The sequence below is a fragment of the Bradyrhizobium sp. SZCCHNS30572 genome (assembly GCF_032484415.1).
Lineage (GTDB): Bacteria > Pseudomonadota > Alphaproteobacteria > Rhizobiales > Xanthobacteraceae > Bradyrhizobium.
On the sequence record NZ_JAUESY010000001.1, the window covers coordinates 740930 to 798600 of the forward strand.

The 57671-nt window shown below is 65.8% G+C and carries 46 protein-coding genes and 1 pseudogene (2 of these 47 running past the window's edge); 32 read left to right on the plus strand and 15 right to left on the minus strand.

Annotation, left to right across the window (positions count from 1 at the left end; all coding sequences use genetic code 11):
* On the minus strand, positions 1-83 hold the 5' end (the start) of the coding sequence (locus tag QX048_RS03365; RefSeq protein ID WP_315717265.1) for a DUF721 domain-containing protein. Its footprint begins 397 nt before the window's first position; the window shows 83 of its 480 coding nt (coding positions 1-83); it begins with the start codon at positions 81-83; the stop codon falls past the left edge of the window.
* 125 nt (positions 84-208) lie between these two features.
* Between QX048_RS03365 and mutY the strand changes: the two genes are divergently transcribed.
* Complete coding sequence (gene mutY / locus QX048_RS03370) at positions 209-1312, plus strand: A/G-specific adenine glycosylase (RefSeq protein WP_316200697.1); 1104 nt, start codon at positions 209-211, stop codon at positions 1310-1312.
* Positions 1313-1616: 304 nt separating this feature from the next.
* Here the strand turns inward: mutY and QX048_RS03375 are convergent, their stop codons facing one another.
* Positions 1617-2438, minus strand: a complete 822-nt coding sequence (locus tag QX048_RS03375; protein WP_316171358.1) for a hypothetical protein — start codon at positions 2436-2438, stop codon at positions 1617-1619.
* Between the two features lie 283 nt (positions 2439-2721).
* Here QX048_RS03375 and QX048_RS03380 point away from each other — a divergent pair, with 283 nt between their 5' ends.
* From QX048_RS03380 to QX048_RS03405, 6 genes are all read left to right on the plus strand, one after another.
* Entirely contained in the window at positions 2722-3267 is a 546-nt protein-coding gene (locus QX048_RS03380; protein ID WP_316171359.1) for a hypothetical protein, read from the plus strand.
* A gap of 108 nt (positions 3268-3375) precedes the next feature.
* Positions 3376-3699 carry a hypothetical protein gene (locus tag QX048_RS03385; protein ID WP_316171360.1) on the plus strand — a complete coding sequence of 108 codons (324 nt, stop codon included), beginning with the start codon at positions 3376-3378 and terminating at the stop codon, positions 3697-3699.
* 870 nt (positions 3700-4569) lie between these two features.
* The gene (locus QX048_RS03390) at positions 4570-5190 is read left to right on the plus strand and encodes a glutathione S-transferase family protein (protein ID WP_316200723.1); all 621 of its coding nucleotides are present in this window, start codon (positions 4570-4572) and stop codon (positions 5188-5190) included.
* 161 nt (positions 5191-5351) lie between these two features.
* Positions 5352-5945, plus strand: coding sequence for a biliverdin-producing heme oxygenase (locus QX048_RS03395; protein WP_316200696.1), 594 nt, complete (start codon positions 5352-5354; stop codon positions 5943-5945).
* The gene (locus QX048_RS03400; protein WP_316200695.1) at positions 5942-8473 is read left to right on the plus strand and encodes an HWE histidine kinase domain-containing protein; all 2532 of its coding nucleotides are present in this window, start codon (positions 5942-5944) and stop codon (positions 8471-8473) included. The genes QX048_RS03395 and QX048_RS03400 overlap by 4 nt, the downstream gene beginning before the upstream one ends.
* A 295-nt stretch (positions 8474-8768) precedes the next feature.
* Positions 8769-9794 (plus strand): hypothetical protein, encoded by a 1026-nt coding sequence (locus QX048_RS03405; RefSeq protein ID WP_316200694.1) that lies wholly within the window; start codon positions 8769-8771, stop codon positions 9792-9794.
* 3 nt (positions 9795-9797) lie between these two features.
* Here QX048_RS03405 and QX048_RS03410 read toward each other — a convergent pair whose 3' ends face one another.
* Entirely contained in the window at positions 9798-10931 is a 1134-nt protein-coding gene (locus QX048_RS03410; RefSeq protein WP_315717257.1) for a site-specific DNA-methyltransferase, read from the minus strand.
* 384 nt (positions 10932-11315) lie between these two features.
* On the opposite strand from QX048_RS03410, the gene QX048_RS03415 reads away from it, so the two are divergent.
* Positions 11316-12236 (plus strand): neutral zinc metallopeptidase, encoded by a 921-nt coding sequence (locus tag QX048_RS03415; RefSeq protein WP_315717256.1) that lies wholly within the window; start codon positions 11316-11318, stop codon positions 12234-12236.
* Positions 12237-12245: 9 nt separating this feature from the next.
* Positions 12246-12809, plus strand: coding sequence for a molybdenum cofactor biosynthesis protein B (gene moaB, locus QX048_RS03420; RefSeq protein ID WP_315739947.1), 564 nt, complete (start codon positions 12246-12248; stop codon positions 12807-12809).
* Between the two features lie 40 nt (positions 12810-12849).
* Here the strand turns inward: moaB and QX048_RS03425 are convergent, their stop codons facing one another.
* The 4 genes from QX048_RS03425 to QX048_RS03440 all read right to left on the minus strand — a co-directional run bounded on the left by QX048_RS03425 (position 12850) and on the right by QX048_RS03440 (position 17551).
* Complete coding sequence (locus QX048_RS03425) at positions 12850-13272, minus strand: hypothetical protein (protein WP_316171363.1); 423 nt, start codon at positions 13270-13272, stop codon at positions 12850-12852.
* Positions 13273-13391: 119 nt separating this feature from the next.
* Complete coding sequence (locus tag QX048_RS03430; RefSeq protein ID WP_316167466.1) at positions 13392-14321, minus strand: helix-turn-helix domain-containing GNAT family N-acetyltransferase; 930 nt, start codon at positions 14319-14321, stop codon at positions 13392-13394.
* 64 nt (positions 14322-14385) lie between these two features.
* Positions 14386-14958: a glycosyl transferase gene (locus QX048_RS03435; protein WP_316167468.1), complete on the minus strand. Its 573-nt coding sequence runs from the start codon at positions 14956-14958 to the stop codon at positions 14386-14388.
* A 175-nt stretch (positions 14959-15133) separates the two neighbouring features.
* Positions 15134-17551: a phosphoketolase family protein gene (locus QX048_RS03440; protein WP_316167469.1), complete on the minus strand. Its 2418-nt coding sequence runs from the start codon at positions 17549-17551 to the stop codon at positions 15134-15136.
* A 190-nt stretch (positions 17552-17741) separates the two neighbouring features.
* On the opposite strand from QX048_RS03440, the gene QX048_RS03445 reads away from it, so the two are divergent.
* The 4 genes from QX048_RS03445 (at position 17742) to QX048_RS03460 (ending at position 22037) form a co-directional block, all read left to right on the plus strand.
* Positions 17742-18920: a PA0069 family radical SAM protein gene (locus tag QX048_RS03445; RefSeq protein ID WP_316167471.1), complete on the plus strand. Its 1179-nt coding sequence runs from the start codon at positions 17742-17744 to the stop codon at positions 18918-18920.
* Between the two features lie 19 nt (positions 18921-18939).
* The gene (locus QX048_RS03450; protein ID WP_316167472.1) at positions 18940-19389 is read left to right on the plus strand and encodes a VOC family protein; all 450 of its coding nucleotides are present in this window, start codon (positions 18940-18942) and stop codon (positions 19387-19389) included.
* 75 nt (positions 19390-19464) lie between these two features.
* Entirely contained in the window at positions 19465-20319 is an 855-nt protein-coding gene (locus QX048_RS03455; RefSeq protein ID WP_316167473.1) for a ribonuclease HII, read from the plus strand.
* 209 nt (positions 20320-20528) lie between these two features.
* A complete protein-coding gene (locus QX048_RS03460; protein WP_316175807.1) occupies positions 20529-22037 on the plus strand; it encodes a glycosyltransferase family 39 protein in 1509 nt (502 codons plus the stop codon).
* Positions 22038-22148: 111 nt separating this feature from the next.
* On the opposite strand, the gene QX048_RS03465 is transcribed toward QX048_RS03460, so the two are convergent.
* Positions 22149-22967 (minus strand): uracil-DNA glycosylase, encoded by an 819-nt coding sequence (locus QX048_RS03465; RefSeq protein WP_316167476.1) that lies wholly within the window; start codon positions 22965-22967, stop codon positions 22149-22151.
* Positions 22968-23273: 306 nt separating this feature from the next.
* On the opposite strand from QX048_RS03465, the gene QX048_RS03470 reads away from it, so the two are divergent.
* The 3 genes from QX048_RS03470 to QX048_RS03480 all read left to right on the plus strand — a co-directional run bounded on the left by QX048_RS03470 (position 23274) and on the right by QX048_RS03480 (position 28035).
* The gene (locus QX048_RS03470; protein ID WP_316200693.1) at positions 23274-24932 is read left to right on the plus strand and encodes an electron transfer flavoprotein-ubiquinone oxidoreductase; all 1659 of its coding nucleotides are present in this window, start codon (positions 23274-23276) and stop codon (positions 24930-24932) included.
* A 241-nt stretch (positions 24933-25173) separates the two neighbouring features.
* The gene (locus tag QX048_RS03475; protein ID WP_315717245.1) at positions 25174-26970 is read left to right on the plus strand and encodes a tetratricopeptide repeat protein; all 1797 of its coding nucleotides are present in this window, start codon (positions 25174-25176) and stop codon (positions 26968-26970) included.
* A gap of 162 nt (positions 26971-27132) precedes the next feature.
* A complete protein-coding gene (locus tag QX048_RS03480; protein WP_315826965.1) occupies positions 27133-28035 on the plus strand; it encodes a 4-(cytidine 5'-diphospho)-2-C-methyl-D-erythritol kinase in 903 nt (300 codons plus the stop codon).
* Between the two features lie 263 nt (positions 28036-28298).
* On the opposite strand, the gene QX048_RS03485 is transcribed toward QX048_RS03480, so the two are convergent.
* Positions 28299-29309 (minus strand): polyprenyl synthetase family protein, encoded by a 1011-nt coding sequence (locus QX048_RS03485; RefSeq protein WP_315717243.1) that lies wholly within the window; start codon positions 29307-29309, stop codon positions 28299-28301.
* A gap of 151 nt (positions 29310-29460) precedes the next feature.
* On the opposite strand from QX048_RS03485, the gene QX048_RS03490 reads away from it, so the two are divergent.
* From QX048_RS03490 to QX048_RS03525, 8 genes and pseudogenes are all read left to right on the plus strand, one after another.
* Entirely contained in the window at positions 29461-29688 is a 228-nt protein-coding gene (locus tag QX048_RS03490; RefSeq protein ID WP_006613556.1) for a DUF2007 domain-containing protein, read from the plus strand.
* Positions 29681-30445 carry a tRNA1(Val) (adenine(37)-N6)-methyltransferase gene (locus QX048_RS03495; protein ID WP_316193411.1) on the plus strand — a complete coding sequence of 255 codons (765 nt, stop codon included), beginning with the start codon at positions 29681-29683 and terminating at the stop codon, positions 30443-30445. The genes QX048_RS03490 and QX048_RS03495 overlap by 8 nt, the downstream gene beginning before the upstream one ends.
* 242 nt (positions 30446-30687) lie before the next feature.
* On the plus strand, positions 30688-31590 hold the full coding sequence (locus tag QX048_RS03500; protein ID WP_315717239.1) for a S49 family peptidase: 903 nt from the start codon (positions 30688-30690) through the stop codon (positions 31588-31590).
* A gap of 105 nt (positions 31591-31695) precedes the next feature.
* Positions 31696-31887, plus strand: coding sequence for a hypothetical protein (locus tag QX048_RS03505; protein ID WP_315717238.1), 192 nt, complete (start codon positions 31696-31698; stop codon positions 31885-31887).
* 128 nt (positions 31888-32015) lie between these two features.
* Positions 32016-32963 carry a glycine--tRNA ligase subunit alpha gene (locus QX048_RS03510; RefSeq protein WP_316167478.1) on the plus strand — a complete coding sequence of 316 codons (948 nt, stop codon included), beginning with the start codon at positions 32016-32018 and terminating at the stop codon, positions 32961-32963.
* A gap of 286 nt (positions 32964-33249) precedes the next feature.
* Positions 33250-33682: pseudogene (locus QX048_RS03515) on the plus strand (endonuclease domain-containing protein).
* 51 nt (positions 33683-33733) lie between these two features.
* A complete protein-coding gene (gene glyS, locus QX048_RS03520) occupies positions 33734-35797 on the plus strand; it encodes a glycine--tRNA ligase subunit beta (RefSeq protein ID WP_410052940.1) in 2064 nt (687 codons plus the stop codon).
* 2 nt (positions 35798-35799) lie between these two features.
* Positions 35800-36393: a class I SAM-dependent methyltransferase gene (locus QX048_RS03525; protein WP_316200690.1), complete on the plus strand. Its 594-nt coding sequence runs from the start codon at positions 35800-35802 to the stop codon at positions 36391-36393.
* Positions 36394-36564: 171 nt separating this feature from the next.
* On the opposite strand, the gene QX048_RS03530 is transcribed toward QX048_RS03525, so the two are convergent.
* Positions 36565-36918 (minus strand): DUF1236 domain-containing protein, encoded by a 354-nt coding sequence (locus tag QX048_RS03530; RefSeq protein ID WP_316167483.1) that lies wholly within the window; start codon positions 36916-36918, stop codon positions 36565-36567.
* A gap of 248 nt (positions 36919-37166) precedes the next feature.
* On the opposite strand from QX048_RS03530, the gene QX048_RS03535 reads away from it, so the two are divergent.
* The 3 genes from QX048_RS03535 (at position 37167) to QX048_RS03545 (ending at position 42312) form a co-directional block, all read left to right on the plus strand.
* Positions 37167-37322, plus strand: coding sequence for a DUF3096 domain-containing protein (locus QX048_RS03535; protein ID WP_012042558.1), 156 nt, complete (start codon positions 37167-37169; stop codon positions 37320-37322).
* 106 nt (positions 37323-37428) lie between these two features.
* Entirely contained in the window at positions 37429-40392 is a 2964-nt protein-coding gene (gene ppdK / locus QX048_RS03540; protein ID WP_316200689.1) for a pyruvate, phosphate dikinase, read from the plus strand.
* A 438-nt stretch (positions 40393-40830) separates the two neighbouring features.
* A complete protein-coding gene (locus tag QX048_RS03545) occupies positions 40831-42312 on the plus strand; it encodes a cell wall hydrolase (RefSeq protein WP_316200688.1) in 1482 nt (493 codons plus the stop codon).
* Between the two features lie 4 nt (positions 42313-42316).
* On the opposite strand, the gene QX048_RS03550 is transcribed toward QX048_RS03545, so the two are convergent.
* The 3 genes from QX048_RS03550 to QX048_RS03565 all read right to left on the minus strand — a co-directional run bounded on the left by QX048_RS03550 (position 42317) and on the right by QX048_RS03565 (position 48140).
* Positions 42317-44662, minus strand: a complete 2346-nt coding sequence (locus QX048_RS03550) for an ABC transporter substrate-binding protein (protein WP_316200722.1) — start codon at positions 44660-44662, stop codon at positions 42317-42319.
* 152 nt (positions 44663-44814) lie between these two features.
* On the minus strand, positions 44815-45708 hold the full coding sequence (locus QX048_RS03555) for a hypothetical protein (RefSeq protein ID WP_315750434.1): 894 nt from the start codon (positions 45706-45708) through the stop codon (positions 44815-44817).
* An 833-nt stretch (positions 45709-46541) separates the two neighbouring features.
* On the minus strand, positions 46542-48140 hold the full coding sequence (locus tag QX048_RS03565; protein ID WP_315826957.1) for an L-aspartate oxidase: 1599 nt from the start codon (positions 48138-48140) through the stop codon (positions 46542-46544).
* Between the two features lie 357 nt (positions 48141-48497).
* On the opposite strand from QX048_RS03565, the gene QX048_RS03570 reads away from it, so the two are divergent.
* From QX048_RS03570 to QX048_RS03590, 5 genes are all read left to right on the plus strand, one after another.
* Entirely contained in the window at positions 48498-49745 is a 1248-nt protein-coding gene (locus QX048_RS03570; RefSeq protein WP_316200687.1) for an MFS transporter, read from the plus strand.
* Between the two features lie 64 nt (positions 49746-49809).
* Positions 49810-50796, plus strand: coding sequence for an MDR family oxidoreductase (locus QX048_RS03575; protein WP_316200686.1), 987 nt, complete (start codon positions 49810-49812; stop codon positions 50794-50796).
* Between the two features lie 114 nt (positions 50797-50910).
* Positions 50911-51579, plus strand: a complete 669-nt coding sequence (locus QX048_RS03580; protein WP_315750438.1) for a hypothetical protein — start codon at positions 50911-50913, stop codon at positions 51577-51579.
* 176 nt (positions 51580-51755) lie between these two features.
* On the plus strand, positions 51756-51989 hold the full coding sequence (locus QX048_RS03585; protein ID WP_315717224.1) for a DUF6894 family protein: 234 nt from the start codon (positions 51756-51758) through the stop codon (positions 51987-51989).
* Positions 51990-52647: 658 nt separating this feature from the next.
* Positions 52648-54336, plus strand: a complete 1689-nt coding sequence (locus QX048_RS03590) for a methyl-accepting chemotaxis protein (RefSeq protein WP_316167488.1) — start codon at positions 52648-52650, stop codon at positions 54334-54336.
* 12 nt (positions 54337-54348) lie between these two features.
* On the opposite strand, the gene QX048_RS03595 is transcribed toward QX048_RS03590, so the two are convergent.
* A complete protein-coding gene (locus tag QX048_RS03595; protein ID WP_316200685.1) occupies positions 54349-57030 on the minus strand; it encodes a DUF2339 domain-containing protein in 2682 nt (893 codons plus the stop codon).
* 188 nt (positions 57031-57218) lie between these two features.
* A protein-coding gene (locus QX048_RS03600; RefSeq protein ID WP_315754022.1) for a protein tyrosine phosphatase crosses the window boundary here: on the minus strand, positions 57219-57671 show its 3' portion. It continues 54 nt past the right edge of the window; 453 of the gene's 507 nt are visible here — the last part of the coding sequence; its start codon lies off the right edge, out of view — the gene reads right to left on this strand; it ends in the stop codon at positions 57219-57221.

Sequence of the window (57671 nt, forward strand, 5' to 3'; positions counted from 1 at the left end):
CCCTGCTTGGCATAGGCGGCCGTCAGCACGTCGCCCATCATGAGCGACAGCGGTTTTGCGGTGAGGCGGCCGGGCTTTGCCATCGATGCAGGCTTCTCGTGGTCTGCCGCCCGTCCGAGCCGCCGGGGCTCGAAGAAAGCCGTGGATGCCGCAGACGAGACGGCGGTCCAGCGGGCGACGATGGCTCCTGACGTACTAGATTAAGCCAATGGTGTCATCAGCCCTTCCTTCCAAGCGCAAGAGCCGACCAGAGAATCGCGGCTCCGCCGAGCGCCCCGCACAACTGCTCGCCTGGTACGACCGCCACCGCCGGCGGCTGCCGTGGCGCGCGCCGGCCGGGCAGCGCTCCGATCCCTATCGCGTCTGGCTGTCGGAGATCATGCTGCAGCAGACCACGGTGAAGGCGGTCGGGCCGTATTTCGAGAAGTTTTTGGCGCGCTGGCCGGACGTCTCGGCGCTCGGCAGCGCCGAGCTCGACGACGTGCTCCGGATGTGGGCCGGCCTCGGCTATTATTCGCGGGCGCGCAACCTGCATGCCTGTGCCGTCACCGTGCTGCGCGAGCATGGCGGCGTGTTCCCGGACACCGAGCAGGGGCTGCGCGCGCTGCCCGGCATCGGTCCGTACACCGCGGCGGCCATTGCCTCGATCGCGTTCGATCGGCTGACCATGCCGGTCGACGGCAACATCGAGCGCGTGGTGTCGCGGCTGTTCGCGGTGGAAGAGGCGATGCCGCAGGCCAAGCCGCAGATCCAGGCGCTGGCAGCGACCCTGCTCGGGCCGTCGCGCGCCGGCGACAGCGCGCAGGCGCTGATGGATCTCGGCGCCACCATCTGCACGCCGAAGAAGCCGGCCTGCGCGCTGTGTCCCTTGAGCGAGGACTGCACCGCACGCGAGCGCGGCGACCAGGAGACGTTCCCGCGCAAGGCCGCCAAGAAGACCGGCACGCTCCGTCGCGGCGCTGCCTTCGTCGTCGTCCGAGGCGACGAGCTGCTGGTGCGCTCGCGCCCCGCAAAGGGCCTGCTCGGCGGCATGACCGAGGTTCCCGGCTCGGAATGGCTCGCCGGCCAGGACGATGCCGACGCGCTCGCGCAAGCGCCGGAGCTGGCCGGCGTGAAACGTTGGCACCGCAGGCTCGGAATCGTCACCCACGTCTTCACGCATTTCCCGCTGGAGCTCGTGGTCTACACCGCGCGGGTCCCGGCGCGGACGCGCGCCCCGGAGGGCATGCGCTGGGTCCCGATCGCGACGCTGGACGGCGAGGCGCTGCCCAACGTGATGCGCAAGGTCGTCGCGCACGGGCTTGGGGATTGAAGCTACGCGTGTGATGGAGGCTGAAGGCCCTCCGTGAGCTGTGTGGCGTAGGGCGGGCAAAGGCGCGCCCTACGCCACACAGCTCATGCAGAGCTGTCGTGCGGGCCCCCTAGCCTCCAATTTCCTCACGATCGTAAAGCTCGAAATGCGATCTTTCCTGATAGCCCACTTTCAAAAGCGCGAAGAGGCCCGAAGAGCCTATCGGCTCGATCGAAAAAAGCGCCTACCGCGTCCGCCGACCGCGTTGTTGTGGTGATGCGTGTGCGACTTCGAAGATGGATTTCGGACCACCTTTGGAAAGCGTCTATCGCGGCGCCAACGACCGATTGCCGTTCGAGACCGCGATACCGATTTCCTGGGCTTGGTGCGAGAGCAACGCGACGTTGGCGCCTCCGGGCTTGAACGCGGGCCCGAATGTGATCAGAAGATCATGGGTCCGCGTACGGTTCAGAGATCCGAGCGTGGACCCGTCGCCGGCGGAAAACCGGACGAGTTTCCAGACCGGGTTGATCGTGCCGGAAGAGATCACCACGAACTTGACGTGATAGGACAGCACGTCTTGCTTGAACGTGTCGCCGGCGTCCTTGGGCAATGCCGAGGACGGGAGCGCTAGTTCGGATTGCAGCCGGTCGCGCAGCCATTCCGAGATGCCCAATTGGCTCTCGAGGAGGAAGGACGAACCGTGAAATGATGGACGGTCTTGAGCGCACGTGCCGCCGGGAAAATTCCGAAGCTTGTCGAGATTCCAGTAGTTTCCAAATTTGTCTTCGCGCGTACCTTGGGAAGAGAGCGTACCGCCGAGGCCGAGCGAACGTGATTGACTGTCCGCGAGAGGTTCGATGAAGGAAATTCCGGGGTTCAGGGCGCCGGTCTCGTCCACCTGAAGATCCACCGTTGTCTGCACACCCCATCGACTAGGCAGCAGTGAATCGTTGTCGTGCACTGCTTGAACGATATCGCAGTAGATTTTCTCGCGAATTTTAAATTCAAGATCGCCGCCTGCGGTAAGCACGGGCGTACGCGAAGTTTCCCAAGCCTCCTGCATTTGCGGTATGTAAGTTCCGCAGCCGGCCAAGCTCATGGACAATGCTGCCGCCACCACAGCGGTCATGCTCGTTCGCTTCATGATGTCTGCTCCGCGTCACTGCTGTTGCTGCGACTTCTTCAGTGCATCAAGGAGCGATTGAAGAGGGACACCGTTGATACTGAAATTATCGAAGCGCGCAGCGCAAGTCCAAAGACACGACGTACGGCCGTTGTCGGAGTTTTTGGCGACATTGCAGAATGACCGTTCGCAGTTCATCTCTTGAGCGGGAAGAATGTCTTGGCAGGTCGGCTCCTTTTGCCGGGGACAGAGGATCGTGTCGCTACGAGCCGAATTTGAAAGGCTACACATCAGAACGGCAGTAATGACTAAGGAACGAAACATTTTAGACCCCCATCTAAAAATACAATTGAAAATTGCCGCACATCGGCGTAACAATCAAGCTGCCAATAGTCGCGATCAGCGCCGAAATTTTTCTCTGCGCTCGTCGGCGGCCAATCGATTCCTGTCGGACGCCGCGATGGCGTCTTCGTTCGACGAAAACTCCCAAACATTCCTTAGCGGAGGGAAGCCGGTCCAAACGTCCGTCTATCGGATGTTTCCCGGGTCGAAATCGGTCGTAACGGGTACGGATGAGGACGGAGATGTTGCGGATTTGAACAAGTCCATGACGTCGCTGTTCGTGCAAAATGCTCCCAACGACCCGCGACGCAATTATCGGCTCGTGGGCGCGATCTGGATGGATAAGCCCAAGCTCCTGACTGCGAACATGCCGATTGCAAATCCGGCTGGTATGGATACGGACGATCCCGCCGCAATCGTCGCGGGCGAAGACGGGCTCTCCAGCATGGCCATGGAGTCGTTCACGCAGAATAGCTTCGTCAACTGCTTTAGCTGTCACGATACGTAGGCGGTGACGGATGCCGCCGACAATGTCGTTCTGCGACCAAAGAAGCTGAACCTCAGCCACATATTTTCGAAGTTTGTCATCGATTCGAAATGACGAAAGGAGGCAAAAATGGGCTTTGAACAAGTCAAAGACATTCTTGAGCAAGGCATGGCGACCTGGGTGCAGGCCAAAGGCAGACCGGCCCATCTGAAGGGCCACGGCGCGACCTTCAAATGGGACACCAAGGCGAACCTTCTCGCGGCATCGGGTCACGGAAAGCATCTCATTCAACCGGAAGTCATCGGTCAAAACGGAGCCGCCGCGAATCTGGTGGTCGACCTCCGGACAGGCATCGACAGTCCTGCGTTACGCATGCCGAAAGGAGGCCCTTTCATACCGGATGATCAGATCCAGATCATCGAGGATTGGATCACTCAAGGGGGCCCCGACTGACTTTCCCAACTCCAGGATTACGCAGTATTACGGTGACCGTGCATAAAATCTTCGGTAGCGAGCAGCACCGACGAGAGGCTGCGTCGTGCAGGTCGGTGCTGATCGCATCAACGCGCAGAATGTGCTGACCTTGCCCGCCATTCCCGATGCCGTTTCGTCCCGTCCCAAGGCTCGACTTCCGTTTTTCAGAATATTTCTTGACTCCACCCCCAAATCAGGTGTCTTATCCATGCCGTTCCGTCCCGGCAGGAGGGGCGTACGCGTCGTCACGACACGCGGGGCGGGATGCGGTGGCTGCGACGGCGTCGTCAGGACGAGCGACGTCGACCGGCCTCGTGCAGAGCTGCGGCGGCTTGCCGTCGTGGTTCGGGTGCGGGGCCTTTCGCGGACGTTGAAATCGTGTGGTCCTGGCATCCCGATGCTGATGCCAAGCGGGCGGTGATGATGATCCGCCGGTGACGGGGGCAAGACAGCCGGTCCCCGGGGAGATCACGTATAAAACGGAAGCCCATCGCGCAGGGAATGCCGGATGACCGGCTGGACCTGTGGTGACTGCCGCCTGCTTATCTTTCTGCAGGCGGGCCATGGGTTGCGGCCAGCGCCCGGCATTCCCTGCGCCCTCCTCATTTGCGAGGGTCCTTCTCGGCAACACCTCGGGCGCGGCGCGCCGCGAGAGGGTGAGCTCATGTCCTTCATCGGGATGCCTGTCGTCGCATCGCCATCGATCGGCATGGGTCGTGTCCGGATCCGTGCGGGTCGAGCACGCGGCCCGCAGAATGCAGATCGCCCATGACGGCGCACGCGGGCGGCCAGGGGTGGACGGTCCGAACCGGTGCGGATAGGGTCGGATATCATCTGTCAGGGATCACCATGCTCAAGCTCTATGTCGCGCCGGGCACCTGCGCGCTCGCTTCACACATCGCGCTGGCCGAGACCGGCGCCGACTACGTCGCCGAGAAGCTCAGCTTCAAGACCAACCAGCAGAACAGCCCGGACTATCTCGCGATCAATCCCAAGGGGCGCGTTCCGGCGCTGGTGACGGAGCAGGGCGTTCTGACCGAGACGCCGGCGATGCTCGCCTATGTCGCGCAGCGCTTTCCGGAAGCGCGGCTTGCGCCGCTCGACGACGTCTTCGCCTTTGCCGAGGTGCAGTCCTTCAACAGCTATCTCTGCTCGACGGTCCACATCGCCCACGCGCACAAGATGCGGGGCTATCGCTGGGCCACCGAAGAGTCCTCCTTCGCCGACATGAAGAAGAAGGTGCCGGAGACGATGGGCGCCTGCTTCGCGCTGATCGAGCAGAAGATGCTGCGCGGCCCGTGGGTGATGGGCGAGCAGTACACGATCTGCGATCCCTATCTGTTCACGATCGCGCAATGGCTCGAAGGCGACGGCGTCGACATCAACGCCTTCCCGAAGGTCGCCGACCATTTTGGCCGCATGTCCGGGCGGTCGGCCGTCAAGAAGGCGCTGGCCGAGCTGGCGGGCTGACGGCCATCCTCGAGGCCATGGCGTCGGAACAGCGCCCGCCAGCATGGCGCATCGGGAGAGCGGAAAAAATAGCCGCGCGAAGCCGGAACCCAGCTCCGGCCATCGACGTTGCAGGAGGCCGTGGCGCGCCTGCGACCGATCTCCTTTTCTGGGACCCCTTGATGTTGCCGGCTGCCGTTTCAGATGACCGTTTGCGCGCGACCGGCACCGAGAGCATCCGCGAGAGACTGAAGGCGGCGACGGCCTCGGCGCACCGCGCGCTGGATGAGGGGCTCGTTCATTTCGATCTCACCACGACGGCTCATTATCGCCGGTTCCTGCAGGCCAGCGCAGCCGCGCTGCTACCGCTGGAGGCGGCGCTCGACCAGGCCGGGGTGGATGATCTGATCCAGGACTGGCCGCAGCGTCGGCGGGCACAGGCGATCGCCGGCGACCTCGCGGATTTCGGTGCCGCGCCGGTTCCGATGGACCTTCCCGCGCCCTCGCTCGACCGTGCGGGCGTATTCGGCACGCTCTACGTACTCGAGGGATCTCGGCTCGGCGCAGCCTATCTGCTGCGCATGGTCGCGGCCTCCGCCGATCCGCGGGTGAGACGCGCGACGCGCTATCTCGGCCATGGCGCGCGGCAGGGCTTGTGGAGCAGCTTCCTGTCGCAACTCGCGCAAGCGCGGACGACGGCCGACGAGGAAGTCAGGATGATCGTGAGTGCACGCGAAGCGTTCGCGATGTTTGCGAAGGCGATGGCAGCAGCATGAACGAGCCGGTCAACCTCACCAATTGCGATCGCGAGCCTATCCATGTTCCCGGGACGGTTCAGCCGTTTGGCTTCCTGCTGGCGCTGGTGTCGGACTTCACCATATGCATGGCCTCGGAGAACGCGCCGGATTTTCTCGGCGGCGATATCGGCTGGCTGCTGCAGCGGCCGCTCGACGCCGTGCTCTCGGAGGCGGCCGCGGCCGCGATCCGCGCCAGGGTCGACTATCTCAGCGGCCCCGATGCGGTCGAGCGCGTGTTCGGCGTCGATCTGCAGGGCCGTGGCAAGCTTTTCGATCTCGCCATCCACTTTTCCGGTGCGTATCTCGTCGTCGAGGCCGAGCCCAGTCTGATCGAGCCCGGCGTCAATTCCGGCGAGCTGGTGCGGTTGATGCTCGGCCGCATCCGCAAGACGGCGGGGATGATGGACCTGGCGCAGGAGGCGGCGCGCCAGCTCAAGCTGCTGACCGGCTTCGACCGGGTGATGGTGTATCGGTTTCATCCCGACGGCTCGGGTGAGGTGATCGCCGAGGTCGCGGGCTCCGGCCTGGAGCCGTTCCTCGGGCTGCATTATCCGGCCTCGGACATTCCCAAGCAGGCGCGGCAGCTCTATCAGCGCAACTGGCTGCGGATCATCGCCGACATCGACGCCGCGCCGGCGCCGCTGCTGTCGACGCCGACGCACAATGCCGGACTGCTCGACCTGTCGATGAGCGTGCTGCGCGCGGTCTCCCCCATTCACATCGAGTATCTCCGCAACATGGGCGTCGCCGCGTCGATGTCGGTCTCGATTCTGCGCGAAGGCAAGCTGTGGGGCCTGTTCGCCTGCCATCATTATGCGCCGCATCACCTGTCGTTCGAGAAGCGCACTGCGGCCGAGCTGTTCGGTCAGATGTACTCCTGGCTGCTCGAGGCGCGCGAGCGCGAGACCGACATCGCCTACGAGACGCGCGCGCATCAGATCCAGGAGCGGCTGATCGAGCGCGCGGCCGCGCAGGCGCACAGCAAGCGCGCGATCCTGGAGTTTGTCGCCGACTACCGCCAGATGATCGAGTGCGACGGCATCGCCGTGTGGTCCGACGACGAGATCACGCTCGACGGCGAGACGCCGACCGAACAGGAGGTGCAGGACCTCATCGGCTTCATCAACCGGACCTCCCCCGGCCGCATCTGCGCCAGCGCCGAGATTGCCAAGGTGTACGCGGCGGGCGAGGCATTTCGCGATCGCGCCGCCGGCTTCCTCGCCATTCCGATCTCGCGCACGCCGCGCGACTGCCTGATCTTCTTCCGCCGCGAGGTGCTGCGCGCGGTCAACTGGGCGGGCGATCCGAACAAGAGCTATGCCGAGGGCCCGAACGGTTCCCGCCTGACGCCGCGCAAGAGCTTCGAGCTGTGGCAGCAGACGGTGGCCGGCCAGTCGAAGCCGTGGACGGCGGCGGATTTGCGCATCGCCGAGAGCCTGCGCGTCACGCTGCTCGAAGTGATCCTGCAACTCTCCGAGCTCGCCGCGCGCGAGCGCCGCGGCGCGCAGGAGCGGCAGGAGCTGATGATCGCCGAGCTCAATCATCGCGTCCGCAACATCCTCAGTCTCGTGCGCGGCCTCGTCGCGCAGAGCAAGGACACGGCGACCTCGGTGGAGGAGTTCGCGTCCGTGCTCGGCGGCCGCATCCAGGCGTTGGCGCGGGCGCACGACCAGATCACCAACCTGAATTGGGCCCCCGTCGCGCTCCGCCATCTGCTCGAATCGGAGGCTGGCGCCTATCTCGGCTCAAGGGCCGGACGGGTGCGCATGGAAGGTCCTGAGGTCGCGCTCGACCCCAAGGCGTTCGCAACGCTCGCGCTCGTCGTGCACGAGATGATGACCAACTCAGCGAAATACGGCGCGCTCGCCGACTCCACCGGACAGGTGCAAGTGATCTGGCGGCTCGATCCCGGGGCGAGCCTGGTCATCGACTGGAAGGAGAGCGGCGGGCCGCCGGTGCAGCCGCCGTCGCGGCGCGGCTTCGGCACCACCATCATCGAGCGTTCGGTGCCGTTCGACCTCAAGGGCGACGCCGAGATCCGCTTCGACCTGCTCGGCGTGCAGGCGCGCTTCGTGATCCCTGCCAATTTCGTCCAGATGGTGCCGGCGATGACGGGGGCACCCTCCAGGCACCAGCGCAAGGAAGAGGACACGCCGCGCCTGTCCGGTACGGTGCTGATCGTCGAGGACAATCTGATCATCGCGATGGGCGCCGAAGTGATTCTGCTCGAGCTGGGAGCGCGGCACATCGACACCGCGGCGTCGGTCAGTCAGGCGCTGAAGTCGATCGAGCGCGCGGTGCCGAGCTTCGCACTGCTCGACATCAACCTCGGCGCGGAAAGCAGCCTGCCTGTCGGGCACCGGCTGAAGGAACTCGGTGTGCCCTTCGTGTTCGCGACCGGCTATGGCGAGCGTGCGCCGATTCCGGCGGAGCTGTCCGACATGCCGGTGATTCAGAAGCCGTACACGCGCGAAGTCGTCGAGAAGGCATTGACGAAGATCAAATGAGTCGCACGCGCATCAAGGTCGGCTTTGCGCGTCGCGGTGATTGGCATTCATGATTGCAGTCTTGGGTTTTCTCACATCCGCGTGTTGCACATGAGCGCGACAACGCACGACGGGAGACAGATCATCGACTATTCCCACTGTTGCTGCGACAAAACAGCCCGAAAATATTAGAACGCATCCAAAGGACACCGCTGTTCTAACATTGTTTCGACAAATGGAACCTCCGCAGCCTTATTCCGAACGAAGTCATCGCCGAAACGGCGCAGCGGGGGCGCGTTGAATCGTCGGAGGTCTGATGACGAATCGAACGACGAGTTTGTTGCCGTGCGTTGCTGTCGCCGTGCTGGCGGGAGCGGCTGCGACGACAATCGAGTTTACACCGGCATCGGCTGCAGACGAATGCCTTGCAAAGCCTGCGGGGACGCCGGCGGGGAAGCACTGGTTCTATCGCATCGATCGCGCGACCAAGAAGCAGTGCTGGTATCTGCGCGACGACGATCGCGAAGCGAAGGGCGCGTCGCTGGTCACGCGCAAGCTCGCCTCGCAGAAGGAACGGGCTCAGCTCTCGTCGACCGCGGCAAATGCACGTGCCGAGATCCAATCGTCGTCCAAGGACGCCGCCGATGAGGTGAAGGTCGTGTCCTCGACACCGACCGTGGCGGCGTCTGCCTTTCCGTCGGCTGCTGCATTTCCGGCCGCGCCTGCGCCGGTCGTCGCGCCGGCGCCCGTGGTGTCAGCGCCGGCGGCGGCTGCGCCCGACCCGGTCGGCGCGGCTGTGAACGAATCTGCTGTTGCGACGCGTTGGCCCGACCAGTCCGGCACGCTGCAGACCGCGGCGCAGCCCGCCGCGCCCCGCGCGTCATCCTACACGCTCGCGGCCGCCAGCGACACCAACGCCGCGGAAGCGGCTGCTCCCGCGACGCCGGCGCTGGCCGCTGCGGATGCGTCGCCGGCCGTGACGATCGGCATGTCCGGGGATGATGCGTCCAAGACGCGGATGTTTGCTTTCCTGGGCGCAGTCGCGATCGCGGGCTTCTCGATCAGCGTGCTGTTTGCGCGCGCCCGGAGCAGGCGGCAGCTTCGCATCGAGCCGGTGGCCGCCCGGCGCGTCACGCGTTGGCCGGCGGAGCCCGAGCTCGATCGCATGCACCTGCCGCCGGTGGACAGCTACTATCCGGCGCTGGCGGGACGCCGGGGTAAATCGTCGCAGTCGACAGCGCAGGTCTCGGTCGTGCCGCGCGACGACGCTCGCTACGATGAGCAGTACGAGGTCGAAGACCTGCTGGCGCGCTATTCCGGACAGGAACGCCGGAATTCCTGAGCGTCAGGCGGCGGACATCTCGGAGCGGATCTCGGCGCGCAATTCGTCGATCAGCCTGAGCCCGCCCTTGGTCTCGACATGCCAGAAGGTCCAGCCGTTACAGGCCGGCAAGCCTTGCGCCACCGCGCCGATGCGGTGGATCGAGCCGACCTTGTCACCCAGCATGATGGCCCCATCGGCGCGCACCAGCGCGCCGTGGCGGCGCTTGGAGTCGACGAGCTTGGTGCCGGGCGCGATCATGCCGCGTTCGATCAGCTCCGAGAAGGCGACGCGCGGCGCTTCGCGCGCCGTCATGAACGGTGCGAGCGTTGCCTCCGGCAGCGGCTCGACCGCGGCGATGCGCCGCTCTGCCGCCTTCGCATAGACCTTGTCGCGCTCGAAGCCGATGTAGCGGCGGCCGAGGCGTTTTGCCACGGCTCCGGTCGTGCCGGTGCCGTTGAACGGATCGATCACCAGATCGCCGGGTTTCGAGGATGACAGCAGCACCCGCGCCAGCAGGCCTTCCGGCTTCTGCGTCGGATGGATCTTCTTGCCGTCGCCGTCCTTCAGCCGTTCCTCGCCCGTGCACAGCGGAATCAGCCAGTCCGAGCGCGCCTGGACGTCCTCGTTGGCGGCCTTCAGCACTTCGTAGTTGAACGTGTAGCCCTTCGCCTTCTCGTCCCGCGCGGCCCAGATCATGGTCTCGTGCGCGTTGGTGAAGCGGCGGCCGCGGAAGTTCGGCATCGGGTTGGACTTGCGCCAGACGATGTCGTTGAGGATCCAGAAGCCGAGATCCTGCATGATCGCGCCGACGCGGAAGATGTTGTGATAGGAGCCGATCACCCAGATCGTCGCGCTCGGCTTCATCAGGCGGCGCGCGGCAAGCAGCCAGGCGCGCGTGAAGTCGTCATAGGCGGAGAACGAGGAGAACTTGTCCCAATCGTCGTCGACCGCATCGACCTGCGATTCGTCGGGACGCTTGAGCTCGCCCTTGAGCTGCAGATTGTAGGGAGGATCTGCAAACACCAGGTCGACCGATGCGCCTGGCAGTTTCGACATCTCGGCGACGCAGTCGCCGACGATGATTCGTTGCTCTTCGAGGGTCTGAAATTTAGTGCGGGGCGCCCTTGCAGACGCCCCGCGACGCGACTCTACCATGACTCAAGAACTCTGACTCAGGCGACGCTGTCGGCGACGCGGGACCTAACAACCGACTGCCCACACATTGACCCGGCAAAGTAAAAATGGACTTAACCCGGAAATTTATTCGCATCGATGCGCACGCATTCATCACGCGCACCGGCGACGAATTCCGTTCGTCGATACACGATGGTCTCTGCGCAAGACGCCGATTGCGATGGGTTTTTCGCGCCGGTCGCGCGCGAGCGCAGCCGATCGAGGTTCGGCGCGGGTCGGTTTTTTTGGCGGCGCTAGGCAAAATTTGCCGGCCGGGTTATTGATTAACACAGTGGAAATTTTACCTGTTTGCCGCGTTAGGCATTTCGCGCAGAGCCGCGCAAGAATCGTGAGGAAAGGCCGCCCATGCGTTACGATGATTTCCGTCGCAGCGACGACATCGATGACCGTCGCGACGAAGGCGGCGGGATGGGCGGTGGTATGGGTCTGCCGATCGGCGGCGGCGGGCTGGGCATCGGCACCATCATCGTTCTCGGCCTGATCGGCTACGCCTTCGGCATCGATCCGCGCATCCTGATCGGCGGCGCTGAGATGCTCAGCCACGGCGGCGCACCGACCCAGCAGGCCGATCGGCGCTCGCCCGGCAAGACCGGCGCGCCGAAGGACGAGATGGGCGACATGATCGCCGGCGTGCTCGGCGAGATCGACGACCGCTGGAGCGAGATCTTCCAGGCCAGCGGCCAGAATTACACCGGGCCCAAGATCGTGCTGTTTCGCAACAGCACCAATGGCGGCCGCTGCGGCATGGCGCAGTCGGCGATGGGGCCGTTCTACTGTCCGCCGGACCGGCAGATCTTCCTCGACACCAACTTCTTCCGCGAGGTCGAGACGCGCTTCCGGGGCTGCTCGGGCAGCGCCTGCAAGTTCACCGCGGCCTACATCATTGCGCACGAGGCCGGGCACCACATCCAGAACCTGCTCGGCATCCTGCCGCGCGTGACGCGGATGCAGCAGCAGTCGGACAACAAGGCCGAAGCCAACGCGCTGCAGGTCAAGGTCGAACTGCAGGCCGACTGCCTGTCCGGGGTCTGGGTCAATCGCGAGGCCAAGAAGCGTCCGGGCTTCCTCGAGGAGGGCGACATCGACGCCGCGCTGACGACGGCCTCGGCGATCGGCGACGACACCTTGCAGCGGAAGGCGACCGGACGCGTGGTGCCGGATTCGTTCACCCATGGCTCCGCCGCGCAGCGCAAACGCTGGTTCATGATCGGCTACCAGCAGGGCACGGTGCAGGCCTGCAATACGTTCAGCGCCAGTTCGCTGTAGGGAGACGCGATGATGGCGATCGACGAGAGCAAGAGCTTCATTCCCCTCAACATCGCCGTGCTGACGGTGTCCGACACGCGTTCGCTTGCCGACGACAAGTCCGGTACCACCCTGAGTGACCGCCTGACCGCTGCCGGCCATAGGCTCGCGGCGCGCGAGATCGTCACCGACGACGTCGAGAAGATTCGCGCGGTGGTGAAGTCGTGGATCGCCGATCCCGGCGTCGACGTCGTCATCACCACCGGCGGCACCGGCTTCACCGGCCGTGACGTCACGCCGGAAGCGATCGAGCCGCTGTTCGAGAAGCGCATGGACGGCTTCTCGATCGCCTTCCACATGCTGAGCCACGCCAAGATCGGGACGTCGACGATCCAGAGCCGGGCCACCGCCGGCGTCGCCGGTGCGACATACATCTTCTGCCTGCCGGGATCACCGGGGGCCTGCCGTGACGGCTGGGACGGCATCCTCGCCGCCCAGCTCGACTACCGCACGCGACCCTGCAACTTCGTCGAGATCATGCCGCGGCTCGACGAGCATCTGCGCCGGCCCAAGGCGCAGGGCGCGACGGCATAGGGCCACGGCGCGATGCGGCACCGCGCGTCGATCGCGCGTCTCACTTCGTTGGTACGATCTCGAAAGCGCCGCCGCCTTCGATCGCCGCGCCAATGAGGCCGCCCATCATGCTGGCCGCGAAATTCTGGCCGCGCGGTCCCACGACCATCCGGTAGGTCTTGCCAGGCACGGCGGTGAAACGAATGTTCGACGAGCCCGGCGAGGACCATGTCGACACGGTGATCGTGGTGGCGCCGGGCGCAATCGAGCCGCTGTAGCTCTCGCCGCGGCCAAGGCTCGCCACCTTGGCGCCATTGATCTCGATCGCCGCTGGTGCCGCCAGATAGAGGAAGTCCGTCGTGCGCGTAATCGCGACCGTTGCGCGCCCTTTGGGCGCGGCGCGAGCCGCCGTCCCAGCCTCGACCCCAAACAGGCCCGCGAGCGCGACAAGCGCCGCAAGCTTCGATCGCACCATCGATTCCATCACTGCTCCCGCCCTGTTTGGCGGGATAGTACCGGCGCGCGGGAACTTCGCAATCGGCATGCGCAGCCTGTTGTGGCGGTGATCTCGGCCTACCGGCGGTTGCTGCACGAGCCGCCCGGCTACAACTCGAGCCGCCATGTCTCGCCGGTCAGCGGGACGCCGAACATGGCGTGCGGCTCCTCGGCGATCTTGCGAAACCCGGCGCGGGCATAGATGTCGCGCGCGGCGGTGAGAATGCTTTGCGTCCACAGCTCGATCGTCCTGTAGTTCTTCTCGCGGGCGAAGCGGATGCATTGTTCGGTCAGGGCCCGGCCGACGCCGAGACCGCGGGCCTTCTTCTCGACCAGCAGCAGCCGCAGCTTGGCGACCTCATCGCTGCCCTTGACCAGGAAGATCGAGCCGACCGGCTCGCCCGCAAGCTCGGCGATCCAGCAGTGCTCGCGCGCCGGGTCGTAGCTCCTGATGAACTGTGCGCCGATCTCGGCGACCAACGCCTCGAACGAGACGTCCCAACCATATTCCTCGGCGTAAACGGCGCCGTGCCGTGAAACCACCCAGCCGATGTCGCCCGGGCGATGGCTGCGCAGCAGCACTGGGGAGCGGCCCGGCTGCTGCGGCTCCAGGGCGGTCTCGATCGTCGTCATTGCACCGACCAGCCGGTCGCGCACGGATGGCGCCAGCGGCGCCAGCATGGCCGCGATCTCCTTCTGCGAGCTGCGGTCGAGCTTGGCATAGGCCTGCCGGCCTCTTGCGGTCAGGCCGAGCTGCTGCTGCCTGCGATCGGTTGGCAAAGGCGTGCGGGTGATCAGCCCCTGCTCGTCGAAGCTCTGGACGATGCGGCTGAGATAGCCGGCATCGAGGCCGAGCGAGAGACCGATCTCCTTGGCCGAGATGGCGTCGTACTGTGCGAGTTCATAGAGCACACGCGCCTCGGCCAGAGAAAACGGACTGTCGAGCAGATGCTGGTCCAGCGCGCCGAGCTTCCTCGTGTAGAAACGGTTGAACGCGCGGATGGCGGCGACCTTGCCGTCGGCTGGGGCGGAATTCATGGGGCACCTCCAATATTTGCCATTGTCAACCAATTGATTGACTTTGGCAAGTATTGTCGTGCCGCTACACCATCACGATCCGGCTGCGCAGCATCGTCCGCGAGGAACGGCCGAGCTGACGCAGCAGCCGCGTTTCGGCGCGCTTGTGGTCGGGCTTGTATCCGCCGAGCTGCCGGTAGTGATCCCTGGCGATCAAGAGACCCTGGTCGCCGAGCGGCCCGACCAGGACCCGCGCAACCGCGCGCAGCCGGTCGCGCAGGCTGATTGCGGCATAGGGAGACCGGGCATAGCGGAAGACGCCAGCGCGCGGCCGGCCGGCGGTGGCGACGCTCTGGACGAACTGCATGGTTTCATCGATCCAGCCGGGATCGAGCATCGCGCCGGCGGGCAGAAACATCAGCCAGGGCGCACGCGCGCTGGCGGCCCCTGCAGCCAGGGCCGCGGCCTGGGAGCCCTCGAACTTCATGAAGTGGCAGCCAGCGACGTCCGCGACCCGCTCGATCACGCTGGAATCGGGCGAGCGATCGACCAGCAGCACCTCGGTGACGACACCGGCCGCGGCGCCCGGCACCAGCGCGGACAGGGTGGCCACGGCGGTCTGCTCGACACCTTCGGTCGGAATGATCACGCTCAGCATGAAACTGGCATCGCTATCTGTCGCGCCTCCGGCATGACTGTTATCATCTTGTCATAGCCAAATCAGCCCGCTGCGCTGCGGAATTTTGCAGCACGTACCTGGCCGCGCCGTTCGGCCCGCGCCCGAACGGTGCTATTTCAAGGTGCCGTGTTGCTGAAGCTCGCGCTTGACTGGCTCAGTCGCCTGCCTGTGTCGGCGTGGTGCCGCCGGCGCTGTTCGGCCACACCCAGTCGCGGATCGCCGGCATGTCCTCGCCATGCGCGCGGATGTAGCGGGCATGCTCGATCAGCGCATCGCGGAATTTCTGCTTCACATGAGCCGCCGACACGCTGAGGCCGGGCACGCGTTCGATCGCCTCGATGGCGAGGTGGAAACGGTCGAGCTCGTTCAGCACGACCATGTCGAACGGAGTCGTCGTGGTGCCTTCCTCGATGAAGCCGCGCACATGCATGCCGGCATGGTTGGTGCGGCTGTAGGTGAGGCGATGGATCAGATACGGATAGCCGTGATAGGCGAAGATCACCGGCTTGTTGGTGGTGAACAGGCTGTCGAAGTCGCGGTCGCTGAGGCCGTGCGGATGGTCCTGCTTCGGCTGCAGGGTCATGAGGTCGACGACGTTGACCACACGGATCTTCAGGTCGGGCAATTCCTTGCGCAGCAGGTCGACGGCTGCGAGCGTCTCCAGGGTCGGGACATCTCCGGCGCAGGCCATCACCACGTCGGGCTCCTCGTCGGCGGGCTCGGTGCCGGCCCAAGACCAGATGCCGATGCCGGCGTCGCAATGCGTCGCCGCCTCCTGCATCGACAGCCATTGCGGCGCCGGCTGCTTGCCGGCAACGATGACGTTGATGCGGTCGTAGGTGCGCAGGCAGTGGTCCGCGATCCACAACAGCGTGTTGGCATCCGGCGGGAAGTAGATGCGGACGATGTCCGCCTTCTTGTTGGCGACGAGGTCGACGAAGCCGGGGTCCTGATGGCTGAAGCCGTTATGGTCCTGCCGCCAGACATGCGAGGTCAGGAGATAGTTCAGCGACGCGATCGGGCGCCGCCACGGCAGCTCGCGTGACACCTTCAGCCATTTGGCGTGCTGGTTGAACATCGAATCGACGATGTGGATGAACGCCTCGTAGCAGGAGAACAGGCCGTGGCGGCCGGTGAGCAGATAGCCCTCCAGCCAGCCCTGGCAGAGATGCTCGCTCAGCACCTCCATCACGCGGCCGTCATGGGCGAGGTGGACATCGTAGGGCTCGATGCCTTCCATCCACACCCGCTCGGTGACCTCGAATACGGCATCGAGCCGGTTCGAGGCGGTCTCGTCCGGGCCCATGATGCGGAAGTTGCGTGTCTCTGCATTCAGCGTGATCACGTCGCGCAGGAACTTGCCGAGCTCGCGCGTGGCTTCAGCCATGGTCTGGCCCGGAGAGGACACCTCGACCGCAAAATGCTGGTAGTCTGGGAGCCTGAGCTCGCGCTTGAGCAGACCGCCATTGGCATGCGGGTTGGCGCCCATGCGCCGCGTGCCCTTCGGTGCCAGTGCCTGCAGCTCCGGCACGAGCCGGCCGTGGCCGTCGAACAGCGTTTCCGGCTCGTAGCTTTTCATCCACGCTTCGAGCAGCGCGAGATGCTCGGGCTTGCCGCGCGGATTGGTGATCGGCACCTGATGGGCGCGCCAGAAGCCTTCGACCTTGAGGCCGTCGACCTCCTTCGGCCCGGTCCAGCCCTTCGGGCTGCGCAGCACGATCATCGGCCAGCGCGGCCGTTGGATCGTTGCATCCGGCTGACGCGCATTCTGCTGGATCGAGCGGATGCTCGCGAGCGCGACATCGAGCGCGTCCGCCATCTGGCGATGCATCGCCTTCGGCTCCGCGCCTTCGACGAACAGCGGCTCGTAGCCGTAACCTTCGAACAGGCATTTGATCTCGGCATCGCCCATGCGGCCGAGCACGGTCGGATTGGCGATCTTGTAGCCGTTGAGATGCAAAATCGGCAGCACCGCGCCGTCATGGGCCGGGTTCAGGAACTTGTTCGAATGCCAGGATGCGGCGAGGGGCCCGGTCTCGGCTTCGCCGTCGCCGACCACGCAGGCCACGATCAGATCGGGATTGTCGAACGCCGCACCATAGGCGTGCACCAGCGCGTAGCCGAGCTCGCCGCCTTCGTGGATCGAGCCCGGCGTCTCGGGCGCGGCATGGCTCGGGATGCCGCCAGGGAAGGAGAACTGCCGGAACAGCTTGCGCAGGCCATCGGCATCGCGCGTGATGTCCGGATAGATCTCGCTGTAGCTGCCTTCGAGATAGGTGTTGGCGACCATGCCGGGGCCGCCATGGCCGGGACCGCACACGTAGATGACGTCGAGATCCTGCGCCTGGATGGCGCGATTGAGATGGGCGTAGATGAAATTCAGTCCGGGCGTCGTCCCCCAGTGGCCGAGCAGGCGCGGCTTGACGTGCTCCGCTTTCAACGGCTCGCGCAGCAGCGGGTTGTCCAGCAGATAGATCTGCCCGACCGAGAGATAGTTCGCCGCGCGCCAATAGCGATCGAGCAGGTCGAGATCGTCGGCCGTTTTGGTCTGATGGGAAGACGTGATGTTCATGGAACCTCGCTTGCCGTCCGCTTCGCGCTTGCGGGAAGTGCATTAGAGTAACGCCGCACCATTCCGTTCCAGTGCGCTGCGAAGGATAGAACGGGAATGTGATGGTTGGCCTTGCGTGGCTCCAGAACCGTTCCGAGACGTTGTTCTCTTTTGTTCTTGTATTGTTCTTTTTGTGTGCTATGTCTTGGCCATGAGCCGAGCATCTTCACATGCCCTCAAGCGCCCGCCGGTCCCGGTGCCCTCCGAGCCGGTGGGCGCGCCTTCATCTGGCCCGGAAAACGACTTCCCCGAACTCGCGGTCGCCATCGAACGGGGCCGGCGCCGCGGCCGGGGTGCACAATCCAATGCGAGCGGCCGCTACGAAGCGGAGGCTCGCGTCGTCTTCGACGATGGCTGGCAGAGTCTCGAGGATTTGCCGCCATTCAAGACCATGGTCGCGACCGATACCTCGCGCAAGGTCATCACCCGCAACGACTCGCCGGACATCGGTTTCGATCGCTCGATCAACCCGTATCGCGGCTGCGAGCACGGCTGTGTCTACTGCTTCGCGCGGCCGACCCATGCGTTTCTCGGGCTGTCGCCTGGTCTTGATTTTGAATCCAAGCTGTTCGTGAAGCCGGATGCGCCCGCGCTCCTGGAAAAGGAGCTCGCGGCCAGCGGCTACGAGCCGCGGATGATCGCGATCGGAACCAACACCGATCCCTATCAGCCGATCGAGCGCGAGCGGAAGATCATGCGCGGCATCCTCGAGGTGCTGGAAAAGGTTGGCCATCCCGTCGGGATCGTGACCAAGTCGGCGCTGGTGATGCGTGATGCCGACATCCTGGCGCGGATGGCCAAGAGGAACCTGGCGAAGGTCGCGATCTCCGTGACCACGCTGGATCCGAAGCTGGCGCGCACCATGGAGCCGCGGGCCTCGACACCGTCGAAGCGGCTGGAGGCGCTGCAGGCGCTGTCGAGGGCCGGCATTCCGACCACGGTGATGGTGGCGCCGGTGATCCCGGCGCTGAACGACAGCGAGATCGAGCGCATCCTCGATGCCGCCGCCCATGCCGGCGTCAAGGAGGCGGCCTATGTGCTGCTGCGCCTGCCGCTGGAGGTGCGCGACCTGTTCCGCGAGTGGTTGCTCGAGCATTATCCGGACCGCTACCGCCACGTCTTCACCCTGATCCGCGACATGCGCGGCGGCCGCGATTACGACTCGCAATGGGGCACGCGAATGAAGGGGACGGGCCCGATGGCCTGGATGATCGGCCGCCGCTTCGAGATCGCCTGCGAAAAGCTCGGCCTGAACAAGCGCCGGACCAAGTTGACGACCGATCATTTCGTCCGGCCGAAGGGCGGCGGGCAGCAACTCAGCCTGTTCTGAAGCGTGCGGAGAGCAGTTGATGAGCGCACAAGCGAGCGTTCCGCGGTTCACCGTCATCACACTCGGTGTATCCGAGATGCGGCGGAGCATCGCCTTCTATACGTCGCTCGGCTTCGCCCGAAAATTCCGCGCGACCGGAGAGGCCGTGGCATTCTTCGAGACCGGCGGGACGGTGCTGGCGCTGTACCCGTGGGGCGCGCTCGCCGATGATGCGGGCGTGCCGGACGCACCGCGCCCCCAGGCATTCCGCGGCGTGACGCTGGCATGGAACTGCCGCTCGGAGGCCGAGGTCGATGCGGCGCTCGCGTCGGCGGTGGAGAAAGGCGCGATGCTGCTGAAGCCGGCGCAACGAACCGACTATGGCGGTTACAGCGGCTACTTCTCCGATCCGGACGGTCATGTCTGGGAAGTGGTGATCGCGCCGGGGATTGATGTCGGCAAGGATGATCGAGTGCATCTGCCGGCGTAGTCGGTCGCGGGCAAGGGGCGAATAGCGGGGAATGAGGTCCGTTCGGGGTTGCGCCGCCGCGGGCCGTTTCGCACCATGCCGGCCATGATTCGCGATCAGTCAAAAAAGCCGGGCAGGGCGAAGGCGACGAGCGGCGCCGTGGCGAAGAGCGCACCTGCAAAGGCCGCAACCAAGCCTGTTGCCACGAATGCTGCCGGCAGGTCGGCCGCCAAGCTCGGCAAGGGCGTCATCGCGGTGACGCCGCCGAGCTTCCGGCGGGAGCGCGCGCTGCTCAAGCAGGGCATCTGGCCGGTCGCCGGTTGCGACGAGGCGGGACGGGGGCCGCTGGCCGGTCCGGTGGTCGCCGCGGCCGTGATTCTCGATCCCGCGCGCATCCCGAAAGGCCTCGATGACTCCAAGCGGCTGAGCGCGGAGCAGCGCGAGGCGCTGTTCGACAAGATCTGCAAGACGTCGGCGTTCGCGGTGGCTGTCGCCTCGCCGGCGCGAATCGATCGCGACAACATCCTGCGGGCCTCGCTGTGGGCGCTGTCGCGCGCCGTGAGGGCGTTGCCCGAGGCGCCGAAGCACGTCTTCGTCGACGGCCGCGACCGCATCGACGTCGATTGCGGCTGCGAGGCGGTGATCGGCGGCGATGGCCTGGTGATGTCGATTGCCGCCGCCTCGATCGTCGCCAAGGTCACGCGCGATCGGCTGATGTGCGCGCTGGCGCAGGATTGCCCCGGCTACGGCTTCGAGCAGCACAAGGGGTATGCCGTGCCGGAGCACCTCGCTGCGCTGGACCGGCTCGGACCGTCGGTGCATCACCGCAGCCTGTTCGCACCCGTCGTGGCCGCACGGCGCAAGCATCAGCCGTGGACCGACGTCCCGGAGCCGGATTTGTTTGCCGAGGTGACCGTGGTGACATCCACTGAAATCTCGGTCGGGGTCTGATGCAGGTTGCCTCGCGGTCGCCGCGGTCTTAATAGTTTTGGTCAGCCAGCCAGCACGAAGTGTCACTCCTCGCAGCAGGGGCGGTGTTGTGCGCCCCGATCGTACGGTATCGATTGCGGGCGTCGGACAGCGAGGCTGCTGCGGATGAGCGACGGTCCTGCCGGCCTCCTCGACGTCCTCAGCGATTCAGCCAAGCGATCCAGCCGTTCATGCGTTTCACGTCCCTGGTTGTCGAACTGATCCGCGCAAGGCCGCGGCTGGTCGTCGTCATCGTGGTGCTGTGCCAGGCCCTGATGTGGCTCGGCGTGGCCATGCTGTTCTATCGCAGCCCGCCCGGCCAGCTTGCCACCACCATCGCGTTCGGACGCGAGTACCAGGTCGGCACCGATCTCGGGCCGCCGCTGTCGTTCTGGCTGTCCGACGTCGCCTATCGCCTTGCCGGCAATCATCTGCTCGGCGTCTACGTGCTGGCCGTGCTGTGCTCGGCGCTCAGTCTGTGGGTGATGTATCTCCTGGCGGCGGCGATCGTCGGCGGCCAGCAGGCGGTGCTTGCCGTGCTGCTGACCATGACCATCACCGCGTTCGGTGCGCCCACGCTGGAATTCGGTCCGGAGGTGCTGGCGCGTCCGCTCTGGGCGCTGCTGCTGCTCCATAGCTGGCGGATTCTCGGCGAGGGCCGGCGCAACGCCTGGTTTGCCTGGTCGATCGAGGCCGGCCTGCTGCTGCTGACCACGCCGGCCGCCACCGGCCTGCTGCTGCTGATCGCGGGCTTCGTGGTCTCGACCGCGCAGGGCCGCCGCGTGCTGCGCTCGTTCGATCCGCTGTTCGCGCTGCTCGTGGTGGTGGCGCTGGCGCTGCCTTATCTCATTTTCGTGCTGCGCTCCGACAGTGTCGGCTTACCAGCGCTGCCCATTCTCGCCGAGCTCTCGGTGCGCGCTTGGCATTGGCTCGCGCTGGCGGGGGGGCTGCTGCTGGCGATCTCGGCCGTGCTGCTGCTGGTGCTGCTCGACGCCGGCTGGATCAATCGCGGCGAGACCGATGCGCCGATCATCTATCGCCGCTCGGTGCCGCCGCTCGCGCGCGACTTCGTCTATTGCTTCGCGATTGCACCGGCGCTGGCCGGCAGTCTGATCGCCGGCCTGTTCGGCCTCTCGACCGTGTTCGGCGGCACTGCCGTGACCCTGACCATGGTCGGCCTTGCCCTGGTGGTCGCGTCGGGTGATCTGATCTATCTGCGGCGGCAGCGGCTGCTGCGCCTGGTCTGGGCGGTTGCGATCGCCGCGCCCGCCATCCTCGCGGCGGGCAGCGCTGTGGTGCTGCCGTTGCTCGGCGACCGCGAGGTCGCGACGGCGATGCCGGCCCGCGACATCTCTCGTTTCTTCGTCGAGAGTTTTGAGCGCCGTACCAACCAGCCGCTGCAGGCGGTCGCCGGCGATCCGCAGCTCGCCAGCCTGGTCGCGCTCGGCCGCCGCCGCGCGCATCTGTTCCTCGATGCCACCCCGCAGCGGACGCCCTGGGTCACGCCGGCCAAATTCGCCGAGAGTGGCGGCGTCGTGGTATGGCGCGCCTCCGACACGGTCGGCACCCCACCGCCGGAGATCGCCCAGCGCTTTCCTGGGCTGGTGCCGGAGGTGCCGCGCAGCTTCGACTGGCTGATCAATGGCCGCCAGCCGGTGCTGCGCATCGGCTGGGCCATCGTGCGGCCGAAGGGACCGTAGCGCTTTCCATAAGCCGTCATTGCGCGGAGCGAAGCGACGAAGCAATCCAGAGGCTTGGGCGGGATTCTGGATTGCTTCGCTTCGCTCGCAATGACGCGGAGGGCGTTCGGCTCAGACCGCCATCACCTTCGCGATCGCGCGCAAATCCTGCCATGACAGCCGCTTGTAGGACGGCGAGCGCAACAGATAGGCCGGATGGAAGGTGGCGATCGCGCGGATGGTGCGCTTTCCGGTGTCGTAGTCGCGCCATTTGCCGCGCGTGCGCATGATGCCCTCGGTGGTGCCGAGCAGCGCCTGCGTCGACGGGTTGCCGAGCGTCACCAGCACGTCGGGATCGACCAGCTCGATCTGGCGGCGGATGAACGGCAGGCAGATCTGCGTCTCCTGCGGCGTCGGCGTCCGGTTGCCGGGCGGGCGCCAGGGAATGACGTTGGCGATGTAGACCTTGCTGCGGTCGAGCCCGATCGCGCCGATCATGCGGTCGAGCAGCTTGCCGGAGCGGCCGACGAATGGCAGGCCCTCGATGTCCTCGTCGCGGCCGGGCGCCTCGCCGACCAGCATGATGCGCGCCTGCGGATTGCCGTCGGCGAACACCAGTCGCGACGCCGTCTGCTTCAGTGCGCAACCGTCGAAAGTCTCCAGGAGCTCGCGCAGCGCCTCCAGGGTCGGCGCTGTCAGCGCCGCCTCGCGGGCCGAGGCGACGGCCGCTTCCGGCGGAGGCGGCGGTTCGCCGCGCGGCGCAATGATCGCCGGCGCGGATAGCCGGCCGGCTTGCGGCGCCGCCGCCGGACGGGCGGCAGGAGCGGCAGGGGATGCGGCCTCAGGCTCCACCAGCCGGTTGATCGGCTCGTCGGCCAAGGCGCAATCGACCCCGGCCTCCAGATAGAAGGCGAGCAGTTGGCGGACGTCGGGGAGGGGCTCGGGGGTCATCATGATCGATCGTGGCAACAATGTACGCCGCCTCGGCGCATGGCGGAATGCATTTCGGTGGTTGTCCTGCCCCGAAAAATCGGAAACAAGAGCTTGGAATAACCCAAAAAAAGGGACGGAACGCCCTAGTGTTCCGGCGCCAGCGTTCGCTCCCCCTCAGGACCAGCCCATCAGCGAACCGCCGGCGCCTCCAGGAACCCTAGTTAAGTCATTGTTGCTGTTGCAGCTCCGGGTTTGACCTTTGCACGCGCCAGGGGGATGCAAAGGTCAAATCCACTGCACCGGCCGGGCCTGAGATTGAGAGACATGAGCACCGAAGAGTTACCTCCGCGCGAATCCATGGAGTTCGACGTCGTCATCGTCGGCGCCGGCCCGTCGGGCCTGACTGCCGCGATCCGGCTGAAGCAGCTCAATGCCGACCTCAACATCGTCGTGGTCGAGAAGGGCTCCGAGGTCGGCGCGCACATTTTGTCTGGTGCGGTGATCGATCCGGCGGCGCTGGACAAGCTCATCCCCGACTGGCGGTCGGACGAGGATTGCCCGCTGAAGACCCAGGTCAAGGTCGACAAGTTCTTCTGGATGACCGAGAGCAGCGCGATCTCGCTGCCGGGCTTCGCGATGCCGCCCTTGATGGACAACCATCATTGCTACATCGGCTCGCTCGGAAATGTCTGCCGCTGGCTGTCGCGCAAGGCCGAGGCGCTCGGCGTCGAGATCTATCCGGGCTTCGCGGCCACCGAGGTGCTCTATGACGAGCAGGGCGCGGTGCGCGGCATCGCCACCGGCGACATGGGCATCGGCAAGGACGGCAAGCCGAAAGCCTCGTTCACGCGCGGCATGGAGCTGCTCGGCAAGTACACGCTGTTCGCCGAGGGCGCGCGCGGCAGCCTGTCCAAGCAGCTGATTTCGAAGTTCGCATTGGACGCCAAGAGCGAGCCGGCGAAATTCGGCATCGGCCTCAAGGAGGTCTGGCAGATCGATCCGGCCAAGCACCAGAAGGGCCTGATCCAGCACTCGTTCGGCTGGCCGCTCGACATGAAGACCGGCGGCGGCTCGTTCCTGTATCACTACGACGACAACCTGGTCGCGGTCGGCTTCGTCGTCCACCTGAACTACGACGATCCTTATCTGTCGCCGTTCGAGGAATTCCAGCGCTTCAAGACCCATCCCTCGATCCGCGGCGTGTTCGAGGGTGGCAAGCGGCTAGCCTACGGCGCGCGCGCGATCACCGAGGGCGGCTACCAGTCGGTGCCGCGGCTGTCGTTCGCCGGCGGCGCGCTGATCGGCTGCGCCGCGGGCTTCGTCAACGTGCCGCGCATCAAGGGCGTGCACAACGCGATGGGCAGCGCGATGCTCGCGGCCGAGCACGTCAATGCCGCGCTCGCATCCGGCCGCGCCAATGACGAGCTGGTCAGTTACGAGAACGCCTGGCGCGGCTCGCCAGTCGGCGAGGATCTGTTCAAGGTTCGCAACGTCAAGCCGCTATGGTCGAAGTTCGGCACGGTGCTCGGCGTCGCGCTCGGCGGCTTCGACATGTGGTGCAACACGCTCGGTTTCTCGTTGTTTGGCACCCAGTCGCACGTCAAGCCCGATCGCGCCACGCTCGATCCCGCCAAGGCGCACCAGCCGAAGCCGGCGATGAAGCCGGACGGTAAGTTGACCTTCGACCGGCTGTCCTCGGTGTTCCTGTCGAACACCAATCACGAGGAAGACCAGCCGGTGCATCTGAAGGTCGCCGACATGGCGCTGCAGAAGAGCTCCGAGCACGACGTCTATGCCGGGCCGTCCAACCGCTATTGCCCGGCGGGCGTCTACGAATGGGTCGAGGAGGGCACCAGCCCGCGCTTCGTGATCAACGCGCAGAACTGCGTCCACTGCAAGACCTGCGACGTCAAGGATCCCAACGGCAACATCACCTGGGTTCCTCCGGAAGGCGGCGGTGGGCCGAACTACGAGGCGATGTAGCCTCGCATAACGCACGATTGCGTGAGTCGGCTGCTCCGGGGAGGGCAGCCGGCCACGATACGGCCATACTGGCGCGGTTTGACGCAGGTCACCTTCGCCAAAGGGGCTCCCGGCTGACCCGAATATCCTGCAGATCCTTGCGGTTGGCCGCCAAACGCGGCATTGTCGGCGCCTTGAAGAGCTGCCGATCGGGTTCGTGTCCGTACCGATCCGTCATTTCCAACAACCAGAGCGCACCGTGATGTTGTCAATTCGCAATCGCTGGACCGCAATTGCCGTTTCTGCCTTGCTGATCCCCGGTGCCGTCCTGGCCCAGACGCCGGATCATCCTGCGGACAACGCCGCAAAATTTCCGACCGGCGTCGATCTGAAGTCGCTCACCACATCGGGCAGCTATCTGGCGGCCCGCCACGCCAGCGTCGAGCGCGACGCGGCCTCGGCGGCGGCGTTCTACCGCTCGGCGCTACGCAGCGACCCGAAGAACAACGAGCTGCTCGACCGCGCCTTCATCTCCTCGGTCGCCGATGGCGACATCGACGAGGCCGTGAAGCTGGCCGAGCGCGTGCTCACGATCGACAAGTCCAACCGCATCGCGCGTCTCGTGGTCGGCGTGCAGGACATCAAGCAGAAGAAATACGCTGCCGCCCAGACCAACATCAACCAGTCGGTGCGCGGGCCGATCACCGATCTCGTCGCCACCCTGCTGTCGGCGTGGGCCGCGGCGGGCGCGGGCGATTCGAAGGCCGCCGTCGCCAATATCGACAAGCTGACCGGTCCCGAATGGTATCCGCTGTTCAAGGATCTTCATGCCGGCATGATCCTGGAGCTGGCCGGCAAGGAGAAGGACGCCGGCACGCGGTTCGAGCGCGCCTACAAGCTCGACGATTCGATGCTGCGCATCACCGAGGCCTATGCGCATTGGCTGTCGCGCAACAAGGATGCGGCGGCGGCGACCGCGATCTATGAAGCCTTCGACAAGAAGCTCGCGCGCCATCCGCTGGTGCAGGAGGGCCTGCGCGAGACCAAGGCCGGCAGGAAGCTGCCGCCGCTGGTCGATTCGGCGCAGGCCGGCGCCGCCGAGGCGCTGTACGGCATCGGCGCCACGTTGAGCCGCCGCGGCGGCGAGGATCTGGCGCTGGTCTATCTGCAGCTCGCGCTGCACCTGCAGCCGAATCATCCGCTGGCGCTGCTGTCACTCGCCGATCTCTACGAGACGGTGAAGAAGCCGCAGATGGCGATCAAGGTCTATGAGCGGGTGCCGGCGAGCTCGCCGCTGAAGCGCAATGCGCAGATCCAGTTGGCGACCGATCTCGACAGCGCCGACCGCAGCGACGAGGCGATCAAGATCCTCAAGGACGTGATTGCCCAGGATCCGAAGGACCTGGAGGCGATCATGGCGCTCGGCAACATCGAGCGCGGCCGCAAGAAGTTCGCCGATTGCGCCAAGACCTATTCGCTCGGCGTCGATTCGCTGCCCGCCAACAACGACAAGGCCAACAGCGTCTATTACTATTATCGCGGCATCTGTCTGGAGCGCTCCAAGCAGTGGCCGAAGGCCGAGGCCGACATGCGCAAGGCGCTCGAGCTGCAGCCCGACCAGCCGCACGTGCTGAACTATCTCGGCTATTCGTGGATCGACCAGGGCGTCAATCTCGACGAAGGCATGAAGATGATCAAGCGCGCGGTCGAGCAGCGGCCGGACGACGGCTACATCGTCGATTCGCTCGGCTGGGCCTATTTCCGCATCGGCAACTACGAAGAGGCGGTGAAGAACCTCGAGCGCGCGATCGACCTCAAGCCCGAGGATCCGACCATCAACGACCATCTCGGCGACGCCTATTGGAAGATCGGCCGCAAGCTGGAAGCCAAGTTCCAGTGGGCTCATGCCCGCGACCTGAAGCCCGAGGCCGAGGAGCTGCCGAAGATCGAGGCGAAGATCCAGAACGGCCTGACCGACGATCCGGCGCCGGCCGCGGCGAGCAACGACAGCAAGGACACGCCGTCCGACGCCAAGAAGGACGACGGCAAGGGCGGCTAGGTCGCCCTGATCACGAGGTGAGAGCCATCACGGGCTCCTCGGCTTGCCGGGGAGCCCGGATGATTTTGATGAAGCGTGTGGCGGTGCCGGCCACGTTCGTTTCGGCCGCTGGCCGAGCGCGATACCGGATCCGCCACCGAACATGCTGGGGGCATTGCGCCGATGTTGGCGTCCACGGTCACCGGCGCGCTGCAGGAGCAGGGGCGCGCCAAGGTCAATCTGACCCTGCGGGTCGTCGGCCGCAGGGTCGACGGCTACCATGATCTCGAAAGCGTCGTTGCTTTCGCCGACTGCGCGGACCAGCTTACGCTGGTGCCGGGCCCGGAGCTGAGGCTGACGACAACCGGGCCGCTCGCGGAGGCCTGCGGCGAGACCACGGACAATCTGGTGCTGAAGGCGGCGCGGCTGCTTGCGGAGGCCGTTCCGGGCCTGAAGCTTGGCGCCTTCACGCTGGAGAAGGTGCTGCCGGTCGCCGCCGGCATCGGCGGCGGCTCGGCCGATGCCGCAGCGGCGCTGCGGCTGCTGGCGAAGCTGAATGGCCTGTCGCTGGACGACCCGCGCCTCACTGCGGTAGCCTTGAAGACCGGCGCCGACGTGCCGGTTTGCGTGCCCTCGCGCGCCTGCACCATGACCGGCGTCGGCGAGAACCTGCAGCCGCTCGCGCTTCCCGTCCTGCCCTGCGTGATGATCAATCCGCGCGTGCCGGTGGCGACCAAGGACGTGTTCCAGGCGCTCGGCCTCAAGCCGGGCGATCTGCTGGTCGGCGTGACGGATGTTCTCACGGCGCCGTCCTGGCCGAAGGCCGGTGCCACCATCGCCCATTGGGGCGCCGCGCTCGACCAGGTGAAGAACGATCTCGAGCCGCCAGCCTTGAAGGTGCAGCCGATCATCGGCACCGTGCTCGACGCTCTCCGTGCGAGCTCAGGCGTGCTGCTGGCACGCATGTCCGGCTCTGGCGCCACATGCTTTGCGATCTACGGCAGCGAGGTCGAGGCGAAGGCCGCCGGTGCAGAGATCGCCGTCGCGCACCCCGAATGGTGGGTGCATGCGGGGACGTTGAGTTAGTCGTAATTACTTACTAGCGGCGAGCGGCTTCCCGATACAGCGCCCTCTTCCCTTGTGGGAGAGGGCATCGCCGGCTCATCCACGTACTGGGTTGGGTGAGGGGCATCTGTCCGCGGACGCCGCGCTTGCTGAGGCATACCCCTCACCCAAGCGAGCTTGTTGCTCTGTCCTGCATGCCCTCTCCCACAAGGGGCGAGGGCGCATTAACGCACACCGCCTGCGCCGGGGCATGACATCACGAAGGGCAGGCCCCGATTCACCAACTAATGAGACCTGGCCAAACAGAACGCCACCACCTGCTCGAGCGCGGTCTTCATCGGTGACGCCGGAAACAGCGCCAGCGCGTCGACGGCCATGGCGCCGTAGTGATGCGCGCGGCTGATCGTGTCCTCCAAGGCGCGATGCTTGTTCATCAGCCCGATCGCATGGTCGAGATCGTGATCGCTGATCTCGCCGCGCTCCAGCGCCTTGATCCAGAAGGCACGCTCGCTGTCGCTGCCGCGGCGGAACGCGAGCACCACCGGCAGCGTGATCTTGCCCTCGCGGAAATCGTCGCCGACATTCTTTCCGAGCTTGGCGGCCTTGCCGCCATAGTCGAGCACGTCGTCGACGAGCTGGAAGGCGATGCCGAGATTCATGCCGAAGGACCGCGAGGCGGTCTGCTCGGCCTTGGGCCGATCGGCGAGCACCGGCCCGACCTCGCAGGCCGCGGCGAACAGCTCGGCGGTCTTGCCGCGGATCACGGCGAGATATTCGTCCTCGGTGGTTGCGGTGTTCTTGGCGGCGGCAAGCTGCATCACCTCGCCCTCGGCAATCGTGGCGGCGGCGGCCGAGAGAATGTCGAGCGCGCGCAGCGAGCCGACCTCGACCATCATGCGGAACGCCTGGCCGAGCAGGAAGTCACCGACCAGCACGCTGGCCTCGTTGCCCCACAACATGCGCGCCGACAATTTGCCGCGGCGCATTTCGCTCTCGTCAACCACGTCGTCATGGAGCAGCGTCGCCGTGTGCATGAACTCGACGGCCGCGGCCAGCTTGACGTGACCGTCGCCGGTGTAGTCGGTGAGATGCGCCATCGCCAGCGTCAGCATCGGCCGCAACCGCTTGCCGCCGGAGGAGATCAGGTGGTTTGCGACCTCCGGGATCATCGTGACGTCCGAGCCGGTGCGCGACAAAATCGTAGCGTTGACCCGTTCCATGTCGGCTGCGACCAGCGCGACCAGCCCATCGATGGAGGCTCCCGATGGACTCTCGAAAGGTACGATAACCGCCACTCTGGTCTCCGATTTTGCTATGCTCGAAACGACAATAGAAACTGCGGCCGCAGGCGGCAAGGGCAGACACGGAACCTTGACCCGAGCCTTCTTGACCAAGCCTGGTTGACCGAAGCCCTTCTTGACCCAAGCCCGCATGGAGACATAACGATTGAAGGAATTGGTTCGGACCAATGATATCGTGCTGGTTTCGGCGATCGGGGCGCTGCTCGATGGCGCCGACATCCATCACCTCGTCCTCGATCAGAACATGAGCATCATCGAGGGCTCGCTCGGCATCCTGCCGCGCCGGATCCTTGTGCATGAGGACGACAATCTCCAGGCCCGGCGGCTTCTCACCGACGCCGGGCTGGCGCATGAGCTGCGCCCTGATGAGTGACGCTGTCGACATCTCCGAGGACGCCGTGCTCGGCGGCCAATTGCGGCTGCGGCAGCCCACGACGGGCCATCGCGCCGGCCACGACGCAATCCTGCTGGCGGCGGCGACGGCCGCGCGTTCGGGCGAGCGGGTGGTCGATCTCGGTGCCGGCGTGGGGACGGCCGGGCTGGCCTTGGCCCGGCGCGTGGGCGGTCTCGGCTTGACGCTGGTTGAGCGCGAGCCGGATCTGGCGCGCCTCGCGCGCGACAACGCACGCGCCAATGCCTTGCCCGCGGAGGTCGTGGTGCTGGACGTCGCCGCGGACGCGGCCGCTTTCGCGGCCGCAGGGCTCGGGCCCGACAGTGTCGACGTCGTGCTGATGAATCCGCCGTTCCACGATGCCGCGCGTCACCGTGCCTCGCCCGACGCCGCGCGCGCGACCGCGCACATGGCAACGGCGACGACGTTGGAGATCTGGACGCATGCCGCGCGGCGGATGCTGAAATCCGGTGGCGTGCTGACCTTGATCTGGCGGGCCGATGGTCTGAGCGAGGTTGTCGCGGCGCTGGCGCGCGGCTTCGGCAGTCTTGCCGTTCAACCGGTTCACGGCCAGGCCGGCAAGCCGGCAATCCGTATCCTGGTCAGGGCCGTTAAGGGAGGGCGGGCGCCGACCCAGCTTCTCGCCGGAGTGGTGCTGAATGAGGCGGCAGGCGTGCCGAATGATGAGGCCGTGCGGGTGCTGTCGGGGCAGGGGGCGCTGGCCTTGAGCACCCCCTGAACGGTTGGTCGTGGTCGGGCGTTATTGCGTCTGAGCTTCGGACTGGCGTTCGGTTACCGTCGTGAACCGGATCGCAGTCAATAGAGTACCGATCAGCAGCATCAACAGGTAGACCTTCATGTATTCCTCCGCCGCACTCTGCACCTTGGCTCGCCGTGCGATTGCCCAGGAGATTGCAAGGCTCGTTCCAGCCCTTTGAATGGCAGCGGCGCGATAAAAAGTGGTTAATCCGAGGTAACAGGATGGTGGACAATTTGACACAACCCAGCGATGCAGCCGGGCTCTTCGATCGGCTGAAGGCGCTGCTTCCGGCGCGGCTGCGCGGCGTACCGGTGGTACCGGTCGTCCGCCTGTCCGGCGTGATCGGCGCGGTGACGCCGCTGCGGCCGGGCCTGACGCTTGCGGGCGTCGCCAAGGTGCTGGAGCGCGCCTTCTCCATGCGCAACGCCAAGGCGGTGGCGCTGGTGATCAATTCGCCCGGCGGCTCGCCGGTGCAGTCGCGCCAGATCTACTTGCGCATCCGTCAGCTCGCGGCGGAGAAGAAGCTGCCGGTGCTCGTGTTCGTCGAGGATGTCGCGGCCTCCGGCGGCTACATGATCGCCTGCGCCGGCGACGAGATCTTCTGCGATCCGTCCTCGATCCTCGGTTCGATCGGCGTGGTCGGCGGCTCGTTCGGGCTGCAGGACCTGATCAAGAAGATCGGCATCGAGCGCCGGCTGTATACGGCCGGCGAGCACAAGGCGATGCTCGATCCGTTCCTGCCGGAGAATCCCGACGACGTGGCGCGGCTGAAGAAGATCCAGCGCGAGATCCACGCGCTGTTCATCTCGCTGGTCAAGGAGAGCCGCGCGACCCGGCTGAAGGGCGCCGACGATGTGCTGTTCACCGGCGAGTACTGGGCCGGCGACAGCGCCGTCACGCTGGGGCTGGCGGACGCCATCGGCGACCTGCGCGCGGTGCTGCGCACCCGCTTCGGCGACAAGGTCGCAACGCCTGTCGTGGCGCCGGCGTCCGGCCTGTTGTCAGGTCTGCTCGGCCGCCGCGCCGCGGGCGCCGGCAGCCTGGGATTCGGCTGGACGGGGCTGGCCGAGGAGGTGATCTCCGCGGCCGAAACCCGGGCGATCTGGGCCCGCTTTGGGTTCTAGACTGGGGGCGCGCCATTTCGCCCCTCGCAATCCGGATTGCGGGGGGAACCGGGATCGGCGACAATGGGATTCGGGGTGGCTCTGTTCATGAACGAGGATCGACCAATGCCGCCGTTCGTTGCTTTCGCGGGTATGCTGGGCGGGCTTGCCGTGGTTCGCTGGGCCTACAAGGCTGCGCAGAAGATCAACCGCGAGCTCGAAGAGGCGCGGCTGTCGCGCGTCGCCGAGGCCGCACAGGCCGCCGAGATCAAGACTCTGCGCCGCGATCCCGTCACGGGCGCCTACCGGCCGGGCTGACGCGAGCCGCTGATCTTCGAACGACGGCACGTCGCCGCCGTTCGGAGACCCTATTGCCTTGATTCCTGATGTCCCCGCCGATACGGTCCGCGCGCTTTTCTGACGCCTGCGAAAGACCGATACCGACGATGGACTCGCTGCCTCCGCACATGCGCCCCGAACGTTCGTTCCAGGGCTTCATCCTGGCCCTGCAACGGTTCTGGGCCGAGCAGGGCTGCGTGATCCTGCAGCCCTACGACATGGAGATGGGCGCCGGCACCTTCCACCCGGCGACGACCTTGCGCGCGCTCGGGCCGAAACCGTGGAATGCCGCCTACGTGCAGCCGTCGCGGCGGCCGAAGGACGGCCGCTACGGCGAGAATCCCAACCGAATGCAGCACTACTACCAGTTCCAGGTGATCATGAAGCCATCGCCGCCGAACCTTCAGGAGCTGTACCTGAAGTCGCTCGGCGCGATCGGCATTGACGCCGCCGTGCACGACATCCGTTTCGTCGAGGACGATTGGGAGAGCCCGACCCTCGGCGCGTGGGGGCTCGGCTGGGAGTGCTGGTGCGACGGCATGGAGGTGTCGCAGTTCACGTATTTCCAGCAGGTCGCGGGCTTCGAATGCGCGCCGGTCGCGGGCGAGCTCACCTACGGCCTCGAGCGCCTGGCGATGTACGTCCAGGGCGTCGACCGCGTCTATGACCTCAACTTCAACGGCCGCGACGGCGACGCCAAGGTCACCTATGGCGACGTCTTCCTGCAGGCCGAGCAGGAATATTCGCGGCACAATTTCGAGCATGCCGACACCGACATGCTGTTCGAGCAGTTCAAGATGGCCGAGGGCGCGTGCCGCAAATATCTCGCCGCCGGCTGGCAAGAAAATTCAAAGCTGGGCAACCGCCGGGAGCATCAGATGGCGCTGCCGGCCTACGACCAGTGCATCAAGGCCAGCCACGTCTTCAACCTGCTCGACGCCCGCGGCGTCATCTCGGTCACCGAGCGCCAGAGCTACATCCTGCGCGTCCGCGAGCTCGCCAAGGCCTGCGGCGAGGCCTGGCTGCATACGGAAGCGGGCGGGGCGGGAGTTTGAGTCAATATCGACGCGGGAAGTGACTCTTCACCCTCCCCTGGAGGGGGTCGGCACGCGATCGAGCGAAGCGAGATGCGTGCCGGGGTGGGGTGATCTCTCGGCTCGGGCACTGTTGATGATGGATAGACTGTCACCCCACCCCGATTGCTCATGCTTGCGCATGAGCAATCGACCCTCCCCCTCCAGGGGAGGGTGGGCCCTGTGCTCGTGGCTGGATGACATGATCATCCTCCTCTGGAGGGGGAGGGGCGCTCGCGAAGCGAGCGGGGTGGGGTGAAGGTGCCAGATGGGCAAACGGCCGATCAGCGACTTCAAACGCCGAACCGCGAAACGGCTGCGCGAAAACACGACGGCGGCCGAAGACATTCTGTGGCGTCACCTGCGGCGCCTCGAGATCGAAGGGACTCACTTCAGACGACAGGTCGTCATCGGTCCCTATATTGCTGATTTTGTCTGCCTGGCCCGTCGCCTCATCATCGAGGTGGACGGCTCGCAGCACGGAGAGGATGCGAACATCCAGCGCGACGAGGCCCGGACGCGCTGGCTCAACTCGGAAGGCTTTCGCGTTTTGCGATTTTGGAACAACGACGTTATGACCAGGACTGAGGCGGTGCTCGAAGCCATTCACACGGAGATCGCGGTCACCCCACCCCGCCTGCCCTTGGCAGGCGACCCTTCCCCCTCCAGGGGAGGGTGGTTCTTCGTGCAGAGAGACTTGAGATATGCCTGATCTTCTCCTCGAACTGTTCTCCGAAGAAATTCCCGCGCGCATGCAGGCCAAGGCGGCCGACGATCTGCGCCGCATGGTGACCGACAAGCTCGTCGCCGAGGGCCTCGTCTATGAGGGGGCCAAGGCATTCGCGACACCGCGGCGGCTGGCGCTGACCGTGCACGGCATCCCGGCGCGGCAGGCCGATCTCAAGGAGGAGCGCAAGGGCCCGCGCGTCGGCGGCGCCGATGCCGCGATCCAAGGCTTCCTCAAGGCCACCGGCCTGTCCTCGATCGAGGAGGCCACGATCCAGCGCGATCCGAAGAAGGGCGACTTCTACGTCGCGCTGATCGAGAAGCCCGGCCGCGCCACGCTCGACGTGCTCGCCGAGATGCTGCCGGTGATCGTCAGGACCTTCCCCTGGCCGAAATCGATGCGCTGGGGCAAACGCTCGGAGCGACCGGGCGCGCTCAACTGGGTGCGGCCGCTGCACGCGATCACTGCCACGTTCGGCCTGGAGACCGAGGAGCCGGACGTCGTCAGCTTCGCCGTCGACGGTATCGAGGCGGGCCAGACGACATTCGGCCATCGCTTCATGGCGCCCGCTGCTATCTCGGTGCGCCGCTTCGAGGACTATGAGGCCAAGCTGCTCGATGCCAAGGTCGTGCTCGATCCTGACCGGCGCAAGGACACCATCGTTACCGACGCCAAGCAGCTTGCGTTTGCGCAAGGCTATGAGCTGGTCGAGGACCCCGTGCTGCTCGACGAGGTAGCAGGCCTGGTCGAATGGCCGGTCGTGCTGATGGGTTCGTTCGATCCGGAGTATCTGAAGGTCCCGGGCGAGGTGATCCGCGCCACCATCCGCAACAACCAGAAATGCTTCGTGGTGCGCGACCCCAAGACGGGAGGTCTGGCGCCGAAATTCATCCTGACCGCCAACATCGAGGCGACCGACGGCGGCAAGACGATCATTGCCGGCAACGAGCGCGTCATCCGCGCGCGGCTGTCGGACGCGAAGTTCTTCTACGAGACGGACCTGAAGACGAAGCTCGAGGACCGGCTGCCGAAGTTCGAGCAGATCGTGTTCCACGAGAAGCTCGGGACCCAGGCCGCGCGCATCGCCCGCATCGAGAAGCTCGCCGCCGAGATCGCGCCGCTGGTCGGCGCCGATGCCGCGAAGACCGCGCGCGCCGCCAGGCTCGCCAAGGCCGACCTGCTGACCGAGGTCGTCGGCGAATTTCCGGAAGTGCAGGGGCTGATGGGCAAGTACTACGCCCTGGCCCAGGGCGAAGATGCCTCCGTCGCGGCGGCGTGCGAGGAGCACTACAAGCCGCAAGGACCCGGCGATCGCGTGCCGACCGATCCGGTGTCGGTCGCGGTGGCGCTTGCGGATAAGCTCGACACGCTGGTCGGCTTCTGGGCGGTTGACGAGAAGCCGACGGGATCGAAGGACCCGTATGCGCTGAGGCGCGCGGCGCTGGGCGTGATTCGGATAGCACTTGAGCGAGACATCGACCTTTACCCGAGATACTTCTTCGAGCAGCATATTCGCGCGTTTCGTTCTGAATGGTCGGATATCGAGGTCTCGAATGTCGCAGATTCCTTTCAGACCTTCTTCAATGACAGGCTGACCGTGCTGTTACGAGACCAGGGTGCGCGCCATGATTTGGTTGCGTCCGTCCTCGATCTCGGAGCGCGCGAAGCGGCCCTGCTGTCGGTGGTCCGTCGTGTCGATGCGCTTGGAACGTTTCTTGAGACGGAGGACGGTCGAAACCTTCTCGCAGGTGTCAAACGAGCTGAGAATATCCTTCGCATCGAGGAGAAGAAGAACAACGCCGCGTATATCGATGATCCCAATCCAGAACTCTACCGATTGCCGGAAGAGCGCGAATTGGCGGACGCAATAAATGTAGCCGAAGCAACTGCAAGGGATCGTGTATTTCGAAATGACTATGTCGCCGCTTTGGCTGCCATGGCGAAGCTGCGCCCGGCGGTGGATGCCTTCTTCGACAAGGTGAAGGTCAACGACGACGACGCAGCGATCCGCGAGAACCGGCTCAGGCTGCTGAACGAAATCCGCAGCGCCACGCGCGCGGTCGCGGACTTCTCCAAGATCGAGGGCTGAGCATGGACCGGCCGACGCTCGCCGCCTATGACCGTGAGGCGGCGGCGTTCGCGGCCGACTGGCATGCGCAGCCGGCGTCGGCCGATCTCCACGACATCATCAGGCGCTTCTTCGTCTCGGGTGGCCGCACCGCGGACATCGGCAGCGGCAGCGGCCGCGAGGTCGGCTGGCTCAATGCCAACGGGTATCCTGCGGAAGGTTTCGACGCGTCGGAGGGACTGCTGGCTGAAGCGCGCACGCGCTATTCGAACGCGTCGTTCACGCGTGCCGAACTGCCCGCTCTCGCCAACATCGCGGATGCAAGCTTCGACAACGTGCTGTGCGAGACCGTGCTGATGCATCTCGATCGCAGCGACGTGGTGCCGTCGGTGCGGCGGATGCGCGCGATCACGAAGCCCGGTGGCGTCCTGTATCTGAGCTGGCGGGTGACGGAGCAGGCCGATCAGCGCGATGCCCACGGCCGGCTCTATGCGGTGGTCGACCTCGCAACCATCCGCGCACTCTTCGCAGCTGACACGAGCCTGCTCGATGAGGAGGTGGTCAGTGCCTCCTCGGGCAAGGTCATCCATCGCCTGGTGGTGAAGACGGCTGCCTGAGCGCAAACTGCGCCCTGGCTCACAGCAGGCGTCGTCGGTCGCCCCTGGATCGCGTCGTGATGCTTGCGATGACGGCGAAAAAAGTAAGCCCCACCCGGCGGGGGGAACCGGGCAGGGCCTTTCACATCTGGCCGCTTGCGGGGGCGTTGGCGACCAAATGCAGCTCTATAACTACTCAACAACCTGAATGATCCGCCGGGATCGCGGTTCGACCAGAACAGTTTCGCCGTTGACCACGGTGTAACGGTAAGGTGTCGCACCGAAGCGCTGCGGGACGTCGTAATATGTAACACCGGACTCTGGCAGCACGGTGCCAACAACGACGCGATCGGGGATCACATAGTTGGGAACACGCTCGCGGACGACATATTCGCGAAACTCCGGCCGTCGCTCGACCGTGATCACTGGAGCGTCCTCGTCGACCACGACGCTGCGGCCGACGCCCGTGGTGTAGGATTGCGCCTGTGCGGCCGCCGGAATCACGAGTGCGGCCACGAGGGCGGCAAGGGTGAGATGGGTTCGCATGGACGGGACTCCTGAGCTGTTGATCGCTGAGAGAGACCGGCGCGCGCCGGCATCTGCTCCCAATGCCGGCAACAGGTCATCGTTCCGCGCAACGCCACGTGGAACCGGCGGCATTTTTGCGGCAGATCCAGCGGTGGGGGAACCGGAACTCGTGCCGTGCGTCTCCTATTCCGCCACGATGGGCCAGGATAAAGTCCGGCCAAATCGAATCGCCCCAGCCTCGTCCTTCAATCATTCAGAGCTCGTCGATGACCCTGACCGTTGCCCATATCTCGCCGATCATGTCCGTGATCGCCGGCGTCCTGATCCTGATCATGCCGCGCCTCTTGAACCTGATCGTCGCGATCTTCCTCATCCTGAACGGCCTGATCGGCATGGGCCTGCTGAAGTGGCTCCACTTCTAGTCCCAGGTTCTAGTCCCAAGGTCGGGAACCCCCGAGCTTGCGCCGCAGCGCCCAAAGTGGTGTAAGGCGCGCGATTTCTCCTCCCATTTGCGGATCGAAGCACCTCATGGCCAAAGCGGTAGCGAAGTCTAAGAAAGTTACAGCGAAATCAAAGCCTTCCAAGCCCGGCAAGGCCAAGACCGCAGCACTCGCTCCACCGCGCAAGGCGCTCAAGACGGCGTCGAAGCCCGTGGCCAAGGCCCCGGCCAAGGTCGCGCCCAGGTCTGTACCGAAAGCGCCAGTGAAAACCGCTCCGAAGAAGCCGGCCAAAACGGCTGCCAAGCCGGTCGCCAAGGCCGCGAAGGCGTCGGCCGCCAAGGCCCCGGCCAAGAGCGCGGTCACCGCGATCAAGCCGAACAAGTGGGTCTACACCTTCGGTGACGGCAAGGCCGAAGGTAAGGCCGGCCTGCGCGACCTGCTCGGCGGCAAGGGCGCCAATCTGGCCGAGATGGCCAATCTCGGCCTGCCGGTGCCTCCGGGCTTCACCATCCCGACCTCGGTCTGCACCTACTTCTACGCCAACGACAAGACCTACCCGAAGGAGCTGCAGTCGCAGGTCGACAAGGCGCTCGACTACATCGGCAAATTGACCGGCAAGAAATTCGGCGATCCGGAGAACCCGCTGCTGGTCTCGGTGCGCTCCGGCGCCCGCGCCTCGATGCCGGGCATGATGGACACCGTGCTCAATCTCGGCCTCAACGACCAGACGGTGGAAGCGCTGGCACAGCTGTCCGGCGACCGCCGCTTCGCCTTCGACAGCTATCGCCGTTTCATCACGATGTATTCGGATGTCGTGCTCGGCTTCGAGCACCATCATTTCGAGGACATCCTCGACAGCTTCAAGGACACCCAGGGCTATCAGCTCGACACCGACCTCTCCTCCGAGGACTGGGAGATGCTGGTCGGCAAGTACAAGGACGCGGTCGCGCACGAGACCGGCAAGGACTTCCCGCAGGACCCGCACGACCAGCTGTGGGGTGCCATTGGCGCGGTGTTCTCATCCTGGATGAACGCGCGCGCGGTGACCTATCGCAAGCTGCACGACATCCCGGAATCCTGGGGCACCGCCGTCAACGTCCAGGCCATGGTGTTCGGCAACATGGGCGACACCTCGGCCACCGGCGTCGCCTTCACCCGCAATCCCTCGACCGGCGAGAGCAAGCTCTACGGCGAGTTCCTGATCAACGCGCAGGGCGAGGACGTCGTCGCCGGCATCCGCACCCCGCAGGACATCACCGAGGACGCCCGCGTCGAGTCCGGCTCCGACAAGCCGTCGATGGAAGTCGCGATGCCCGACGCGTTCAAGGAGCTGACGCGGATCTACACGCTGCTCGAGAAGCACTACCGTGACATGCAGGACATGGAGTTCACGGTCGAGCGCGGCAAGCTGTGGATGCTGCAGACCCGCAGCGGCAAGCGCACCGCCAAGGCGGCGCTGCGCATCGCGGTCGAACTCGCCAATGAGGGCCTGATCTCGGAGAACGACGCCGTGCTCCGCGTCGACCCGGCCTCGCTCGATCAGCTCCTGCACCCGACCATCGATCCCGCCGCCAAGCGCGACGTGGTCGCGACCGGTCTGCCGGCCTCGCCCGGTGCGGCATCGGGCGAGATCGTGTTCTCCTCGGACGAGGCCACCAAGCTGCAGGCCGACGGTCGCAAGGTCATCCTGGTCCGTATCGAGACTTCGCCGGAGGACATCCACGGCATGCATGCTGCCGAGGGCATCCTGACCACGCGCGGCGGCATGACCTCGCACGCCGCCGTCGTCGCGCGCGGCATGGGCAAGCCCTGCGTCTCCGGCTGCGGCACCATCCGCGTCGACTACGGCCGCGGCACGATGAGCATCGGCGGGCGCACCTTCAAGACCGGCGACGTGATCACCATCGACGGCTCGGTCGGCCAGGTGCTCGCGGGCCGCATGCCGATGATCGAGCCGGAGCTGTCCGGCGAGTTCGGCACCCTGATGGGCTGGGCGGACGCCGTGCGCGAGACCGGCGTGCGCGTCAACGCCGACACGCCGGAGGATGCGCGCACCGCCATCAAGTTCGGCGCCGAGGGCATCGGCCTGTGCCGCACCGAGCACATGTTCTTCGAGGAGACCCGCATCCGCACGGTGCGCGAGATGATTCTCTCCGAGGATGAGCAGGAGCGTCGCGCCGCGCTCGCCAAGCTCTTGCCGATGCAGCGCGCCGACTTCGTCGAGCTGTTCGAGATCATGAAGGGGCTTCCCGTCACGATCCGTCTGCTCGATCCGCCGCTGCACGAGTTCCTGCCGCACACCCAGGCCGAGGTCGAGGAAGTCGCCCGCGCGATGAACACCGATCCGCGCCGCCTGGCCGATCGCGCCCGCGAGCTGTCGGAGTTCAACCCGATGCTCGGCTTCCGCGGCTGCCGTCTGGCGATCGCCTATCCGGAGATCGCCGAGATGCAGGCGCGCGCGATCTTCGAGGCCGCGGTCGAGGCCGAGAAGCGCACCGGCGAGGCCGTCGGCCTCGAGGTTATGGTGCCGCTGATCGCGACCAAGGCCGAGTTCGACCTGGTCAAGGCGCGCATCGACGCGATGGCGCAGGCCGTGATCCGCGAGACCGGCGCCAAGCTGGAGTATCAGGTCGGCACCATGATCGAGCTGCCGCGCGCAGCCCTGATGGCCGGCCAGATCGCCGAGGCCGCCGAGTTCTTCTCGTTCGGCACCAACGACCTGACGCAGACGACCTACGGCATCAGCCGCGACGACGCCGGCAGCTTCCTCGGCGCCTACGTCGCCAAGGGCATCCTCGAGATCGATCCGTTCATCTCGATCGACCGCGAGGGCGTCGGCGAGCTGGTCAAGATCGGCGTCGAGCGCGGCCGCGCCACGCGACCCAACCTCAAGGTCGGCATCTGCGGCGAGCATGGCGGCGATCCCGCCTCGGTCGCGTTCTGCCACAAGGTCGGCATGAACTACGTGTCGTGCTCGCCCTACCGCGTGCCGATCGCCCGCCTGGCCGCTGCGCAGTCCGCGCTCGGCAAGGAGATCGCGAGCCAGGCCTGATCCTGCTGCGATCGATCTGATCTGACGAAGGCCGGCACATGTTGCCGGCCTTTTTCATTGGTGAGGGTTCGTCGCGATGCTGCGCGCACGTGACGCAAGGTGCACTTCTTCTCCACCACTGCCGCCATGCCGGGGGCGCTCCGGAATGACGAGTGGAGAGAGCGAACGTCGCAGGCCGATGGAACACTCCGCCTCATGATGTGCAGATGATTTTCATTCACCGCATCTGTTGACTGAATGTTCACCCGTTCTCGTCGGTGCGCCGTTTACCACGCATATCGATCGCTCGGCGCTCTGCAACTTCCCCGCTTGCCTGTTTCACAATTGCAACGCGGATTAACTCCTCGGCAACCTAAACCCGATACGAAGAGAGAAGATCGAATTGCACGGAAGCACTGTCGTTCGGTCGATCCAGTAAGCGTTGCGTTGAGCGTATCGATGTTAGTTCTGCGTCCCGATCCGAAGGGCGCGCGATTTGCGTCCTTCGGACTCGGTCTCTGCGTCTTCGCTCTGATGCCGACAGAGACCGGGTATCAAGACATCGCTTCTCTGCTCGCCCGCCAGCCGGGCGTCGCCGAACGCTGGCAGAAGCGTGTGTTCTCGGCTGCGGCCTCCATTCAGCTCGCCACCTATAGTTTCGGTCGTCCGATCGGAACCTCGGCGCCGCAGGCGGTGAGCATCCGCCTCGCAAGCCTCGATGGGCGCGATCTCGACATCACCGGATCGACGCCGCGCAATCCGGCGCTGCAGGTTCCGCCGCGCTATCAGGCCTCCGATTTTCCCAAGGTCGATCGCACGCTGAAGGGCGATCGTCTCGTCGTGCGTCCCCCGACGCCGTCGGCGCAGCCGACCGAATCGGCCGCGCCCGTCGAGCCCGCGCCCTCCGAGCCCGCACCCACGCCATCGACACAACCGGATTCGAATTCCTCGGTGTTCGGCGCCAAGACGACGGAAGCGCCGGCGCAGGCGCGGCTCCCGCAGCGTTCTGCACTCGATCCCGAATTGCAGGAGGCGCTGAGCGCGCCGCCGCTCGTGCAGTACGACGCGGCGAAGTCCGAGATCCAGCCATCGGGCGAACTGAAGCCTGCAGCCGATCAAATCCGGGTGGACGGCGCCGTCAGCTATGACGGCCTCACCATCAAGACGTCCAACCTCTATTTCGGCACGTCGTCGCTGGGCGGTGCTGCCGGCACCATGGAGACATGGCTGCCGGGCGAGGCGCCACTGATCGTGATGCCGGATCCGGACCTCAAGCCGATGGCGGTGCTGTCGCATCCGGCCGACGATGCTGCCAAGGCCGGTGATGGCGGCGAGAGCATCGCGCCGAAGGGCGAGGTCAATGCCGACAATCAGCGCGACAGGACTCCGGCCGAACGGTTGGGGCTCACGGACGAGAAGGCGCGCTTCAAGTCCGAGAAGTGTCTTGCCGAAGCAGTCTATTTCGAATCCCGCGGCGAGGCGGTGCGCGGCCAGATGGCTGTGGCGCAGGTCGTGCTGAACCGAGCGTTCTCCGGCTATTATCCGACGACGGTGTGCGGCGTCGTCTACCAGAACAAATACCGCCACTTCGCCTGCCAGTTCACCTTCGCCTGTGACAACAATCCGGATGTGATCCGCGAGCCCGAGATGTGGGATCGCGCCAGGAAGATCGCGAAGGCCATGCTGGACGGGCTGATCTGGCTGCCGGAGGTGGGTAAGTCGACCCACTATCATGCCTATTGGGTGCGGCCGTCCTGGGTCGCCGAGATGAAGCGCATGTACAAGTTCGGCGTTCACACCTTCTACCGGCCGAAGAAATGGGGCGACGGCAGCGACGCGCCGAGCTGGGGCACGCCGCAGCAGACCGCGGCCATTTCGGCCGAGCTCACCGAGGCCGCCAAGAGCGAGGCCGAGAGCAATCCGAACTGGATGCGGCGCTAATCATCTAGCGACGCGTCGCATTCCACTCGAGAAAGCGGCGATACAACTCGGTCTGGCGCGCCTGGTCCGGCGGCGTTGCGGCCGCCGGCTTTGCCGTGACAGGAATGCGCGGGGACGGTGCGGCGGCCGCGACCGGCTTCGACGGTCTAACGGTGGCCGTAGTGGCCGCCGGAATCCGTGTCGTCCCATCGAGCCATTCCTGCGCGGCCCGGAACCTGGTCCAGCCGGCGACCGGCGCGCGCGGCGCCATCTCCTGCCATTTCGGATGGAAGGGAGGCCGCTGCAGCTGCGACATGCGCGAGAACAGCGACTCGACCAGCAGCGACAGCCGGCGATCGCGGTCGCTTCCCGGCTGCCAATTATACGACGCCAGGATTGCCTCTGCTGCGATCGTTTCCACCGACTCGGAATTGGAGATCAGGTTGGGGTAGTCGTCCGCGGTGAGCTTGGATGGAAGGTAATCCTCGCGCAAGGTCTTGTCGTAGCCGACCGGGACGAGATGCAGATTGGCATCCGTGATCTGGCTGAGCCAGGGCACCGGCTTGCCGTCGACCGCAATCATCGCGTCGATCTCCCCCTTGCGCAACATTTCGAGCGCGATGCGCGGCTCGATATAGAGCAGATGCGGCTTGATCGCGAGCCGCTCGAACACGTTGATCGCGGTCACGAAGGTGCTGCCGTCCGGCAGGTCGACCGCAACGGTCTTGCCGTCGAGCTCCCGCATGGTGCGGATCGATCGCGGTGCCAGAACATGCATTTCCTCGTTGAACATCTTGGTGACGTAGACGAGCTGATTGCGGATGTTGCTCGCGAAGTCCTTGCGTTCGAGATAGGACAGCGTGTCCTTGCGCACGATTCCCACGTCGACGCCCTTGAGCATGAGGATGTCGGCCACCGCCTGAACCGAGCCGCTGCCGAGGACCGGCATGACCCGCAGGTTGATGCCGTCATTGAGGACCGAGGCGACGTCGGCGCCCATCTGGGAATAGGTGCTGCCATACGAGCCCGTCATCAGGCTCACCGTATTGGCGTTGAGCTGGCTCGCGAGATCGCGCTTGGCCGAGGCATAGCGGAAGATCGCCTTGAAGGAATCGCTGACCGCACCCGGGTCGATTCCGCTGCGCACCGGCCCAAACCGTTCCCAATGGCCATCGACGAAACGCTTCATCTGCATCTGCTCGATCGGCGCGTGGTCGCTGGCGCTGGTATTGGCGACGATCCCGGGAATCAACATGGGAATTGGCGTCCCCTTCAAGGAACGCGCCTGCCTCATGATGTTGTCGCGGGAGAAGTCGTCGCCGCAATTGCGCAGGACCGCAACCATCAGGTTGGCAAGCGCGTAGCCCACGATTCCCAAGCTGTTGTTCTTGCTGATTGCAGGCGCGTAGCGATCCATGAACGCGGACCACTCGGCGAAGCCGGGATCGCCGCCCTGCACACCGCCCTCGTACAGGATGGTGGCGGAAAGCAGTCCTTCCGCGTTCTGCAGGCCTGCAGGCTGCAGCACGGTGGCAACCGAATCCGAAACCGTGGGGATGATGTGCTCGGGTCTCCAGCCGAGCTCGGCGAGGCGGCGGATCGCGAGCACCGTGAATTTCGGGGTGCTGACGTCGACCAGGATGTTGGCTCCGGCGGTCTTCAGCTTCGCGATCTGCTGATTGATGTCGGCATCGGTGACCGCGTAAGCCGCTTCCGCGACGATCGGCAGCTTGCCGCCGAGCCCGTCCTTCAAACCCTTCAGATAGTCCTTGCCGAACTCGTCGTCTTGATAAAGCACACCGATGCGCGCGCCACCGGCATGTTGCTCGAGCAGATATTGCGCGTGAATATGAGCTTCAATCTGGTAGCTGGGTTGCGCTCCCATGGTCCAAGGATAGTCGCGAGGCTGATCCCAGATCGAGGCGCCGGAGCCGACGAACAATTGCGGTATCCTGTTCGCGTTGAGATAAGGCCGCACCGCCGCGCTGGTCGCTGTTCCAACGCTCGCAAAGATGACGTCGACCTTGTCTTCCTCCACCAGCCGTCGTGTCAGCTCCATCGTCTTCTGCGGATTATAGCCGTCGTCATAGGAGATGTAGGTGATCTTGCGGCCCCTGATCCCGCCCTCGTCATTCACCTTCTGGAAATAGGCGGAGATGACCTTGCTCACGCTGCCGTAGGCGGCCGCCGGCCCGCTGTAGGGCGTCGTATTGCCGATCCGGATCTCGCCCTCGGCAGCACGCGCCAGGCCTGGCACGGCGGCAAGCACGAGGAGCAACGCCACGGTCGGAGAAACCGGCGCGCCAAGCAGCCGAGGACCACGGGGCGCCGACGACAAGGCCGGCTGCAACAGACGATCAAACATTCCCATCATGGACCTCATCACGCAACACAACACTTTGCGGGGACGCGCGTCGCCCGCACGACACCATCGACCAGGATCCGGCGGTCCGCGCCCCGCCGCAATTCCTGCGCAGCGACCGGCGTGAGACCGCGCTGGATCACCCGGTTTCGAAGCTCGGGTCACTCGAGCCGCCGTCGAGCCTCGAGTGACCCGAGTTCGGCGGCTCTCGCGTACCAGGCGCGGGCCTTGGCCGGATCGGGCGCGACGCCAACGGCTTTCAGGTTGGACAAGATCGCGGGGTCATAGGTGCCGGCCAGCGTCAGTGATGCTTCGGCGTCCGCTTCCGCGACATGCGCCAGGATCAGGCGGGCACTCGCAACGTCGCCCGCGCCGATGAGGTCGCGTCCGCGCTTCAGCATTTCGCTGATCTCGTTCTTGGTCAGCGCAGACGCGGCCGCCGGTGCAGGGCTCCTGGTCGCGGTGGTCCGAGATGCTTTCGGCGGAATTGACTGCGGGGTCTCGCCTCCGCCCGGAGCCGGCTTGACGATCGGGACCGACGCCACGATCGAATCGGCCCGTCCGATCGTGTGCGCCGCGGCGTCCAGCGATGCTTGGCCGTCATCGGATTTCGATTTCCCCGCTGTCCCGAAGTTTCGGGGAGACGATGAAGCGGTCGCTTCAGACTTCGTAACTGTTTCAATGTCCGGAGCCTGCATGATGCGCACCGCAAAGAACGCGAGGCACGCAAGCGCGGCCGCTGCGGCACCGAACCGGAAAACAGAATCGAATTCGAGCCGTTCGGGCGGAGGTGGAGGCATCACGACGGGATCGAGTGAAGGGATCTGCCAGGATCGGTCCGCTTCTGCTGGCGCCATTGGCATCGGCGCATCGTCAACCGCTGAAGCGGTTTGCCACCACGGCCGGGAGAGATCGGTGGCCGCATCCTCATCAGGCTCAGACGTCGCATGCGCGAGGCTGTTGGACAAAGCGGCAGGCTTTGCCGGGCGCCAACGTTCGCTCTGCGCATCACCCACGGTGATCCGCGATCCGCTACTCCGCAATAAGGAACTCATCCTCAACTACTCCTGCGGACACGCGCCATCGCGTCGCCCCGCAACACTCCCTGGACCGTTTGGCGCCTTTCTGCTCGGCGACTCAGCTTCCAAACCGGCGGCGAGACCGATGACCGAATCTATGGCCATGCCAAGCGGTGAATCGGCGATCTGGCAGCCGTGAATTCCCATTTCCTCGTCAGCAGGACGGACAAAACGCGCGCTACTACTTGAGCACCGCTAAATTTCGACCATCTCTTTTTCTTATTTGTACAGGTTCCGCGGTTCTTTTGCCGAAATCATGGCGAACCTGTCCAGCCATTTAGTTGGTGCTGGTAAATGCCGTCGGCGCCGGGGCGCACGAGATAGTGCGGCGGCGTCTGGCTGAGAACGATCTGAAGCCATGGCGCAGGGGCAAGTGGCGTATCCCCACAGATCGATGCGAATTAGCCGCGCGCGTAGAGGATGTGCTCGATCCGTGCGGCGAGTCGCAGCTGCTTCGACGAAAGGCCTCGTCCAACTCATTGGCGAGGGCCGCTCAGATCGTGCGCGTGATGACTACGAGCACTAGCGCAACGGTACGGCCGATTTGTTCGTCCAGCGCCCGCGGATCAATGGATGCACGCGGCCGACACGGCACGCACTAATTACATCGTGCCTGCCCCCAAATACCGGCGAGGCAGCAAATAACAACGAGTCGTAATATCTGTATTGGACGACGATGGCTGCTTCGTCATGAGCACCGTCATTCCGGGACAAGGCCGCAGGCCCTGAACCCGGAATGACGGTGATCACGAATGACGGTGAAAACGCGACTGCCGAGCTCCGTCGTGACGCAGTCGGATCAGCTCTTGCTACGCGCTCAACGGCCGCGACTGCCGCGCCGTCGGCCGTGCCGCGAGCTCGTCGGCGATCTCGCGGGCAGCGGCCAATGTGGTCATCGTCCGCTGCGCGAAACTCGGATTCTCCGCGGGGCAGTCGGCGCGGCAATGCGCGCCGCGGCTCTCGCGCCGGCTCCAGGCCGCGGTGGCGATCAGCAGCGCGGCGCTCGCCATGTTGCGCAGCCTCGGGCTGCCGGCGTCGCGCTCCATCCTGGCAATCGCGGCGATGGCCTCGGCGAGCCTCTCCTCGTCGCGGATGACACCGAGCTGGCTCGTCATCATCTCGCGCAGCGACACCTGCGCTGCGCCCGCGCAGGATCCGGCCGGATCGGCGAATGCAACGTGCTGCAGGGTGGAGGACGCGGTCAACGTCCGGCCGGAGATGTCGTCGGCAATCCGCCGGGCGAACACCAGCGCCGCGAGCAGCGCGTTGCCGGCGATGTGGTTGGCGCCATCCGTTGCCGTCGCGGCGACTTCACCTGCCGCCCAGAGCCCCTCGATCGAGCTGCGGCCCTGCGCGTCGACCGCGATCCCGCCCATGTGGAAATGCGCCGCCGGCGCCACTGGAATCGGCTGGCGGGTCGGATCGAGCCCCGCGGCGACGCAGGCCCGGTGCAGCATCGGATAGCGCTCGGCGACGTCGTCATCGAGCACGTCGCGCGCATCGAGAAAGGCGCCGCGTCCAGCGATGATCTCGGCCATGACGCCGCGGGCCACCGTGTCGCGCGGGGCAAGATCGACCAGCGGATGGCGCGGCAGCATGAAACGCTGGCCGCGCCGGTTGATCAGGATCGCGCCGGCGCCGCGCAGACTCTCGCTCACAACCGGCGCCGGATCGTGACCGGCCATCATCGCGGTCGGATGAAACTGCACGAACTCCGGATCGGCAATCACCGCGCCAGCGCGCGCAGCGATGGCGAGGCCGATGCCGGTGGCGTGCGGCGGATTCGTGGTCGCCGCGAACAGCCGGCCGATGCCGCCGGTGGCCAGCACGATTGCCGGCGCGGCGATCAGCATCGGCGCGGCCGCGTCGTCATCGGTCGGCCGCAGTTGCAGGCCACGCACCGCGCCGTCTTCCGTCAGCAGCGCGTCGGCGACATGGCCCTCGATGATGCGGATCGAGGGCGTCGCGCGCACGGCTTGCGACAGCGCGGTGATGATCGCCTGTCCGGTGAAGTCCCCGCGAACGCTGAGAATCCGTCGCGCGGCGTGCGCAGCCGCACGAGACGTCGCGAGCCTGCCGCCGTGATCACGATCGAATGCCACGCCGAGACGGACCAGGTCCTCGATTGCAGCCGAGGCATCGCGCGCGAGCGCCAGCGCCGCCGTCGCGTCGACGAGGCCGCCACCCGCGGCGATCATGTCGGCGGCATGGGTATCGGGGCTGTCGCCGGATGACACCGCTGCCGCGATGTCGGCCTGCATCGTCGTGCCGAACGAGGCCTCACCCAATGAGGTCGCGGAGATCAACGTGACCGGCTGCGGGGCGAGCTTCAGCGCGCAGAACAGTCCGGCAACTCCGGCACCGACGATCACGACGTGGCCGGATGTCTCGATCTGATCGTGGTCCATGTGCTGTCCAAATTCCACATTCCGTGCGCATGTGTACCGCGGTACCTGTTAGTTCTTCTTCAGAGACTTCCTTCGCTGTTTATCGGTGTTTGGCGACAAATAGCGGCCGTTCTGAAGGTCGCTCCCGCACAGGATGAATCGTCGTTTGCGACTCGCGCATCAGGACGTTTTCGCGCGGGGACAAAGACGCATGAGCGAGTTCCGGTGCCGGAACTCGCTTCGGATGACACCTGCTCATGGCTGGCCCCCGCATCGAAATTTTTCATGACTGGGTTCCGCTTTTGAGCTTGGGAGTTCAATGCAAATGCATTAACCGGAGAGGCGCGGCGGACAGCGACCGCGGCAGGGAGGACACTGATGTCGGTACAGGCAGGCGATCTCGGTACGGTGTCCCGCAATCAGGGCTGGCGCACGCCGGTGGTCATCATCGTGTGCGGCTGCGCCATTGCGCTGCTGAGCTTCGGTCCGCGCTCCAGCCTCGGCTTCTTCGTGCAGCCGATGAGCCGTGAATTCGCCTGGGGACGCGACGTGTTCGCCCTCGCGGTGGCGGTGCAGAACCTGTTGTGGGGACTCGGTCAGCCGCTCGCCGGCGCGATCGCCGATCGTTTCGGCGTGATGCGCGTCATCTGTGTCGGCGCGCTGCTCTATGCCGGCGGCCTGCTGATGATGCGCTATTCCAGCTCGCCGCTGTCGCTGAACATCGGCGCCGGCGTGCTGGTCGGCTTCGGCCTGTCGGGCTGCTCGTTCAATCTCATCCTGTCGGCCTTCAGCAAGCTGCTGCCGCCGGAGCGCCGCGGCGTCGCGCTCGGCGCCGGCACCGCGGCCGGCTCGCTCGGCCAGTTCCTGTTCGCTCCGTTCGGCGTCGCGCTGATCGACCAGTTCGGCTGGCAGAGCGCGCTGATGGTGTTCGCAACGCTGATGCTGTTCATCGTGCCGCTGTCGCTCGCCGTGGCGACGCCGCCGGCAGCCGAGGCCAAGCCGTCGGAGGCCGAGCAGCAGTCGTTCACGACCGCGCTGATGGAGGCGTTCGGCCACCGCTCCTACGTGCTGCTGGTGCTCGGATTCTTCACCTGCGGCTTCCAGCTCGCTTTCATCACCGTGCACCTGCCGGCGTTCCTGGTCGATCGCGGCCTTTCGGCGCAGGTTGGCGGCTGGGTGATCGCGGCGATCGGCCTGTTCAACATCATCGGCTCGCTCAGTGTCGGCTGGCTGCAGAGCCGGCTGCCGAAGCGCTACATCCTGTCCTTCATCTATTTCACCCGTGCGCTGGCGACGCTCGCCTTCATCTCGTTCCCGGTCACGGCGGCTTCCGCGATCGCCTTCGGCGCGGTTTCCGGGCTCGCCTGGCTCTCCACGGTGCCGCCGACCTCGTCGCTGGTCGCGATCATGTTCGGCACCCGCTGGCTCGCCACGCTCTATGGCTTCGCCTTCGTCAGCCACCAGGTGGGTGGCTTCCTCGGCGTCTGGCTCGGCGGCCTCGTGTTCGAGCGCTATGGCTCATATACCCCGATCTGGTGGCTCTCCATCCTGTTCGGCGTGCTGTCGGCGCTGATCAACCTGCCGATCGTCGAGAAGCCGGTGGCGCGCGCCGTTCCCGCGACGTGAGTTGCGCGGCCGATCCGATCGGCTAAACATGGCGTGAGACGAAGAAAGTGCAGGGAGTGCGGCTGTGGGAACGTTCAAGGCGATCCGGATCGACAAGGCGGACAAGGGAACGACCGCGACGCTGACGCAGTTCGATGAAGCCGAACTGATGGACGGCGACGTCACCGTGAAGGTCGAGTGGTCGGCGCTGAATTACAAGGATGGGCTGGCGCTGACCGGCAAGGCGCCGGTGGTGCGCCGCTTCCCGATGATCGCGGGGATCGATTTCACCGGCATGGTCGAGCAGTCCAGCCATCCCGACTGGAAGCCGGGAGATGCCGTGATCTGCACCGGCTGGGGCATGGGCGAGACCCATCTCGGCGCCTATGCCGAGAGGGCGCGGGTCAAGGGCGACTGGCTGGTCGGCCTGCCGCAGGGGCTGTCAGCCCGGGACGCGATGGCGATCGGCACCGCCGGCTTCACCGCGATGCTTGCGGTGCTCGCCCTGGAGAAGCACGGGCTGACGCCGGCGAGCGGGCCGGTGGTGGTGACGGGCGCGGCCGGGGGCGTCGGCTCGGTGGCGACGGCTGTGCTCGCCAAGCTCGGCTACCATGTGATCGCCTCGACCGGCCGCTTGGCCGAGGCTGACTATCTCAAGTCGCTCGGTGCCGCCGAGATCATCGACCGCAACGAGCTGTCCGGACCGGCCAAGCCGCTGGCGAAGGAGCGCTGGGCGGGCGGCATCGACAGCGTCGGCTCCAATACGCTCGCCAACCTGCTGGCGATGACCAAATATGGCGGCGCCATCGCCGCCTGCGGCCTCGCTGCCGGCATGGATTTGCCAACGTCGGTGGCGCCGTTCATTTTGCGCGGCGTGTGCCTCCTCGGCGTCGATTCGGTGATGTGCCCGCTGCCGGCGCGCAAGGCGGCCTGGCAGCGCCTCGCGACCGATCTGGATCGCGCAAAACTAGCTGAAATCACTCACGAAATCGCCTTGGACCAGGTGGCGTCGCTGGGGCCGCAGATCCTCGCCGGCCAGGTCCGCGGCCGTACGGTGGTAAGAATATCCTGAGGACGTTCAGACTTTTCAAACCATGCTGCTCCATTGTTGCCATGGTTGGTATGGTAAGCATGGGGTAAAGATACCGCCTTACCCGCTGCGTGGGGTTAAGTGGGAGTTTGATGCATGCTCGCGCGTATATTGCTGGGGACCGTGACTGCCGGTGCCGTGATTGCTCCTGCGATGGCGGGTTCGATGACAGCCGACGAGGCCCGCAAATTCGTCGCCGGAAAGGTGTTCGCCTTCACCTGCGTCGACGGCACCCGTGGCGCGGGCCGCATCCTCGACGACATGGGCGCGGCCGGTGCGGTGCAGTTCTCCGGCTCGGGGCCGGTGCGTCACATCCGCCTGCCGGGCAATACCCTGCAGATTCGCGGCCAGAATGTCTGCGCTGCCATCAAGGGCATGCCGTTCGAACCGTGCTTCAACCTCGACAAGAAGGACGATCGCAGCTTCCGCGGTTCGGTCTCCGGGCTCGGCGCCTTCGCCTATTGCGACTTCCAGCACCAGGGCGGAGCCACCATGCTGATGGCGCGCGCCGTGGCGCGGCCGCGCGCCGCACGCGCTGCTGGACCCGCGGCTGACGGCTCCCACACCGAAGTAGCGGCGCGGGTCGAGACCCCGCGGGTGGAACGCAGCAAGGTGGAACCCTTGAAGGCAGATGCCGCGAAGTCCGCCAAGGCGGAAAGTTCCAAGACTGAGAACATGAAGGCCGAAAACGCGAAGACTGAAATTACCAAATCCGATAACGCGAAGTCGGATGCGGCGCCGGAGCTGCGTCGCTCGACCGATTAGTTGTTAGTTCACCGATCATTGAAAAACCGGTTCCCTATTATCATAGAGTAATTTTTTAAGCTGACCGCACGTTAGTGGTCATTGCGCCGTAGTCGTACGGAATCTTAAATTCATGCCTCGGTAGCGACTCGTGTGCAGTTTGCGACCAGGGGGGTGGCCCACGAGAAAGGGTCGTTATGTCGCTTTATTTCTTCCGGATCAGCCAGGGCCGCTATTCTGGCGCGGCTGATCAGCCTTATGAATTCGCCAACCGGGAAACCGCCTGGAACGAGCTGACGGCTGTCTGCTCCGACCTGATCGGCGGGATCTCGAGGTCGTTGCAGCAGGGGGCCGAGTGGCAGATGGAGCTGCTCGACGAAGCCAAGCAGCCGGTGTTCCGGATTCGCCTGGTGTCCGAAGCGGTCGGCTGAGGTCCGGTTGTCCGGGGTGATTGCGCCGCTGGCCGTCGGATTCGAGTCCGGTTTGCCGTGGCGGCAATCGTCTGCGCGCAGGCGCCTTTTGATGAAGTCCGCGTCCACCTCGGGCGCGTCAGCCGGGATTGATGGAGTTCGGCCTAGGCTCCGCGTCGTGCCCCGGCGCCGCCGATCTCCGTCACGCTCTCGTGCTCAGTCGCTTGTGATGCTGCCGGACGTCGGTCCTGGCCCGGCCACCTCATCTCAGGATTCATCCGCGCTGTGATCAGCGTCTTCCGGTTGCTGCCGCCTGCCGGCGCAGGTCGTGGCGGCAATCGTCCTTTGCCCCGTGCGCGCTCCAAAGGTCTTGCTTCGACGCGATCCTTTAGCGGTATCGGGAGACCAGGTGTAGCGGCGGCCGGTTTCAGGGTACCGTGTCATCCCTGAGCGCCATCATTTTATGGGCATTGTCAGTAATCTTACGGTTCCAGCATTAACCTCTGATAAGCCTGTTTCGCGCCCAATGAGGTCGGCAGAGACGACATGCGGGTTCGGAATTTTCGGAGCCCTCTGATCCTCTGACCTCGACCGCGCAGCGCAGCGTAGACTTGGATCTTCGGGCCGTCTTTGGCGCTGGCAGAACGCGGCCGAACCATGCAGTCAGCTGGGGTCCTCCGTGTCAAAGATGTCCATCCGTACGAAGATCATATCGGTCATCGCCTTCATGCTCGTCACCATGTGCGGGCTCGGCGTGCTCGCCGTCACCAGCATGCAGTCGATCAATGCCAACACGGTCGACATCGCCACCAATTGGCTGCCGAGCGTGCGCGCGATCGGCGAGCTGCGCGCCGACATCAATCTGCTGCGCATCGCCTTGCGCGCGCATGTGATGTCGGAGACGGCCGAGGCCAAGCAGGGCGCGGAGAAGCGCGTCAACGGAATCCTCGAGACGATCAACAAGGACCGCAAGACCTACGAGCCGATGATCACCTCGGCCGAGGAACGGGCGATCTACAACAACTGGGTGCAGTCCTGGGAGAAGTACGTCGTCGCGGTCAAGCAGGTGATGGACGAATCCAACAAGAGCGTCGGAAAGATCCCGCGCGAAGCCACCGAAATGCTGGAAAAATCGGCCGCGGCGATCGCGCGCGACGCCGACAAGTATTTCATCCAGGACATCGAGTTCAACAACAAGGGTGCCGACAACGCGACGCGGCAGGCCGCGGAGAGCTTCACGCGTGCGATCTGGCTGGTGATGTCGATCATTGCCGCGGCCGTCATTGCCGGCGTCGCCGTCGGTTTCTATCTCGTGCAGAACGTCTCGTCCGGCATTGCGTCGATCATCAAGCCGATGCAGGAGCTCGCCAAGGGCGATCTCGGCGCGGAGGTGACGCATCGCGGCGAGCCGACCGAGATCGGCGCCATGGCCGATACGCTGCAGGTGTTCAAGGAGGCGCTGATCGCCAAGAAGGAGGCCGACGAGCTCGCGGCCCACGATGCCGAGGCCAAGATCGAACGCGGCCGGCGCGTCGACAACATCACCCGCCAGTTCGAGGCGACGATCGGCGAGATCGTGCAGACGGTGTCGTCGGCCTCGACCGAGCTCGAGCATTCCGCCGGCGCGCTGTCATCCACCGCGACGCGCTCGCAGGAGATCTCGACCGCGGTTGCGGCTGCTTCGGAGGAGGCTTCGACCAACGTACAGTCGGTCGCGTCCGCGACGGAGGAGCTATCGTCGTCGATCACCGAGATCAGCCGCCAGGTGCAGGAATCCGCCCGCATGGCCACCGAGGCCGTCGACCAGGCGCGCATGACCAATGATCGGGTGAGCGAGCTGAGCAAGGCGGCGGCGCGCATCGGCGACGTGGTCGAGCTGATCAACACGATCGCCGGCCAGACCAACCTGCTGGCGCTGAATGCGACCATCGAGGCGGCGCGCGCCGGCGAAGCCGGTCGCGGCTTCGCGGTCGTCGCCTCCGAGGTGAAGGCGCTGGCCGAGCAGACCGCCAAGGCGACCGACGAGATCGGCCAGCAGGTGTCCGGCATCCAGGCCGCGACGCAGGAATCGGTCGGCGCCATCCGGGCGATCTCCACGACCATCGAGCGGCTGTCGGAAATCTCGTCGGCGATCGCGGCGGCCGTGGAGGAGCAGGGCGCCGCCACGCAGGAGATCTCGCGCAACGTCCAGCAGGCATCGGAGGGCACGCAGCAGGTTTCCGTGAACGTCGTCGACGTGCAGCGCGGCGCGACCGAGACTGGTACGGCTTCCACGCACGTGCTGGCCGCGGCGCAGTCGCTGGCCTCGGACAGCGACCGGCTGAAGCGTGAGGTGGCGTCGTTCCTGGAGTCGGTGCGCGCGGCCTAATCCGACATGGCGCTATGCCGCCGGCTGAGCCGGCGGCGCCTGCTGCTGCCGTCGGAACAGCACCTTCTGGTACAGCCAGCCGATGGCGACCAGCACCAGGCCGAGCCCGATGAACGACAGGGCGCGCCACACGCCGGTCAGCGCCGACATGTCGACCAGGAAGGCCTTCAGGATCGTCAGCGCGATCACGATCGCGGATGCCAGGCGCGCGCGCTGCGACTGCACGATGATTCCGATCCCGAGCAGCACCACGCCGAAGGCGAGCCAGGCGATCGAATAGGTGTACTGCTCGGCGGCGCTGGTCGGTCCTGCCGTCAGATCGGGGCCGTGATAGATCCGGCGGATCTCGAGGCTGACATAGGACAGCGCCAGGATCAGTGCGCCCGCGGCCAGCGTATTGCCATAGGCTGGCGGACGGCGGCCTGCGACCGCGTAGGACAACAGCAGCATCAGTACCGCCGGGAACGCATAGGCCAGGATCAGGATGTTGAGCAGGCCGCCCTTGATCGCGACGTCCGAGATCATCGGGTTTTCGAACAGCAGCAGGCCGAGCACGGTGGCGCCGCCGGCGAATCCGGTGAGGATCACGGCGCTGATGTTGTGCACGATGCTGCCGCTGCGCTCCCGCAGCCGCTCCAGCCCGATCGCCAGCGCCAGGGCCACGCAGACGTCGAGTCCCACTTCGGCGAGCGACGGCACCGCCAGCATGTCGCCGTCGTTGACGGCGTGGCGGATCTCCAGGAAGGCGAGCAGGGTCGTGAACAGGATCGCGGCGGCCTCCACCGCGCGCAGCGGCGCGTCGTCGCCATGGCGGCGCATCAGATAGCTCGCGCCCCAGAACGACGCCGCCGGCACGCCATAGCCCCACAGCAGCCAGTTGACGATCGGCGTGGTGCCGACATCGGCGCCGACGATGCGCGGATCATGGCCGATGCGCAGCACCACGAGCCCGGCAAAGACGGCCGCGAGCGTGCGCAGGAACGGGATCGGCCGGCTCTCGAAGATCCAGGCGGTGCCGAGCGACATCAGCGCCAGCGCGATCGTCAGCCAGCCCTTCTCAAGCGCGAAGGTCAGGGCCAGCGCCAGCGCGGCCAGCGTGCCGGTCGCGAACAGCGCGATCGAGGCACTGAGGCCGGGACGTTCCTCGCGCCGCGTCAGCGCCTCGGTGGCGACGGCAAGGCCGGCGGCGAGCACGACGGCGAGGATCGCGAACGGGATCGAGCGGTCGAGATGGGCGATGCGCGCATAGAGCGCGACCAGCAGTGCCAGCGGCGTGAACACGCCGGCCGCCGACCACACCACCGGCACGACGGCGTTGTGCGCGCGCCCCTGCGCCAGGAAGCCGGCGCCGCCGAAGCCCAGCGCGAAGATCGCGGCCGTCACCAGATGCGACGTGACCGACGCGCCGAGCGGGTTCGGCCCCATCCCGGGCAGCGCGCCGCCGGGCAGCACCAGCAGGTCCGGATTGTCGCGCAGCGCCCATTCGGCGAACACGAGGAACACGGTCGCAGCGGCGGCGGCCACCGCGCCGACGGCGCTCGGCGCGCGCCAGGCGACCGCCAGCGTCGCCGCGACCAGCACCGTGAAGCCGATCAGCGCCAGGCCGTCATGGAAGCTCGCCAGCACGACCAGCATGGCGCCGAGCAGATAAGCCGCCAGGCCGGCGGATGAGATCGGCTCGACCTCGTCGTTCTCGGCGGCGGGTCCGAACATGAAGCCGCAGACCACGATCAGTGCGGCCAGCGCGAAACCAACCGCGACGTGGAAAACATGCGGCGCCACCGTCTCGACGCCCGCGTCGAGTCCGGGCAAGGTCCACAGGAACGACAGCCCGATCGTGGTCATCGCGAGCCAGCGCCACAGCCGCACGCGTGCCAGCGCGAACGCGGCGGCGGTGACGATGGCGAGGTAGATGTACAGCGCCCAGTAGTTCGGCTCGCCGGTCGACACCAGCACCGGCGTCGTGAACGCCGCGACGATGCCGAGCCCGGCGAGCGCCGGGCCGTGCAGCAGCGCAGCCGCCAGCGTGCCCAGCGCGACGATGCCGAGCAGCACGAAGGCGATCGCGGGCGGCAGGAAGTCGTACAGCGCGTAGGCCGCATAGATGGTGGCGAAGGCGACCGCCGTGCCGGCCGCGGTGAGCATCGCCGGAATGTTGGCGATCGGCAGCGCCGCGATCTGCGAGATGCTCTCCTTGCGCCGTGTCCATTCGCCGGCCGCGAGCAGCGCGGCGGCGAACAGCGCGCCGAGCGCGACGCGCACCTCGGGGCCGACGAGGCCGGCCTCGATCGAGTAGCGCACCATGAAGAAGCCGCCGAGCGCCAGGGTCAGCCCGCCGATCCACACCACCCAGCGGGTGCCGATGCGCTCCTCGAAGCCGGCCGCGGGCTGCGGCACGGGTGGCGGCGACGCGAGCGGCGGCTGTTCGGCCGCTGCATCGCTCGCCATCGCCGCCGGCTGCAGGGCAGCCTCGGTCAGCTCCGGCAATGGGGGCGGCATTGGCGGGGCTTCAGCGGGCTCCTGAAGCGGGCTGAGCGGCGGCGCGACCACCGGCGCGGCCGCGATCGGGCGTGCCGCCTCGAGCTTGGCCAGCCGTGCCTGCACCTCGGCCAATCGGTCGGAGGTTCGGCGCGCGAAGGCGAGCGCCGCGAACGCCACCAGCAGGGCGATCCAATCCAGGGGCCAATCGAACATCACGCGGGAATCCTGAAATCGATGCCGCCGGGAGGCGTCACGGGTGGAGGGAAGCTGCGAGCCCTTGCGGACCCCGGCGAATCGGCCAACCGCTCCGGCGTGCCGCACGATGGCCGTCGTTCCCTCTGTGTCAAACCGTGGAACATAAGTTCAAAGCGCACCGGTACGCGGCTACGCAGCGCCGCAACTCAGTCCAGATCAATCCGGAACGGCGCGCTGTCGACCATCATGGCGCCGGGCCCGATCGCGTCCAGCGCGCGCACCATGCGCCCCTGGCGGCCCAGTGCCCTGTCGGCCAGGCTGACGATCAGCCGGTTCGGCGAGGCGATCGGCGAGGCCTGGCGGATCGCCCAGGCGATATCGAGCTCGTCGCGATTGGGGTTGAGCGCGCAGGCCGCGGCGAAGGCGCTCGCGGTGGAGCGGCTGATGCCGGCATAGCAGTGGATCACCAGTGGCGCCGCACGATCCCAGCCGCGCACGAACTGCAGCACCTGGGCGACGTGATCCTCGCTCGGCGCCATGAAGCCAGGAAGCTGCTCGGTGATGTCGTCGACCGAGACCCGCAGATGGTTCTCGGGGCGGATCGTCTCCGGTCGCCGCACCTGCTCGACATTGGCCATGATGGTCAGCACGTGGCTGGC

What these genes read in the sequence shown, in the direction of transcription:
- mutY (WP_316200697.1), top strand. Translation starts at nt 209, where the DNA reads ATGGTGTCATCAGCCCTTCCTTCCAAGCGCAAGAGCCGACCAGAGAAT.
- QX048_RS03375 (WP_316171358.1), bottom strand. Translation starts at nt 2,438, where the DNA reads ATGAAGCGAACGAGCATGACCGCTGTGGTGGCGGCAGCATTGTCCATG.
- QX048_RS03380 (WP_316171359.1), top strand. Translation starts at nt 2,722, where the DNA reads ATGACTAAGGAACGAAACATTTTAGACCCCCATCTAAAAATACAATTG.
- QX048_RS03385 (WP_316171360.1), top strand. Translation starts at nt 3,376, where the DNA reads ATGGGCTTTGAACAAGTCAAAGACATTCTTGAGCAAGGCATGGCGACC.
- QX048_RS03390 (WP_316200723.1), top strand. Translation starts at nt 4,570, where the DNA reads ATGCTCAAGCTCTATGTCGCGCCGGGCACCTGCGCGCTCGCTTCACAC.
- QX048_RS03395 (WP_316200696.1), top strand. Translation starts at nt 5,352, where the DNA reads ATGTTGCCGGCTGCCGTTTCAGATGACCGTTTGCGCGCGACCGGCACC.
- QX048_RS03400 (WP_316200695.1), top strand. Translation starts at nt 5,942, where the DNA reads ATGAACGAGCCGGTCAACCTCACCAATTGCGATCGCGAGCCTATCCAT.
- QX048_RS03405 (WP_316200694.1), top strand. Translation starts at nt 8,769, where the DNA reads ATGACGAATCGAACGACGAGTTTGTTGCCGTGCGTTGCTGTCGCCGTG.
- QX048_RS03410 (WP_315717257.1), bottom strand. Translation starts at nt 10,931, where the DNA reads ATGGTAGAGTCGCGTCGCGGGGCGTCTGCAAGGGCGCCCCGCACTAAA.
- QX048_RS03415 (WP_315717256.1), top strand. Translation starts at nt 11,316, where the DNA reads ATGCGTTACGATGATTTCCGTCGCAGCGACGACATCGATGACCGTCGC.
- moaB (WP_315739947.1), top strand. Translation starts at nt 12,246, where the DNA reads ATGATGGCGATCGACGAGAGCAAGAGCTTCATTCCCCTCAACATCGCC.
- QX048_RS03425 (WP_316171363.1), bottom strand. Translation starts at nt 13,272, where the DNA reads ATGGAATCGATGGTGCGATCGAAGCTTGCGGCGCTTGTCGCGCTCGCG.
- QX048_RS03430 (WP_316167466.1), bottom strand. Translation starts at nt 14,321, where the DNA reads ATGAATTCCGCCCCAGCCGACGGCAAGGTCGCCGCCATCCGCGCGTTC.
- QX048_RS03435 (WP_316167468.1), bottom strand. Translation starts at nt 14,958, where the DNA reads ATGCTGAGCGTGATCATTCCGACCGAAGGTGTCGAGCAGACCGCCGTG.
- QX048_RS03440 (WP_316167469.1), bottom strand. Translation starts at nt 17,551, where the DNA reads ATGAACATCACGTCTTCCCATCAGACCAAAACGGCCGACGATCTCGAC.
- QX048_RS03445 (WP_316167471.1), top strand. Translation starts at nt 17,742, where the DNA reads ATGAGCCGAGCATCTTCACATGCCCTCAAGCGCCCGCCGGTCCCGGTG.
- QX048_RS03450 (WP_316167472.1), top strand. Translation starts at nt 18,940, where the DNA reads ATGAGCGCACAAGCGAGCGTTCCGCGGTTCACCGTCATCACACTCGGT.
- QX048_RS03455 (WP_316167473.1), top strand. Translation starts at nt 19,465, where the DNA reads ATGCCGGCCATGATTCGCGATCAGTCAAAAAAGCCGGGCAGGGCGAAG.
- QX048_RS03460 (WP_316175807.1), top strand. Translation starts at nt 20,529, where the DNA reads ATGCGTTTCACGTCCCTGGTTGTCGAACTGATCCGCGCAAGGCCGCGG.
- QX048_RS03465 (WP_316167476.1), bottom strand. Translation starts at nt 22,967, where the DNA reads ATGACCCCCGAGCCCCTCCCCGACGTCCGCCAACTGCTCGCCTTCTAT.
- QX048_RS03470 (WP_316200693.1), top strand. Translation starts at nt 23,274, where the DNA reads ATGAGCACCGAAGAGTTACCTCCGCGCGAATCCATGGAGTTCGACGTC.
- QX048_RS03475 (WP_315717245.1), top strand. Translation starts at nt 25,174, where the DNA reads ATGTTGTCAATTCGCAATCGCTGGACCGCAATTGCCGTTTCTGCCTTG.
- QX048_RS03480 (WP_315826965.1), top strand. Translation starts at nt 27,133, where the DNA reads ATGTTGGCGTCCACGGTCACCGGCGCGCTGCAGGAGCAGGGGCGCGCC.
- QX048_RS03495 (WP_316193411.1), top strand. Translation starts at nt 29,681, where the DNA reads ATGAGTGACGCTGTCGACATCTCCGAGGACGCCGTGCTCGGCGGCCAA.
- QX048_RS03500 (WP_315717239.1), top strand. Translation starts at nt 30,688, where the DNA reads ATGGTGGACAATTTGACACAACCCAGCGATGCAGCCGGGCTCTTCGAT.
- QX048_RS03505 (WP_315717238.1), top strand. Translation starts at nt 31,696, where the DNA reads ATGCCGCCGTTCGTTGCTTTCGCGGGTATGCTGGGCGGGCTTGCCGTG.
- QX048_RS03510 (WP_316167478.1), top strand. Translation starts at nt 32,016, where the DNA reads ATGGACTCGCTGCCTCCGCACATGCGCCCCGAACGTTCGTTCCAGGGC.
- glyS (WP_410052940.1), top strand. Translation starts at nt 33,734, where the DNA reads ATGCAGGCCAAGGCGGCCGACGATCTGCGCCGCATGGTGACCGACAAG.
- QX048_RS03525 (WP_316200690.1), top strand. Translation starts at nt 35,800, where the DNA reads ATGGACCGGCCGACGCTCGCCGCCTATGACCGTGAGGCGGCGGCGTTC.
- QX048_RS03530 (WP_316167483.1), bottom strand. Translation starts at nt 36,918, where the DNA reads ATGCGAACCCATCTCACCCTTGCCGCCCTCGTGGCCGCACTCGTGATT.
- QX048_RS03535 (WP_012042558.1), top strand. Translation starts at nt 37,167, where the DNA reads ATGACCCTGACCGTTGCCCATATCTCGCCGATCATGTCCGTGATCGCC.
- ppdK (WP_316200689.1), top strand. Translation starts at nt 37,429, where the DNA reads ATGGCCAAAGCGGTAGCGAAGTCTAAGAAAGTTACAGCGAAATCAAAG.
- QX048_RS03545 (WP_316200688.1), top strand. Translation starts at nt 40,831, where the DNA reads ATGTTAGTTCTGCGTCCCGATCCGAAGGGCGCGCGATTTGCGTCCTTC.
- QX048_RS03550 (WP_316200722.1), bottom strand. Translation starts at nt 44,662, where the DNA reads ATGGGAATGTTTGATCGTCTGTTGCAGCCGGCCTTGTCGTCGGCGCCC.
- QX048_RS03555 (WP_315750434.1), bottom strand. Translation starts at nt 45,708, where the DNA reads ATGAGTTCCTTATTGCGGAGTAGCGGATCGCGGATCACCGTGGGTGAT.
- QX048_RS03565 (WP_315826957.1), bottom strand. Translation starts at nt 48,140, where the DNA reads ATGGACCACGATCAGATCGAGACATCCGGCCACGTCGTGATCGTCGGT.
- QX048_RS03570 (WP_316200687.1), top strand. Translation starts at nt 48,498, where the DNA reads ATGTCGGTACAGGCAGGCGATCTCGGTACGGTGTCCCGCAATCAGGGC.
- QX048_RS03580 (WP_315750438.1), top strand. Translation starts at nt 50,911, where the DNA reads ATGCTCGCGCGTATATTGCTGGGGACCGTGACTGCCGGTGCCGTGATT.
- QX048_RS03585 (WP_315717224.1), top strand. Translation starts at nt 51,756, where the DNA reads ATGTCGCTTTATTTCTTCCGGATCAGCCAGGGCCGCTATTCTGGCGCG.
- QX048_RS03595 (WP_316200685.1), bottom strand. Translation starts at nt 57,030, where the DNA reads ATGTTCGATTGGCCCCTGGATTGGATCGCCCTGCTGGTGGCGTTCGCG.